We start from the raw sequence: 57,202 nt of genomic DNA, 5'->3' as shown, positions 1-57,202 counted from the left end.
TAACGCGCACAAAAAAACGCCGCTCAATGAGCGGCGTTTTCTTTGAATTTGGAGCGGGAAACGAGACTCGAACTCGCGACCCCGACCTTGGCAAGGTCGTGCTCTACCAACTGAGCTATTCCCGCAAATGGCGTCCCCTAGGGGACTCGAACCCCTGTTACCGCCGTGAAAGGGCGGTGTCCTAGGCCACTAGACGAAGGGGACACGCTGCCCGGAACACATGGTGTGTGTTTCGGTGCCCAGATCCGCATCCGAAGATTTGGTTCTGGTTTCACTCAGCCCTGCCCGAAAGCAAAGCCGTTTAAAACTGGAGCGGGAAACGAGACTCGAACTCGCGACCCCGACCTTGGCAAGGTCGTGCTCTACCAACTGAGCTATTCCCGCATTGGCGTCCCCTAGGGGACTCGAACCCCTGTTACCGCCGTGAAAGGGCGGTGTCCTAGGCCACTAGACGAAGGGGACACACGTACAACATTCACTCCCTACCGCGTTTCGCTGTGTGCTTTACGCTGTAAGTGGCGCGCATTCTATGGATGGATTGAGGGGTCGTCAACCCCCAGATATAAATTTATTTAAATCAATGACTTCGACCTGCTTTCGGCTGCCATCCGGGCTTTTCCGTCGCCTGACCTTTGGCGCCTATATTCTGGCATCCAGCAAGGCGCTATAGTCCATGCCGAAATGATGGCAATGTGCACCTATCGCACTATTTACTTATATATGCGGCATTGCGGCCGATATAAGCAGAACTATAAGCCGACTCACTCGTCGAGCGGTTCTAGTCGCCCAAATGCCGAGCCACTACACTCGACTCGCACGCGAACCCTAATAAGAGGTCTTACCGGTGACACCACTTATGATCACCCTGCTAGTCGTAGCCGGGATCGCACTATTGATCGCCATTGGCTACATGAACCATGTGGTGGAAAACAACAAGCTGGAAAAGGCCCGCACCAAGGTTGAACTCAATGACCGCCTGCGTCGCTGTGGCGAAATCACCGAGACCTTCCCGGGTCAATTTATGACACCGGCGCTCAAGCTGCTGTTGACCCGTCTGGAACTGAACGTCTGTCAGCGCCTGCTGAACCTGGAAAAATCCAGTGCGATATTGAAAGCACGGATTACCGAGCTGAGTGCCTTGGTCGCCCAGGGTGAATCAATCCCCGTCAACAACCCACCGGCCCCGATCCAGACCGAAGCCAAAGCCAAAGACGTGCGTTTCCTGCTTGAAGCCATGCATGGCCAGATCACCCGCGCTGCACAGGACGGTTTCCTGCCGCCCAACGAAGCCAAGCGCTGGATCCGCGAAGTGCGCCACATTCTGGTGCTGCTGCACATCGAATTCTTCAACAACCTGGGCCAGCATTCCCTGCAACAAAACCAGCCCGGCCAGGCCCGCCTGGCCTTCGAACGCGGCGTGCAATACCTGCGCAAACAACAGGAGCCGCAGGTGTACGCCGAACAGTTGGAATACCTGGAAAAACTCCTGGCCCGCGCCAACGCCCAGGTCATGGACAAGATCGCTCCGGTTGAAGGCGAGATGAACCAACTGACCGAAGGCCTCAAAGACGTAGAGGCTGATGCCGACTGGAAGAAAAAAGCGATTTACGACTGATTATGCAAATGCTGAAAAGCCACCGGGTCAGGTAATGCCAGTCATTTAAGACACGGACCTTGTAGGAGCGGGCTTGCCCGCGAAGGTGGCGGTACAGTCAACATTGATGTCGCCTGACATACCGCTTTCGCGGGCAAGCCCGCTCCTACAGGGTGATCTGACCCGAAACCTGCGCTTACTCGGTTAGGTTCAAGACGGTATCTACAGCCTGAAATGCCCCACCATCCCCTTCAACTCAACCCCCAACTGCGCCAACTCAATGCTCGACGCCGCATTGCCTCGCATTGCCAGTGACGACTGATCCGCACTGGCACGAATACTGGTGACACTGCGATTGATCTCCTCGGCCACTGAACTCTGCTCTTGCGCAGCCGCCGCAATCTGCTGGTTCATCTGCTGAATCAACGACACCGCTGCCGCAATGCTCCCCAAGGCGCTCTCGGTCTGCAGCGCATCGCTAACCGCCAGCTTCACCAACTCGCCACTGTTCTGAATCTGCTGCACCGACGACTGCGCTGCAGAGCGCAAGGCACTGACCAGCCGTTCGATTTCCTCGGTCGATTGCTGGGTTCGTTTGGCCAGCGCCCGAACTTCATCGGCCACCACCGCAAAGCCCCTGCCCTGCTCGCCGGCCCGGGCCGCCTCGATGGCCGCATTGAGCGCCAACAGGTTGGTCTGCTCGGCGACGCTTTTGATCACGCTGAGCACCGTGCCAATGTTCTGGATTTGCGCACTGAGGCTCTCGATGCTGGAGCTGGCCGAGGTGGCCGAGTCCGCCAATTGTTCAATCCTCGTCATGCTCTGGCGCACCACCTGCTGACCGCTTTCGACCTTGCCGTCGGCCGTCTGCGCCGCCTGGGCGGCCTCCTCCGCGTTACGTGCGACGTCGTGCACCGTGGCGGTCATCTGGTTCATCGCGGTGGCGACCTGCTCGGTTTCTTCCTTCTGGCTGCTGACTTCAAGGTTGGTCTGCTCGGTCACCGCCGACAGCGATTGAGCAGAGCTTGCCAGTTGTTCGATACCGGCCTGCAAACCACTGACGATACTGCTGAGCCCCGCGCCCATTTGCTGCATGGCCTGCATCAACTGGCCGATCTCGTCGCGGCGGGTCACTTCAATCGTTGCACTCAAATCGCCCGCGGCGATCTGCTGAGCGACACGGATCACGCGGCGCAGCGGTGCGACGATCAAACGGGTGATCACCCACGCTGCAATCAACCCCACCAGCAAGGCCAGCGCCGAGGAGCCGATAATCAACAGCGAATTCTTTTTCAGCTCTGCCTGCATCGACTGATCTTCGGCAACATAGGCTTGGTCCACCCGCTCCACCACTTGAGCGGCACGCTGGTGAAGCTGCTCGTAGACGGTATTTTCCTGCGCCAACAAGTCGGTGTACTCGGCGAGTTTTTCACTGAAACCGGCAATATGACCGGACACTTCATTGAGGACGGTCTGGTAACCCTCATCCTTGATCGTGGCTTTCAGCTGCCCGGCCTGAGTCAGCGCCTGATCGGCCTGCTCGATCTTGCCCTGCCCGGCGCTGTCATCGCCCTTGCGGCTCAGGTCCAGGCGTACGCGCGCTTCGTTCAGAGCTTGCAACATCAGTCGCGATACCTGACCGACCTGATTGGCTTGCTCGATGAATTGCGCGCCGTCCTTGCCCTCCGATTCCTTCAAGGTATAGGCGCCGTCGTCGGCGAGCCCGGCCTGGAGCACGTCCAGGTTATTGGCCACGCTGGACACCGACCAACTGGCCATTTCCAGTGCCAGGTCCTTTGACTGACTTAGCGAGACAAACTCGTCAAAAGCCTTGCGATAGGCGCCCAGGGATTGCTCGACGTCATTCATGATCGGCACATTGGCCGCCGACTGTGCCTTGAGCTCGGTCGCCAGAGCGATCAGAGCGTCCACTCCGGCGTGCAAGGCGTCCGCGGTTTTTGGATTACCGTGCAAGGCGTATTCCTGCTCGAGCAGGCGAACCTTGAGCAAGCCACTGTTGAGCGACGACATCTGCTTGAGCCCGTCGAAGCGTTGACTGATGGTATGCAGGGACCATACGCCGATGGCCGCCACCAAGGCGGTCAACAGCAGCACCAGTACAAACCCGACACCCAGTTTTTTCGCCATACCGAGGTTGGCAAAACGTCCTTGCACGGCCGAAATCATTGCACTTAGTCCCCTGCCATTGTCTGTTGATGCAGATTCGCAACGGGCTTGTGCCAACACAAGTCTCCGGCGTCGGAATAATGGCAAAAAGCTACATACACGTCGCTTTCAGAACGCTTTAGGTCGATTCAGAGCGGTCGCCTGAAAAAACGCTCGGGCGCGAGGATCACAGGCATAGGCGACGTTAATGCGCTGCCAATCATGGGCCTGGCCAGTGGGACTGAATGCCGTTGCGCAAGACAGCAGGACACCGAAGCGCCGCGCCTGAGCCCGCACCTGAGCGGAATCGGACCGGCGTGATCGCGCCCAGATGAACAGGCCGCCCGCCGGTTTGCCGAAAACCTCCCACTCCGCGTCTTCGAGCACTTGCAAGGCCGCCTCCCGGTCTGTGCTTAAACGCTGACGCTGACGTTGCACCAATTTACGATAAGCGCCACTGGCCAACAGACAAGCCAACACCGACTCGCTAAACCGTGAAGCGCCCATGCTGGTGATCATCTTGACCCTGGCGAGTCGCGAAATAATGTCGGCATCGGCCACGACAAAGCCAACCCGCAATGAACTGCTGAGCGTTTTGGAGTAGCTGCCGACGTAAATCACGTTGTCATCGATACCCAATGCCGCAAGGCGCGTGCCGGGGCCGCTGTGCAAATCGGCATAGACGTCGTCTTCGATTACCAGCACGCCATGGTTTTTGGCCAGTTGCAGGACCTGCTGAGCTACCCCCAAGGTCAAACTGCTGCCGGTGGGGTTGTGATAAAAGCTGTTGATGAACAAGCCACAGGGTTTGTACTTGCGCAACAGTGCCTCGAGTGCTTCGGTATCTGGCCCGCGTGGGGTTCGTGGCACCTCGATCATGCTGACCCCGTGTAGCCTGAGCAAATCGAACAACATCGAATAGCCCGGACTCTCCACCACCACGCAATCGCCCGGTTTGAACAAGGTACGCACAATCAAATCGAGCCCCTGACTGGCCCCCGCCGTGGTCAGGATTCGGCTTTCATCCACCGCAATATTCAGCTGTTTCAATCGTTTGAGGATCTGCTGGCGCAAGGCAGGCAAGCCCAGCGGCGTGCTGTAGTTGAACATCGCGGCCATGTCGGTGCGGCTGACCTGGCGTATGGCGTAGCTCAGGTCGTCAGTCTCGCGCCAGCTTTCGGGTAATCCGCCGCACCCCAGCTTCAGTTCGCCGACGAGGCCGCTCTGCTGCTCAACCCCTTCGGACCAAGGAAGATCCCATTGCCCCTGAGTGGCCAGCGCCGTTGCCGCGACAAAGAAACCCGCCCCGTTACGCGTCGCCAGCACCCCTTGAGCCACCAGCCGTTCACAGGCCTCGACAACACTGGATTGGCTGAGCAGATTGATCCGCGCGATTTGCCGCACGGAAGGCAAACGCGTCCCAGGTAACACCTCGCCGCGATGGAGCCAGTCGGCCAATGCGTCGACGATTTGCTGCACGACAGGCACCAATGCCTGTCGATCGATTCTCAACTCCATGAGCAAGCAAACTCCTGTCTGTTTTGCGGGAAACAGTTAATCACAGGAGCGCTCGAGGGGATGTGCGACAAAGCCGCCAAAACCCCCGGTTCTAACCATTTGAAACACATTGATCGGCGTCTTCAGGGAACCGGCGCCGAGCGCTAAAAAACTGTAGGAGCGAGCTTGCTCGCGAAAGCGGAGTGTCAGGCGACATCAATGTTGGCTGTGTCGCCGCCTTCGCGAGCAAGCTCGCTCCTACAGGGATTGCGTCCTAAAACGCAGTGACGCCACCATCTACCGCTAGCGAATGACCGGTGGTGAACGCCGCGCCGTCGCTGCACAGGTAGAGCACCGCGCTGGCAATTTCTTCGACTTTGCCGATACGCCCGACCGGGTGCATGGCATTGGCGAACTCGCCTTTCTTCGGGTCTGCTTCGTAGGCTCGACGGAACATGTCGGTGTCGATCACTGCCGGGCATACCGCATTCACGCGAATCTTTTTCTTGGCGTATTCGATTGCCGCCGATTTGGTCAGGCCGATCACCGCGTGCTTTGAGGCAGCGTAAATGCTCATTTTCGGCGCAGCCCCCAGGCCGGCGACCGAAGCGGTGTTGACGATCGCGCCGCCACCCTGGGCCAGCAGCAACGGCAACTGATACTTCATGCACAACCAGACGCCTTTGACGTTGACGCCCATGATCGCGTCGAACTCATCGACCGTGCCTTCCGCCAGTTTTCCTTTCTCGATTTCGATGCCGGCGTTGTTGAAGGCATAGTCGAGACGGCCGTAAGTATTCACGACCTCGTCCATCAGATTTTTTACATCGCTTTCCAGGGTGACGTTGCAGCGCACGAAGGTCGCTTCACCGCCCGCGGTGCGAATCAGCGCCACAGTGCCCTCGCCACCGGCCGCGTCCAGATCGGCGACCACCACGTTCAAACCTTCAGCGGCGAACGCCAAAGCGGTCGCGCGGCCAATACCATTGGCCGCGCCTGTCACAACGGCGACCTGGCCGGAAAACGTCATGCTCATTGTTATGTCCTCGGAGGCAAGAATGCGGGGGATCGCGTGTGCCCAGTCTAGTCATAGGGGTGTATGGCACGGCAGCACTATCAGAGGGCCGGTTGGGCGCCCATGAGTTGCAGTGATAGAGCTGGCGCCCTGACTATCACCGCACTGGATCGATGTGCATTCGCAGCATCAGCCAACCTTGCAGCATCGCCAATGAAGGTCTATCAACAAGACTTCATTCATCTTGAGTGCCTGTCATGACTACCCAGACCAATCGCCAGTTCCTGCTCGCCAAACGCCCCGTGGGGGCGGCCACCCGTGAAACGTTCACGTATCAGGAAGTACCGGTCGGCGAGCCGGCGACAGGTCAGATCCTGGTCAAAAACGAATACCTGTCCCTGGACCCGGCCATGCGCGGCTGGATGAACGAGGGCAAGTCCTACATCCCTCCGGTCGGCATTGGCGAAGTCATGCGTGCGTTGGGCGTAGGCAAAGTCATCGCGTCGAACAATCCGGGTTTCGCCGTGGGGGACTACGTCAATGGCGCCCTCGGTGTGCAGGATTATTTCCTCGGCGAGCCGCGAGGTTTCTACAAGGTCGATCCGAAACTGGCACCACTGCCGCGTTATTTATCCGCGCTGGGCATGACCGGGATGACCGCCTACTTCGCCCTGCTCGATGTCGGCGCGCCGAAGGCCGGCGACACCGTAGTGCTGTCGGGCGCGGCCGGTGCGGTGGGCAGCATTGCCGGGCAAATCGCCAAAATCAAAGGTTGCCGGGTAGTCGGCATTGCCGGCGGCGCGGACAAGTGCAAGTTCTTGATCGATGAGCTGGGTTTTGACGGTGCCATCGATTACAAAAACGAAGACGTGCAGGCCGGCCTCAAGCGTGAGTGTGCGAAAGGTGTCGACGTGTATTTCGATAACGTCGGCGGCGATATTCTCGATGCGGTGCTGAGCCGTTTGAACATGAAAGCGCGGGTGGTGATTTGCGGCGCCATCAGCCAATACAACAACAAGGAAGCGGTGAAAGGCCCGGCCAACTACCTGTCGCTGCTGGTCAACCGTGCACGGATGGAAGGCTTCGTGGTGATGGATTACGCCGCGCAGTTCGCTGCTGCCGGGCAGGAAATGGCCGGCTGGATGGCCAAGGGGCAACTCAAGAGCAAGGAAGACATTGTCGAAGGACTGGAAACATTCCCGGAGACGCTGATGAAATTGTTCAGCGGCGAGAATTTCGGGAAGTTGGTGTTGAAGGTTTAAAAGCTTCGCGGGCAAGCCTCGCTCCTACAGGTCATATGTCGGTCATGACACATAACTTGTAGGAGCGAGGCTTGCCCCAATGCCAGTCAGTTAAGCCGCGAAACCCTGTAGGAGCGAGCTTGCTCGCGAAGGCGGCAGTACAGTCAACATTAATATCGCCTGACCTATCGCTTTCGCGAGCAAGCTCGCTCCTACAGGAATTTCGCTTAACTGACAGGCATTGAGGCTTGCCCGCGAAAGGTTTTAGCAGGCGCCGCTTAAGCGAGTTCTGCCACCACCGCTGCCAACGCCTTGGCCGGATCCGCCGCCTGGCTGATCGGACGGCCGATTACCAGATAGTCGGAACCGGCGTCCAGCGCCTGACGCGGGGTCAGGATGCGGCGTTGATCGTCCTGGGCGCTGCCCGCCGGACGAATCCCCGGGGTCACCAGTTGCAGCGACGGGTGAGCGGCTTTCAGGGCCTGGGCTTCCAGGGCCGAGCAGACCAGACCGTCCATCCCGGCTTTTTCCGCCAGCGCGGCCAGGCGCAGCACCTGCTCTTGTGGCTCGATGTCCAGGCCGATACCCGCCAGATCCTCACGCTCCATGCTGGTCAGCACGGTCACGCCGATCAACAGCGGTTTCGGGCCGCTGCGCTGATCGAGCACTTCACGGCAGGCGGCCATCATGCGCAGACCGCCGGAGCAGTGCACGTTGACCATCCACACACCCATTTCCGCGGCAGCCTTGACGGCCATGGCGGTGGTGTTCGGAATGTCGTGGAACTTGAGGTCCAGGAACACTTCGAAACCCTTGTCGCGCAGGGTTCCGACGATTTCCGAAGCGCAACTGGTGAACAGTTCTTTACCGACTTTGACCCGGCACAGCTTCGGGTCCAGTTGATCGGCCAGCTTCAGTGCGGCGTCACGGGAGGGGAAATCCAGGGCGACGATGATAGGCGTCTGGCAAGCGGACATGAGTGGGCTCTCAGGCAAGTCGAAATCGGCGCGCATTGTAGCGGAACCGGCGCCGCTGCGGGACCCGATGATCGGTAATTCGTCGTCGCGGCTCAGACAAGACTAGCTGCTGCGGCAATTGTGTCGAGTTCGGTACACACACGACACGCCCACAACACCCTTCAACGCTACCCTCGGCAGCCGCAACAGGTCCTACAGCACTTCCCGCCTCACGGCCGGACGCCTATGCTGAAGCCACAACCTCGCAGCCTAACGAAACCCTGCTGGTCAACGCCTGCGAATCCCTGGCGTCAGCGAGCGTGATGCTCAGTGAATTCGCCGGGTTGATGGACATTCCCCATCGCAACATGATGTTGGGGATTCAATCGGTGGTAATGCTCGGTGAGTTGGCGGTGAATCGGGTGCTGGATAATCTCGATCCGCCGTCCTGACCATTGATCTGAAACCACAGGGCTTGATCGTTCCCACGCTCTGCGTGGGAATGCAGCCCGGGACGCTCCGCGTCCCCTCCAAAGCCGAACGCAGAGCGTCCGTTGAGGCATTCCCACGCAGAGCGTGGGAACGATCAAAACCCCGCCATCCCCTTTCACCGGGATGGCGGGTTTTGTCGTTTCAGATCACACCGTATCCACCTTCAACGAATGATCATTGAGCATCCCGTTGATGATTGTCGCCGTGTCCGCCCCACCGGCAATCACGCCACCCGCCCCCGGGGTGACACCGTAGTGACTGGCCAGATTCACCCCCGCCAAGTCGATGGTCTGGTTCGGCGTGGCGCCGGCCATGGCGCTGACGTCGATGCTGGTGAGCACCGACGCACCGCTGCCGGTGACGGTGAAGTGCAGGTAGTCATCCAGCGACGCCGCTGTGCCGTTTTCCCCTTGCAACAGTTGCGACAGGTCGAGCTTGTCGGTGCCTGGGGTGAAATCGGTGATGATGTCGTGGCCGCTATTGCCCTTGAGCCACTGGAAGGTGTCGGCGCCGCTGCCGCCGGTGAGGGTGTTGTTGCCCAGGCCGCCGATGAGGAAGTCATCGCCGCCCCCGCCGTTGAGCACATCGCTACCCAAACCACCGTTGATGATGTTGCTGTTGTTGTCGCCCGTGAGGCTGTCGTTGAAGTTTGAGCCGGTGAGGTTGTCGATGCCGGTCAGGGTGTCGGTGCCTGCGCCAAGGGTGTTTTGCGCGGTGAGCAGGCTCAGGTCGACGGTGACGCCGGCGGTGGCATGAGCGTAGCTCGCGGTGTCGTTGCCGCTACCGCCATCGAGCAGGTCGTTGCCGGCGCCGCTGAACAACAAGTCATTGCCGGCGCCTCCATGCATCTCGTTGTTGCCTGACCCGGCGGTAAGCAGGTCATTGCCGTCACCGGCATTGAGGACATTGTTGCCGGCGCCCGCCAGCAGTATGTCGTCGCCCGAAGTGCCGGTCAGCGTATGGCCGTCCTGATAGCTGATGCTCACATTGGCCGAGTCGCTGCCGCCGTGGTTGTCGTTGGCGATGTAGGTGCCGTGGAAGTCCGAAGTACTGTCCTGAGCGCCGGCGTAGTTGACGGTCATGGTCAGCTGGTAGTTTTCCGCCCCCTTCCCGCTGTTGCCCGGACCACCGTCGTCGATGTTGGTGATGTGGATCTGGTACGTGCCGTCCGCCGTGGCGGTGAGGGTCTGGCCGTCGGCGATGGCAGTGAAAGCACCGCCGTTGACCGAGTACTCCAGGGTGATGCGGCCGGCCGCCAGGTTGTGGTCCAGATTGAGGGTTTCCCCCTGTTTGAGGTTGACGGTGATGAGATCCTCGTCATTGGTGTTGTTGTTACTGACCGAGCCCAGCGCCCCGCTGACCACCAGCACCGCCGTCATGGCCGCGGTGTTGGCGACGAATGCGCTACGGGCGATGGTGACTGCCTGGACGTTGTTACCAGTGAAGCTGAAGCTCGAGTGGGTGCCGATGAAGTCTGCGCCCTTGGCCCCCCATCCGGTGTTGAAGGTGGTCGGCGATGCCGTGAGCGCATCGCCATTGATGTCGGTGTCATTGGCCAGCAGCAATTCGCCCGGCAGCACAATGCTGCCCGACAGCACGTTGGTGATGACATGGTCATCGACCGCCACCGGTGGCGTGTTCGGAATTACGTTGATCACCAGCGTGGAGCTGGCCAGATCGCCGTCGTTGTCACTGGCGGTGAAGTCGATGTGTTCGCTGATCACCGCGGCCGTGGTTGTCTGCGAGGTGTAGGTGTACTCGCCGGTGTCGAGGTTCACCAGCAGCGTGCCGCTGTTGTCGGTGGCGATGCTCAAGGTGTTGTTGGCGGTGTTGAACGTGCCGTGGTTGGCGCCGCCGCTGAAGTTCAGCGAACCCTGATTGCTGTTGGCTTTTGGATCATAGGTATAGGTGGTGCCATCGACGGTGATGGTTTTGATGAAGCCGCCATCGGCGCCGAACGTAGCGCCCTCGCCTTCGCCCAGCAGCGAGCCGGTGACCGGCGCGCCTTGCACGGTGCCCGAGAGTACCGAGTCGAGTTGATTGAGGTCGGTCACCGCCACGGCATGGGTGTCGGTGTGCGTGCTGCCGTCATAAGCCACTGGATCGAGGCTGTCGTTACTGACACCGCTGCCCAGGCCGATGGCGTAGTTCTTGATGCCATTGGCGTCGAGGAAGGCTTTGAGGGCGATTTCGTCCGCGGTGCCGATGTCGCCTTCGTTGGGTTTGCCATCGGAGAAGAAGTAGCCGACGTTCTGCGCCCCGATGAGTTTGCCCGTGGTGTCGAACGCACTTTGCATGGTTGCCACGGCGGCGTCGTAATTGGTCCCGCCGCCCGCCGTCAACGTCGCGATGATCAACTTGGCCGTCGCCACATCGACCCAGATCGACGTCTGGTCTGTGGCGCTGCTGCTGAAGGTGACGATCTGCACCTTCACGTCGCCGAGATCGTCGTACTTGTCGAGCAGTGCGCTGATCGCCTGCTTGGCCAGTTCCAGTCGCGACAGCCCCGACACGCCGGAGGGATCGTCCATGCTCCCGGACACGTCGATCACCAGCAGCAGGTTGGAGTCGATCTGCACCGCGGGCACCGAACGGCCCGAGGCGACGGCGTCAGGCGGCACGTCATCGACGATGTTGACTACAAGGGTGCCAGTGGTGCTGTTGCCCACGGCATCGGTGGCGGTGTAGGTGAAGCTTTCGTTCAGGGTGTTCGCACCGTCATTGGCGTCGGGCGAAGTTTTCGGTGCCGAGGTCAGGGTGTAGGTGTAGGTACCATCGGGGTTGAGCAGGATTTGCCCGTAGGTTCCGGTGGCACTGCCGACCAGGGTGTAAGTGATCGCGCCGCTGGCGCCGGTGACCGCACCGACCAGCGTACCGGAGGCGGTTTCACCGGTGTTGCCTGGCTCGCTGCCAGTGACGCTGCCCGCCGCCAGGTCCTGGCCATCCCGGGTCAAATCCAGGGCTTTTTCGTAGACGGTCACGTCGGTATCGGTGACCACTACAAGGCAGTTATTGGTTACGTCGATGGTGAGGGTCGTGGTGCTTTCATCGCCATCGGCATCACGCACGGTATAGGTGAATACATCCGTGGCACCCGGTTCGCCAACCGAGTTCGGGTTGCTGTGGTACACGGCGTTGCCGTTGGCATCCAGAGTCAGGTAGCCGTAGGTGCCATTGATTTGACTGTTCAAACCGCCGATGGCCGAGGTCGAAATGTCGCTGCCGGCGCGCACACCAACCACTGCACCACTCGCGGCTGCGCCGTCAGCACCGAGCACATCGTTGTGCAGCACATTCCCGCTGACCGTACCGCCCTCCACCACCGAAACTGAATCGCAGTGAGCCGTCGGCACGTCATCGACGATGCTGATCACGATGGTACTGGTGACGCTGTTGCCCAGCGAATCGGTGGCTTGATAAGTGAAACTTTCGCTCAGGGTATTCGGCCCATCGTTGGCATGGGGCGTGGTCGCTGGTGCGGACGTCAGCGTGTAGGTATAGCTGCCATCCGGGTTGAGCAGGATTTCCCCATAGCTCCCAGTGGTGCTACCGACCAACGTGTAAGTGATCGCGCCAGTGGCGCCGGTGATGGAGCCAGCCAAGGTGCCGCTGGCCGTTTCGCCGGTATTGTCAGGCTCACTGCCGGTCACCGTACCCGCCGCCAGATCCTGGCCGTCCTGGGTTAGATCCAGGGCTTTTTCGTGAACCGTCACGTCGGTATCGGGGGCCACTACGAGGGAGCAGTCGGCCACGTTGATGGTGATCGTGGTGGTGCTTTCATCGCCGTCGGCATCGCGCACGGTGTAGGTGAACACATCCGTGGCGCCCGGCGCACTGACCGAGTTCGGATTGCTGTGGTACACGGCGTTGCCATTGGCATCCAGGGTCAGGTAGCCATAGGTGCCGATGATCTGCGTGTTCAGGCCACCGATGGCCGACGTCGAGGTGTCGCTGCCGGCACGCACGCCGACCACCGCTCCACTGAGTGCCGGGCCATCGGCGCCACCAATGTCGTTGTCTAGCACGTTGCCCGAGGCCGTTTCGCCCTCGCCCACCGTGGCGACATCAGGGTTGGCGGCGGGCAAGTCATCGACGATGTTGACGTTGATCTGAGCCAATGCCGTGCTGCCATCGACGTCGGTGGCGATGACGTTGAGGTTCTCGGTGATGCTGTTGGTGCCGTTGGCGTTCGGGTGGCTTTCGTTATCCACCAGGGTATAGCTGTAGCTGACCACGCCGGTCGCCATGTCGAAGCCGGTGATGGTCAGCGTACTGCCGAGCGGCGTGACGATCGATTGCGGAAAACCTGCGGCCACACCGCCAGTGACCACCGCGATGCCGCCCACGGTCAGGGTTTGCAAACCGTCGAGGGCGGTGACGGTGAAGGTGCCGCTCTGGGTCAAGGCCGGTGTGTTGGGGTTGGTACCGTCGCTGAGGTTTTTCTCATAAACGTTGAGTTCGCCACCGTTGACGTTCAGGCCATCGAGGGTCACCGGGTCATCGTTGTCATGGATATTCAGCACCAGCGTCGCGGTGCTGGTATCGCCATCGGAATCGGTGAGGGTGTAGACAAAATTTTCGGTGCCGTTGCCACCGCCGTTCAGGGCTTTGAAATCCGCATCGCTGGTGTTCAGGGTGTAGGTGTATGTGCCGTTGGCATTGAGCACCAGGGTGCCGTAAGTCCCATTGAATGTACCGCCGATGATCGGCCCGCTATCGGGTCCTATGGCAATGCGGTCGGCGCCCTGGATATCGTTGGGCAGCACGCTGCCGGTCAAGGTCAACAGGGTTTCCGAGGCGATGTTGGCATTACTGTCGTCCACGGCTTGTGGCACGTCATCGATGATGTTCACATCGAGCATGCCGTGGGCGATGGTGCCGTTGTCGTCCACCATCATTACTGCAAATTGCCCGGCCAGGCTGTTGCCGCTGGCCTCCAGGTGCGCGTCGTTAGCGTTGAGGGTGTAGCTATAAGTGACCACGCCGGTCGTACGATCAAACCCGGTGATGGTCAGCGTATTGCCGAGCGGCGTGACGAACGATTGCGGGAAGCCGGCGGCCAGACCGCCAAGCACCACCTTGATTGCACCTATGCTGAGGTTTTGCACACCGTCTGGCGCAGTGATGGTGAAAGTGCCGCTGCGGGTCAGCGCCGGTGCATCGGGGTCACTGCCGTCGGCGAGGTTTTTCTCGTACAGAGTCAACTCGCCACCTTCGGCATTCAGCCCACCGAAGGTCACCGGATCATCGTTATTGTGAATCTCCAGCACCAGGTTCGCGGTGCTGGTATCGCCGTCGGCATCCGTCAGGGTGTAGGTGAAGGTTTCCGTGGCGCTGCCGCCACCGTTCAGAGCGTTGAAATCGGCGTCGCTGGTGTTCAGGGTGTAGGTGTATGTGCCGTTGGGGTTGAGTACCAGCGTGCCGTACGTCCCGTTGAACGTACCGCCGATGATCGGCCCGCTGTCGGGGCCGGTGGCAATGCGGTCGGCGCCCTGGAGGTCGTTGGGCAGCACGCTGCCCGTCAGGGTCAGCAGGGTTTCCGAGGCGGTATTGGCGTTGATGTCGTCGATGGCTTTGGGCACATCGTCAGTGATGTTGACGTCCAGCGAACCGGTGGCGGTATCACCGTTACTGTCACTCGCGACCACGGTGAACTGTTCACTGAGGTTGTTGGCGCCGTCACCCGCCGAGTGGGTCTCGTTGCCGACCAGGGTGTAGCTGTAACTCACCACGCCAGTGGCCGGGTTGTAGCCGGTGATCGTCAGGGTGTTGCCCAGTTGCGTGGTGATCGATTGCGCAAAACCGGCGGGCACACCGCCACTGATCACGTTGATCCCGCCGATGTTCAGGCTGGTCAGGCCGTCAGCCGCAATCACGGTGAAGGTGCCGTGTTGAATCAGCGCTGCGGGGTTGCTGGCAGAACCGTCCGCCAGATTGGCTTCATTGAGGGTCAGTTCGCCTCCTGCCGCCGACAGGCCAATGAGGGTGACGGGGTTATTCGCTGTATCGCCGTTGTCGCCGTTGTCCGGGTCCCGGCGCTCCAGAGGGAATTCGGGAATACCGTTGAAGCCCGCCGTGGGGAAACCAATCGTGGGTTCGACCCGGCCGCCCACTTCCTCCAGCAGCACAAAACTATGACCACCGCCCAGTGCGCCACCCGTTGCGTCTGGCCCGGCGGCGGAGGCCTCACCGGTCTGGGTCGGGTCGGCGCCGGCGGCAATGGCTTTTTGCAGTTGCTCCACATCGGTCAGTTGCGCCTGGCTCGGCGTCATCGCCTCAGAGGTCTCCACGTGCGGGACCTGATGCGCCAGCAACTGAGCCGTCATCTGCAGGCTGCTGTCTCGCCCCAGGGTCAATTCCTGGCCATTTTTCAACTGCACCGCCACCGCGCCTTCGGCCCCGGTGACCAGCTGCTCGCCGGCAAACAGCCGATCGCCCTCGACCAGGGTGCGTCGGGTGCCATCACCCGCCACTGCGTACACCTGACCGATGACCTTACTGACGATACCGATGAGCGTTGCCATGTGCATTTCCTCCGCTGCCAACTGCTGTCGGCATCCTGTTTGCGCGAAGAACGTGCCCATGGTTCAAGCAGGTTGGCCTGGCGGATCGTTTGCCGAGAAAGCGTTTACCTGACGTAAACCACTGCCTTCCGACACTTTCGCCAGGCGTATCGCTCGCGAGGGGAATTTCTGGATCGGGATAAAACCCTCTGCAATCAATGGCATCGGGGTCCACTTCCAAAATGACCGGCCTGCGAACAATGCGTAACGGTTCTGAATCACCCAAGTGACAAAAAACCGTCACTGGAAAACCGTCTCGCTTCCTCCCCTCCAGCACTTCTTCGTCGTGTGTCGAAAAGTGAGTGGAACTTTTACAAAGCCTGTTAATGGCCCCGAGAGCTCATAAAACCAAGGCTTTCGCATTGAACAATGTGCTGGATTTTTCAGAGCGCATAAGTTTTTTTTGGCATAGCTCTTATGAAAAATTTTTCTTAGCTTGGCTTCAGGATGTTCTTAGCTCTGTTGTAACAAGCATGAAACGGATTCACTTAAAAATAACGTCAAATATTTGGCAGATAGCTAAACACCATCAGGAATCAGGGAGAGGCATCCATGCGCGTTTTAACCCCCCTCTGCAGCGCGATTTTGCTGGCCATGGCCTGCACTTCTCAAGCTCAGGCGATGTCATTGACCGAGGCGATCCAGAGCACCATTGCGACCCACCCGGAATTGGCGTCGCGGGTCGACGCCCGACTCTCGGCCGACGAGCAGATTAAAGTCGCCAAAGGGGGCTTCTATCCATCGGTGGATTTGAACGCCGGCTACGGGCGCGGCTACAGCGATAACACCACCACGCGGGCGCAGGGCGATCACCACACTGAAATCCTCAACTACACCCAATCGGAACTGCGCCTGCGGCAGATGCTGTTCGACGGTTTCAACACCTCCAACGAAGTCGCGCGTACCAAAGGCGTGGCCAACTCGCGAGCCTATTACGCTCAGGGCACCGCCCAGGACCTGGCCCTGCGCACCGTCGAGGTGTACCTCGAAGTGCTCAAGCGCCGCGAACTGGTGACGCTGGCCAAGAACAACCTGCAAGCGCACATGCGGGTCAACGATCAGATCGGCCTGCGCACCCAGCGTGGGGTCGGCAGCAACGCTGACTCCGACCAGTCCACCGCACGCCGGGCGCTGGCGCAAAACAACCTCGACACCGCCGAAGTCGATCTGGCCGACGCCGAGACGAATTTCTACAGCGTCGTGGGGCGTATGCCCGATGAACTCGAAGCGCCGCCATCGACCCGTGGCGAATTGCCCGCCACCCTGCCGGAAGCCCAGCAGAGCATGGTGGAAAACAACCCGTACCTGAAATCCGCCCAGGCCGATGTGCAATCGGCCGAGAGCCAGTATGAAGTCGCCAAGTCGCCGTTCTACCCGCGCTTTGACGCTGAAGCAGCGGTGGGCGCGAATAACAATATTCAGGGTGACGAAGGCCACGACAACCAATGGCGAGTGGGTGTGGTGATGAACTACAACCTGTTCCGCGGCGGCAGCGACAAGGCCCGGCTGGCCTCCGATGCGCATCAGATCAACCAGGCGCTGGACATCCGCAACAACGCCTTGCGCCAGCTCAACGAGAACATTCACCTGGCCTGGAACGCCATGCTCAACGCCAAGAAACAAACCCCGACCGCCCGTGAATATGCCGAAACCACCACCCGCGTGCGGGCCGCGTATCAGGATCAGTTCGGCCTCGGTCAACGGACCCTGCTCGACTTGCTCGACAGTGAAAACGAACTCTACAACGCCAATCGCCGCTACACCGAAGTGCGGTACATCGAGGAGTTCTCGATGTACCGCGTGCTGGCGAACATGGGCCAGTTGCTGAGCAAACAACGGGTGGTGCTGCCCGCCGATGCGATCGCCTCCACCGAAGTGAAAAACGAAGCTCGTTTGCCTGAACTGAAATAAATCAAGTCCATTGCCAAAGCTCAACGGGAGCGCTCGCTGTGACCAGCATGGAAACCGGCAACACGGGTGTCGATCCGCGTCTGAGCTTCGACGACCCGCTTCTGGACGGTCTGTTGATCCTCTGCAAACTTCATGGCGCGACGGTCAGTCGCGCCAGCCTGAGTGCCGGGCTGCCAATGGCACACCAACGTTTGAGCCTGGACTTGCTACCGCGTGCAGCGGCCCGGGCCAGTTTGCAGGCGCGTGTGCTGCGCCGTGAACTGGGAGAAATTTCCGCGCTCAACCTGCCTGTGATGCTGATCCTCAACCATGGCCGCTGCGCGGTCTTGCGTCGCTTCGGCGATGACGGTCAGGCGCTGATTCTGCCGAGCGAAGCCGACGGCGGAGAACAATGGGTCAGTACGGACGAGCTCGCCGCCAACTACAGCGGCCAGGCTTTGTTCGCCCGGCCGCGACATGAACTCGAAGACTTGCGCGCGCCGCTGGTGCCGCGAGTCGAGGCATGGTTTCGCGACACGCTGAAGTTGTCGAAGTGGCTGTACAGCGACGCGATTCTGGCGAGTTTTCTGATCAACCTGCTAGGGTTGATGGTGCCGCTGTTCGTCATGCAGACCTACGACCGGGTAGTGCCGAACCAGGCCACTTCAACGTTGTGGGTGCTGTCGATCGGCTTGCTGATCGGCACCGGGTTCGAACTGGTGCTGCGGGTGGTTCGCGCGCACTTGTTGGACACCGCCGGGAAGAAAACCGACGTGATTCTTTCGGCGACCTTGTTCGAACGCATCACCGGCATGGCGATGAAAGCGCGGCCAGCGACCATCGGCGGTTTCGCCCAGAGCATTCATGATTTTCAGGGCCTGCGGGAATTTCTCACCGCCGTCACGCTGACCAGCCTGATCGACCTGCCTTTCGCGGTACTGATGCTGGTGGTGATCGGCCTGCTCGGTGGCTGGCTGGTGGTGATTCCGCTTTTGGCCTTCCCCCTCACGATCATCTTTGCCATGGTGATTCAGGCACGTTTGCGCGACACCGTGCAAAAGAGTCTGAGCCTCGGCGCCGAACGCCAGGCCCTGCTGATCGAAACCCTCGGCGGCCTGGAAACCCTCAAGGCCTGCAGCGCCGAAAGCGAACGCCAGCACAAATGGGAAAGCACCCACGGCGCCCTCACCCGCCTCGACAGCCACGCGCGCAACCTCTCGGCGCTGGCCACCAACGGCACGCTGTTCATCCAGCAATTCTCCGGCATGGCGACCATCGTCGCCGGGGTCTACAGCATCATCGCCGGCAACCTCAGTGTCGGCGCGCTGGTGGCGACCTACATGCTCGGCAGCCGCGTGCTCGCGCCGCTGGGGCAGATCGCCGGGCTGATCACCCGTTATCAGCAAGCGCAACTGACCATGAAAAGTACCGATGCGCTAATGTCGTTGCCGCAAGAACGTGACGCCAAACAGCGCCCGTTGGAGCGCACGCAATTGCAAGGCGCACTGGACGTCAGCGGTGTGACGTTCCACTACAACGGCCAGAATGCTCCGGCCCTGGCCAACGTCAGCTTCAGCCTGAAACCGGGCGAGCGGATCGGCATCATCGGCCGCAGCGGTTCGGGCAAAAGCACCTTGGCGCGCCTGGTGATGGGTTTTTATGCCCCCGAGGAAGGTCAGTTGCTGCTCGATGGCCTGGACCTGCGACAACTGGATGTCGCCGACCTGCGCCAACAGATCGGTTACGTTGCCCACGACTTGCCATTGCTGGCCGGCAGCCTGCGCGACAACCTGACCCTCGGCGCGCATTACATCAGCGATGCGCGGATGCTCGAAGTCGCCGAACTGACCGGCGTCACCGAACTGGCTCGTCAACATCCCCAGGGCTTCGACCGGCCGGTGGGCGAACGCGGTCAGTTGCTGTCGGGCGGTCAACGGCAAGCGGTGTTGCTGGCGCGGGCCTTGTTGCTCGACCCGCCGATCATGCTGCTCGACGAACCCACCAGCGCCATGGACAACAGCAGCGAAGACGTCCTGCGGCAAAAACTCCACGGCTGGATTCAAGGCAAAACCCTGCTGCTGGTCACTCACCGCACCTCGATGCTCAGCCTGGTGGACCGGTTGGTGGTGCTGGACAACGGGCGGATCGTCGCCGACGGCCCGAAAGAAGCGGTCATCGATGCATTGCGCAAGGGCCGTGTCGGCTCTGCGACGGCTTAGGAGTTGCCCATGGCTGGTTCATCGTCCGCGTCATCAAAGGACAGAGGCTACTTCGGCAGTTTCAGCAAAAGTGCCGAAAGCGAATTCATGCCGGAAACCGCCGGCGCCTCGTTGCAGGATTCGCCGCGCTGGTCGCGGATCACCGTGTGGCTGGCAGCGGCGCTGCTGATCACCGCGCTGCTCTGGGCCAAATTCGCCGTATTGCAGGAAGTCACCACGGGCGAAGGCAAGGCGATTCCATCGAGCAAGGTGCAGGTGATCCAGAACCTGGAGGGCGGCATCGTCACGGAGATCTTCGTCCGCGAAGGGCAAATGGTGAATAAGGGCGACACCTTGCTGCGCCTGGATGACACGCGATTCCTGTCGAACAAGGGGGAAAGCGAAGCGGACCGCTATGCACTGACCGCGCAGGTTGAACGTTTATCGGCCGAAGCGGAAGGCCGGCCGTTCAAGCTGTCTGCGGAAGTCATCGCCAAGGCGCCGCAAGTGGCCGAGGACGAACGCTCGCTGTACGAACAACGCCAGCGCCGACTGGCCAGTGAACAGCGCACGCTGACCGAACAACTTCGGCAGAAAACCCAGGAGCTGGCGGAATTCCGTTCCAAACAGGGGCAGTTCAGTTCCAGCCTGGCACTGCTGCAACAAGAGATGAACATGTCTGCGCCGCTGGTGGGCACCGGGGCGGTTTCGCCGGTGGAAATCCTGCGGCTCAAACGCAGCGCGGTGGAAATCCGCGGCTCGCTGAACGCCACGACCCTGGCGATTCCCCGGGCGGAATCGGCGATCAATGAGATCAAAAGCAAGATTGATGAGTCCGAACAATCCTTCCGCTCGGACGCGGCAAAAGAACTGAATGAGAAACGCACCGACCTGTCGAAAATAACCGCGACGAGCATCGCCATCGATGACCGCGTGACGCGCACCACCGTGGTGTCGCCGGTTCACGGCATCATCAAAGTGCTGAAGGTCAACACCATCGGCGGCGTGGTCCAGCCTGGCAACGACATGGTGGAAATCGTGCCGCTGGAAGACAACCTGCTGATCGAAGCCAAGGTCCGCCCTCAAGACGTGGCGTTCCTGCACCCGGGCCAGAAAGCCATGGTCAAGTTCAGCGCTTATGACTACACGATTTACGGAGGGCTGAGTGCCAAGCTGGAGCTGATCGGGGCGGACACCATCACCGATGACAAGGGCAACAGTTTTTATCTGATTCAGGTAAGGACCGATAAAAATCACTTGGGCGGGGATGTGAAACCGCTGCTGATCATTCCGGGGATGGTGGCGACGGTGGACATTATTACCGGGGAGAAAACGGTGCTGGATTATTTGCTTAAACCGGTGTTGAAAGCCCGGACCGAGGCGATGCGGGAGCGGTAGTCATTCTCCGAAGGAGTGATCGTTCCCACGCTCCGCGTGGGAATGCCGCCCGGGACGCTCCGCGTCCCTTCCCGGATGCGACGCAGAGCGTCACTGGATGCATTCCCACGCGGAGCGTGGGAACGATCATCGCCCGTGATTCTTCTGATAGGTCTCCTCCCCCATCGCCGCTATCTGCCCCTCGATCAACGCCTCGAATGGCTTCAACAACGGCTCAAAACTGACGGGTGACTCAAGCGTCTGCAACGCCTGCACAATCGCCTCCACCGTCGACAACGCTCCCGGCCCCGGAGCCTTGCGCAAGCGATAACGCGACACCGCGCCTTCGGCCAATGTCACTCTGGGCAACGCCGCCAGCAACGGATTGAGGTGCAACATTTTACGCGCCTTGCGCCAGGTGCCGTCCGGAACCACCAGCAGCAGCGGCTCATCATTCGCGGTGTAGGCCTGCATCGGCTGCGCCTCCTCGCCGGGAAACAGCAACCGTGCCTGATAGCCCGGCTGATTCAGCAGCGTCGGCAAATCCTCGAACACCTCGCCCACAATCAACTCGGCATTCTTCAACCCCAACACCGCCAACCGCGCGGTGTTCAGCGCGTGGTTCACTTCGCCTGGATGCTGAAGCAGCAACACCCGAGTGCGGCTGTCGAGGCTCGGAATCAGCGGGCACAGACAATGGGTTTGCGGTCGCAGACAGCGTGGGCATTGGATTCTGGACATTTTCTTAAGCCTGATTGAGCTGCGCTTTGAGCAGGTCGCGGAAAGTCTGGATCAGCGGTTCGCGGCTGCGGCCACGGCGCACGATCATTGAGAACGGTGCCTGATAACCGAACGTCGCTGGCAGCAGCACGCGCAAATCACCTTTGTCGGCCCAAGCCTGGGCGTAGTGCTCTGGCAGGTAACCGATGTAGGCGCCGGACAGCACCAGAATCAGCTGGGCCTCCATACTTTCCACCGTCGCCGCGCTGTGTTTGAAACCGTGGCGGGCCAGTTCGGCCTGGCTCCAATAGCCGCGACCGACCATGCGCTGTTGGGTGATGACTTGCTCGGGAATACGCCGCTCGCTAAACAGCGGGTGGCGACTGCTGCAATACAGCCAGTGTTGTTCACGGTACAGCGGCATATAAACCAGACCGCTCATGCGCGTGGAAAAGGCACCGATGGCCAGGTCGAGGCGGTTGTCCTGCACGCCGAGTTGCAGTTCGTAGGGGCTCATGACCGACAGATGCAAGTGCACCGCCGGGTGTTCCTGACTGTAGGCGCCGATGGCTTCGGCGAACGGCAAAGCCTTGTCGCTGACGGTGGAGTCGATCACCCCCAGGTTCAAAGTGCCGCGCAACTCGCCTTTGAGGGCGGCGGCGTATTGTTCGAAACCTTCGAGTTCGGCCAATAGACGCAGAGTTTCCTGATGGAACAACTCGCCCTTGCTGGTCAGGCTGAAACCACCGCGCCCGCGATGGCAAAGCACCAGGCCCAGGGCAGTTTCGAGCTGGCTCATGTAAGTGCTGATGGCCGAGGTCGAGAGGTTGAGCTCTTGCTGGGCGTTGGCGAACCCTTGATGGCGGACCACGCTGACGAAAATGCGCAATAGTTTCAGGTCGGGTAAAGCGTTGGCCATGGGGGCTCCAAGCACCTAGATCGTTCCCACGCTCTGCGTGGGAATGCAGCCCGTGACGCTCTGCGTCACATACAGGAAACAGCTGGACGCGGAGCGTCCGTGGATGCATTCCCACGCAGAGCGTGGGAACGATCACGCGTAAGAGTCTATCGCTGCCCTCGCCATTAGTTTAGAAAAATCTGAACTAAGTATTTGCCCGTAGCGATTCTTCCCGACCACTGCATTTCGCAGAATCGGCCCACAGCGGTGCCCGTCTCTCCCCGAGCGTGCAACCGACATAAATAAAACAACGACGATGAGGCCTTACCCGTGGACAAGATTCTTCACCAACCACTGGGCGGCAACGAAATGCCGCGCTTCGGCGGCATCGCCACCATGCTGCGACTCCCCCATTTGCCATCCGCTGCCGGCCTGGACGCTGCCTTTATCGGCATCCCGCTGGACATCGGCACGTCCCTGCGCCCCGGCACCCGTTTCGGGCCACGTGAAATCCGCGCTGAATCGGTGATGATTCGCCCGTACAACATGGCCACCGGCGCCGCGCCGTTTGATTCGTTGTCGGTTGCCGACATCGGTGACGTGGCGATCAACACGTTCAACCTGCTGGACGCCGTGCGGATCATCGAAGAGGCCTACGACAATATCCTCGAACACGATGTGATCCCCCTGACCCTCGGCGGCGATCACACCATCACCCTGCCGATCCTGCGCGCCATCCATAAAAAGCACGGCAAGGTCGGCCTGGTGCACATCGACGCCCACGCCGATGTCAACGATCACATGTTCGGCGAGAAGATCGCCCACGGCACCACCTTCCGTCGCGCGGTAGAAGAAGGCCTTCTGGATTGCGACCGCGTGGTGCAAATTGGCCTGCGCGCTCAGGGTTACACCGCTGATGACTTCAACTGGAGCCGCAATCAAGGCTTCCGTGTGGTTCAGGCCGAAGAATGCTGGCACAAATCCCTGGCACCACTGATGGCCGAAGTTCGCGAGAAAGTCGGCGGCGGTCCGGTGTACCTGAGTTTCGATATCGACGGTATCGATCCGGCGTGGGCACCCGGCACTGGCACCCCGGAAATCGGCGGTTTGACAACCATTCAGGCGATCGAAATCGTGCGCGGCTGCCAAGGCCTCGATCTAGTCGGTTGCGATCTGGTAGAAGTCTCGCCAGCGTACGACACCACCGGTAACACCTCGCTGTTGGGCGCCAACCTGCTGTACGAAATGCTCTGCGTACTGCCGGGCGTGGTCCATCGCTGAGGATCGGTCAGCGCGCCGAGGACGGCTTCGAGGTGCTGTCGTGCTCCTCGAGCAACGCCTTTATCGGCGCGACAAACGGCCTGACTCAACACATTACCTGTGGTCAACGTATTTACCTGTAGGAGCGAGCGGTGCGGCGTTCCGACTTGCCCGCGAACAACGATAACGCGGTCTGTCTGGCGGACCGCGGTGCTCCCTTCGCGGGCAAGCCTCGCTCCTACAGGGATTGATTTTCAGCCTCACCATAAAAAAAACAATCGGAGACACGCCATCATGGCTTTGGATTTATTCGTCGTTCTCATTTACGCCGCCGCGATGCTGGTGCTCGGCTACTACGGCATGCGCAAGGCCAAGACCCACGAAGACTATTTGGTCGCCGGTCGCAACCTCGGTCCGGGTCTCTACATGGGCACCATGGCCGCTACCGTTCTGGGTGGCGCGTCCACTGTCGGCACCGTGCGCCTGGGCTACGTCCACGGCATTTCCGGTTTCTGGCTCTGCGCCGCACTGGGCTGCGGGATCGTGGCGCTGAACCTGTTCCTCGCCAAACCGCTGCTGAAGCTGAAGGTATTCACCGTTACCCAAGTGCTGGAAAAGCGCTATAACCCAATGGCTCGCACCGCGAGCGCGACCATCATGCTGGCCTATGCACTGATGATCGGCGTGACCTCGATCCTGGCGATCGGCACCGTGCTGCAAGTACTGTTCGGCCTGCCGTTCTGGCTCTCGGTGCTGCTCGGCGGTGGCGTAGTAGTGATTTACTCGACCATCGGAGGCATGTGGTCCCTGACCCTGACCGACATCGTCCAGTTCGGTATCCAGACCATCGGCCTGATGTTCCTGTTGCTGCCGATCTGCCTGTACCGGGTCGGTGGCTGGGATCAACTGGTTGCCCAATTGCCGGCCGCCAGCTTCAACTTCACCAGCATCGGCTGGGACACGATCATTACCTACTTCCTGATCTACTTCTTTGGCATCCTGATCGGTCAAGACATCTGGCAACGGGTGTTCACCGCACGAAGCGAGAAAGTCGCCAAGTACGCCGGTACGTCTGCCGGGATCTACTGCATTGTCTATGGTCTGGTTTGTGCGTTGATCGGCATGGCCGCTCATGTGCTGATTCCGGATCTGGACAACGTCAACAATGCCTTTGCCGCCATCGTCAAAGTATCCCTGCCGGACGGTATCCGTGGCCTGGTGATCGCAGCTGCACTGGCGGCCATGATGTCCACCGCCAGCGCCGGCCTGCTCGCCGCATCCACCACCTTGACCGAAGACCTGTTGCCGAAGCTGCGTGGCGGCAAACAATCAAACGTGAGCGTCAATCGCCTGTTTACCCTGCTGACTGGCATCGCAGTATTGGGCATCGCACTGGTGGTCAATGATGTGATCAGCGCACTGACCCTGGCTTATAACTTGTTGGTGGGCGGCATGCTGATCCCGCTGATGGGGGCCATCTACTGGAAACGCGCCACGACGGCCGGTGCGATCACCAGCATGGCGCTGGGCTTCATCACCGCGCTGCTGTTCATGTTCAAGGACGGTATGGACGCCAACACCCCGATCTACTACAGCCTCGGCGTAGGCCTGGTGAGTTTCGTGGTGGTCAGCTTGCTGTCCCGTCGCCCGGCAGTGGTGGCGAGCGCTGTCTAAGCTGATGTTGTAGCAACAGTTTCTTCGACGGGCGTGGCGTCGGTTGCCACACCCGTTTTTTTTCGTCTGAAGGAAACTGCTATTTACGCACGATGATTGACGAGTGGCAGCGCCGACACGCCTGAAGCCTGCTGTACTCAGCACCAGGGACAACAACAATAACGCCCTCGAAGAGCAACCATGACAAGAGCCGACGTTCATACAGCCGTACATCGCTTCATCCGCCGCCTGCGGGAAAATCAGGATGACTTCGATGACAACACTCGCCTGGTGCAGTTGGGATTGGATAAAGAGGATATTGAAGAGCTGATCTTCCATCTGGAAGATCAGCTGGGATTGACGGCATTTACCGTCGAAGAAGACCGGATGCTCAAGACCGCGACGACCGTCGACGACTTGAGCCGGTTTTTGATTGAGATTGCGCGGTGATGAGACAGATCGTCAAATACACCCGATGCGACGAATGAACCTCTGTGGCGAGGGCAAGGGAGCTTGCTCCCGCTCGATTGCGCAGCAATCGCAAGCTGGGTCCGCGTTCAACCTGCCCTCCCTGATGGCGATGAATGGGGCCGCTGCGCGCCCCGGCGGGAGCAAGCTCCCTCGCCACAGGTGATGTGCCAGGTTTACCGGCGGCGCTGCTGTTGGCGGCGACGTTGTTCGTCGTCAGTGCGAACAGGCACGGGTTGCAGAGGCGGTTCGATCAAACCGAGTGCGACACCCAGGTCATGCAGCCAGTTTTGGATTTTCTCTTTCATGATGCCCCCCTTCAGGGTAGTGCCGAGCGGCCGAAGTTCTGTAGCCCCTTCGCACTGATAATAGTCCGAAGTCCTACGCAATGCTCGCCCAAGATCGCAATGATCTGTTACTGAATTGATCCAGATCCCTGTCCGTTGGTTTGTTTTGCCGTGGGTTGGCTCAGCGGACCATTGCTCGCGGCGCTGAGCAGTCACTTCAACGGTGATTGCAACTCGCACTGTGATCGTCGGTAACGATTTGCTGCATCCGGTCAGGGTTGTCCAAGTGCTTTGCGCAAACGACGGCGGACCCACTGTTCTGCGCTCACAAAAGTGATCCCGAGCAAAACCAGCACGGCGCCGATCACGAAGTTGAGGCTCAGTTCTTCGCCCAACAGCACCACGCCGAACGTGACGCCAAACAGTGGCGTCATGAACGAAAATACCGCCAGGTTCGCCGCCAGATAACGACGCAGCAGCCAAAACCAGGTCAGGTAACTGAAGAACGACACCACCAATCCCTGGAACAGCACGCTAGCCACGGCAACAGGGGTCAGGCTGACATGGCTGACCTGACCGCTGAGGATCGCGATCAACAGCAGGCCGACGAAGCCGACGATCAATTGATAAAACAGCGTCAGGGTCACCGGCGCCTCCGATAGACGCGAGGCACGCACCACCACCGTGGTCGCGCCCCATGACGCGCCGGCCAACACGCCCAAGGCATCGCCCATCAACATGCGGCGGTCGAGGTTGTCCCACGACACACCACCGGCAAACGCAATGGCAATGCCGACGAAGGCGAGAACAATCCCCAGCCACTGCACCGGTCTTAAACGCTCACTCGGCAGCAGCCAATGCACGCCCAACGCGGTGAAGATCGGCGCGGTATAGAGGAACACTGACATGTGCGCCGCCGTGGTCAGTTGCAGGCCTTCGGAAATGAAGTAGAACTCCAGGCCAAACAACGCACCCGCCAGCAAGCCGCCGCGCCAGGTAGTACCGACCTGATCCCAGCCGCCCTTCCAGCAGATCAACAATCCTACGAGTAACGCGGAAATACCCGACCGCCCCGCCGCCTGCATGACCGGTGCGATGTCGGGCGCGGCCCATTTGATCATCACCTGCTGCACGCCCCAGATCAGGCACAGCCCGACCATCACTTGCAGGGCAAACCCATCGGCGCTACGCCGGGTGGCGCTCACCCGAACACCTCGACAACACAATCCATGGCGGTGACTCGACAGTAAAAATAAAGCCCCGGCCTCCTCTTGCTGAATAGAGGGGGCCGGGGCGAAAAATGATGCTGCCGATTATTAACCAGATGGACAGAAAAAGGCGTCTGCAAAAGACCTTTAAATCGCCGCTTGCGTCAGATGGCCGATCAAAAGAGTCACTGCAGGGGCCGGCGTCAGGTCAGCTGAGTTCGATACGATCAGCGTGAATGACGATCTGGCCGTTCTTGTACAACGCGCCGATGGCCTTTTTGAAGTTGCCCTTGCTGACGCCGAACATACTGCTGATCAGCGTCGGGTCGCTCTTGTCGCTGACGGGCAGCGTGCCGTTGTTGTCGCGCAATTTGGCGAGAATCTTCGAGTTCAGACTGGTGGCCGCTTCTTCGCCCACCGGTTGCAGGCTCAGGCTGATCTTGCCGTCGGCGCGGACTTCTTTGATAAAGCCCTTCTCTTCTTTACCGGCGCGCATGAACTTGAAGATTTCGTTCTTGTGGATCAGGCCCCAGTGCTTGTTATTGATGATTGCCTTGAAGCCCATATCGGTCGCTTCGGCCACCAGCAAATCAACTTCCTGGCCAGGAGTGTAGTTGGCCGGAGTCTTGTCCAGGTAGCGGTCCAGACGTGCTGTCGCGGTAATGCGTCGAGTATGTTTGTCGAGATAAACGTGCACCACGACATACTCACCGGCCGTCATCTGGCGCTTTTCTTCGGAGTACGGCAGCAGCAGATCCTTCGGCAACCCCCAATCCAGGAACACGCCGATGCTGTTGACTTCAACGACTTTCAAACTGGCGAATTCACCGACCTGAACTTTCGGTTTTTCGGTCGTGGCGATAAGTTTGTCATCGCTGTCCAGATAAATAAAAACGTTGAGCCAGTCTTCATCTTCGCTGGGAATATCTTTGGGGATATAACGATTAGGCAGAAGGATTTCGCCATCCGCGCCACCGTCCAGATATAAACCGAAGTTAGTGTGTTTAACCACTTGCAAACTGTTGTAGCGCCCGACTAATGCCATGTCCAATACCCTCATTGCGTGGGCGGCATTCTACCCGGTTTTGCGGACGGTGTTCGGCGGCCAGCCCGGTGGCGCAGGAAAATCCGCGCAAGGCCTTAATTTTCCTGGGGTTGGCCATGGTTATTTGGCCGCTCGTCAGGCCGTTCGGGTGTTCCATCACCTGGCCAACTCGTTCAAAAAGCGCTTTTTTTCCACCAGGGTTTTTAGTTAAAACAGCAGCTTAGGGGAACATTCCGAATAATAACTTGCGATAAATTACGTTTCTACAACGTGTATTTCGGAAGGATATTTGCCAAGCAATTGTCAAGCATTTCCTGTACCATGCCTGGCCAAGTTAATTTCTACAGGTTAATGGCCGCCATGCGTGTAAAAGCATCCAACAGCAAAGCAAAGCCAGCTCCCGCCGTTGAAACCAGCGAATCGATCAATGACCAGATCGCTGCATTCCTCAAGTCCGGTGGCGAGATCCAGCAAATTGCCAAAGGCGTCAGCGGCCAGACGTTCGGCCCGTCCAAGCAGATCACGCTAGGCAAGAAGTAATTTCCCCTGCGTTAACTGGTCCATAAGCGCTTTGAGCTTCGAAGCGCTTGGACTGGAACCCTCCCGCAATACCCCATCAAACAAATCAATATTTCAAAAATCGACGAACGGCCCTTGATGCCGAACATTCGCCGGTATGCTTGCACGTGTCTGGATCAAGCGTTTCAGCAGGTTTTCAGGACCTGCACCTCGCTGCTCATGGAGTGACGCATGTTCAAGCCCTCTCTTTTTCTGCTCGGCAGTCTGCTGTGGTGTTCGGACGTCCATGCGCAAGTCTTCCAGCGCGAACTGGGCGACTTCGATCTCAAGCTCGCCACCACCCCGAGTCGCAGCATGGCCCAAGGACTGGTCAAGCCCTCGACGACCGGCTCGTTCCACGGTGGCCTCGACCTGAGCCACGACAGTGGCTTCTATGTGGGTCAATGGTCCCCCAGCATGGGGCTGAGCCCTTCGAGTAACCTTGAAGTGGACTCCTACATGGGCTTTAAACAGCCTTTCGATCAATCCCTCGGTTACGAAGTGGGCATGATCCATTACAGCTACCCGAACGTGGAGATTCCCGACAGCCAGGAGCTTTTCGGCGGCCTGACCCTGCTGGGCAGCCGCTTCGGCGCGGCCTTCAGCAACGACCCGGACAAACAGAACAGCACCCTGTTCGCCGACCTCAGTGGCAATCAGCCCTTCGGCATCGGTATCAGCCTGAAATACACCACCCACCAACTCAACACTCCGGTGTCCGTTGATGATGGGTATGTAGGCAGCTTTACCGACTGGTCAGTGAAATTGTCCCGGCCGTTCATGGGCATCGATCTGGACTTGATCTACAGTGACTCAAGCCTGAGCGGCAGCAACTGCTCCGCCTATTCCGGTCACAATAGCGAGTGCAACGGCCTGGTGACGCTCAAGGCTGCACACAGCTTCAATTAATCGGCTGAACTGCCGGGCTTATCCTGCGATCACATAAAAGAACCCTTTAAAGAAACCAGGTCTTCGCAAGGACTCGCCATGTCGCACTGGTGGAAACAGATCAGTGTCATCATCACACTCAGCCTCACTGTCGCCGCATGCAGCCGCGTGGGCCTGGCTTATCGCAACCTGGACGCGATCATTCCCTGGACACTCAGCGACTACCTGGAGATGAACCACGAGCAAAAAGACTGGTTCAACGAGCGCCTCAAAGAACACCTGAGCTGGCACTGCACCACGCAATTGCCCGGTTACCTCGATTGGCTGGATCGTTTACAGGCCATGGTCGAGGCCAACCAGATCACCGACGCCGCACTGCAAACCCGCACCCAGGAAGCCAAACAGGCCATCGCCGAAACCGCCCGGGAAATCACCCCGTCGGCCATCGAGCTGTTGCAGGGGCTTGATGACAAGCAAGTCGCGGAAATGAACGAAGCCTTCGCCAAGGACCAGCGCAAACGCCAGGTGGCCTACCTCAAGCCGTCTCTGGAGCAACAGATCACAGAGCGAAGCAAGCGCATGGAGAAACGCTTGAATGTCTGGCTCGGACCGCTCAACCCAACCCAACAGCAACGGGTAATGGCCTGGTCGAATGCCTTGGGTGATCAGAACAAACAATGGATTGCCAATCGCGCACACTGGCAACAGCAATTCAGCGCGGCAGTCGCGCAACGGCAGAGTCCAGAATTCCCACAGCGAATCGAGACACTTCTGGTGAATCGCGAGAGTTTGTGGACGTCGGCTTACCGCGAGGCCTACGCCAACACCGAAGCCCAGGCTCGGGCGTTGCTGGTGGACATAATGGCCGAGAGCACGCCGGTTCAGCGTGAACAGTTGCTGAAGAAGATTGAAGGTGTGCGCAAGGATTTCACTGATTTGCAATGCCTGAAAGCGGCGCGACAGGATTAAACGGATCACCACAATCCAATGTGGGAGCGGGCTTGCTCGCGAATTCGATTTAACATTCAAAATCTAAGTCGACTGTCACACCGCATTCGCGAGCAAGCCCGCTCCCACAGGGGTATGCGTGATCTTCAGGCAATCTGCGCCTTCGACGCCACCTCATCAAACGTCAGTTCCTCCAGCGCATCTTCCTGTTCATCCAGCACCTGCCGCGGATGCTCATTACCCGGAATGCTGCTGTCGATCAGGCTCAACAATCTCGAGCCCCGGGGCGTCAAAATGTAATTCTCGCCATTGCCACCCTGGTTCTCCGGCCGAGGCTCGATATAACCCCGCAGCAGCAGTAACTTTTCGTACTCACCAGCCACCGTTTTCAGGTGATCCAGGTTCTCAAACGGCTCGCCCGCGTTGGCTTTCGCCGCCGCATACTGCTCGGCATAAGGCCGTGGGGTGAAACTGTGGCCGGCGCCGTTCTGCACTTCATGCAGCAAGCGTTCAATCAAATCCCAGTTATAAGTCATCCTGATCAACCTCCAGTGCCCGCGAGTGAGATGGCCTTCATAGGTTGTGACCGACAGGGACGGCGGCCGTTCAGCCGAGGTATTCCGCCCTACCGACCGGCGGTATGTCGAATAGGGCACAGGCCAAACGACTAGGCTATGTAAGACGGTTTACCCCTCTGCGCGGATCGACTTTCGCCAAAGCATGCAGGAGAAATCACCATGAACATTCAGAATCATCCGGTCGTGTCCCGGGAAGAATGGCTCGCCGCTCGCAAACAACACCTGGCCCATGAAAAAGCCTTCACCAAGGAACGCGACAAACTCAGCGCCGAACGCCGCGCCCTGCCCTGGGTGAAAATCGACAAGCCCTACCGCTTCCAGGGCCCCAATGGCGAGCTGAGCCTGGCCGATCTGTTCGGCGGCCGCAGCCAATTGATCGTCTACCACTTCATGTTCGCCGCAGGCTGGGACGAAGGCTGCCCCGGTTGCTCATTCCTGTCCGACCACATCGACGGCGCCAACCAACACCTGGCCCACCATGACGTAGCGGTAGTAGCGGTTTCCCACGCCCCGTTCGCCGAATTCCAGCCCTTCAAACGGCGCATGGGCTGGAAATTCGACTGGGTGTCGTCCGAAGGCTGCGATTTCAATTATGACTTTGGCGTCTCAGCCCGAGCCGAAGACGTCGCTGCGGGAAAAGCTACCTACAACTACGAAAAAAACGACGGTGCCGAAGAAGAACTCCCAGGGCTCAGCGTGTTTTATCGCAATGAAGCGGGGGAGATTTTCCACACCTATTCCACTTATGCTCGCGGCCTGGATCTGCTGGTCGGCGCCTATAACTATCTGGACCTCACGCCTAAGGGCCGTAATGAAGAGGAAATCATGGATTGGGTGAGGCATCACGATCGGTATGAGGACAAGGCACCGGGCAGTTGCTGCCATGGGGGATAGGCCGCAGCCATCGCGGGTATTGGCTCGGGTTGAACACAACATCCATGAACACCACAAATCCCTGTGGGAGCGAGCCTGCTCGTGATGACTGACTGACATTCAACATTGATGTCGACTGATACACCGCTTTCGCGAGCAAGCTCGCTCCTACAGAGGTTGCGTGGTGTTTACCTGCGCCCTACACCAACCTCGGAATCAGGCGACCTGTGGGTCGCCCGTTTCTGTCACTGAACTTTTTCCGCTCTTCAACCCTCAACCGGATAACTCGCCTTCACCGGAACCGAGGCCCGTCTCTATGAAAAGCCTGCTAAAAGTCATCCTCGCTGCCACGCTCGCCTGCACCCTCCCCGTATGGGCCTGCCCTCCCGATGAAGCCACCGCCAAGCGCGAACAACTGGCCAGGGAGGTCGCCAAGATCACTGAGCAGAACCCGGCCAAGGCCAAGGAGATCAATGACGAGTTGCAGAAGATGGACCTGGAGACGGCCAGCAAGGATTTGCCGGACAAATGCCAGTTGATCGATCAGCGTCTCAAGGAATTGGAATCGGCGGAGAAGAAAGCCGAGAGCTGAACGGCAAGATCAAAAGATCGCAGCCTTCGGCAGATCCTACGAAGCCTGCGAACTTTTGACGTAAAAAAACCCGGACACTGTCCGGGTTTTTTATTGGATCGCTACCACGCTTTACTCAGCAGCCGGCGCTTCCGGCTTGCGGCGCTTGAGCGGGGCCATGCCGTCCTTGCTGACCAGCGACAGGGCGTCGGTCTTCGGGCGGTTGGCGATCTTGCGTTTGGTCGGGGCCTTGGCGCCGGTTTTCTTTTTGTCGCCCTTGGCGTCGACCTTTTTCTTCTTCACGCCAACGGCTTTGCCCGAGGCCTTGACCTTTTTCGGTCCGCCGTAGGTGCCTTTGACTTCCTTGATGGTGCGGCGCTCGAAGCTCTGCTTGAGGTAGCGCTCGATGCTCGACATCAGGTTCCAGTCGCCATGGCAGATCAGCGAGATGGCCAGGCCATCGTTGCCGGCGCGGCCGGTGCGACCGATGCGGTGAACGTATTCGTCGCCGCTGCGTGGCATGTCGAAGTTGATCACCAGGTCCAGGCCATCCACGTCCAGGCCGCGAGCAGCAACGTCGGTAGCGACGAGGATTTTCACCCCGCCCTGTTTCAGGCGGTCGATGGCCAGTTTGCGGTCTTTCTGGTCTTTCTCGCCGTGCAGGACGAATGCCTTGTATTCCTGCGCCACCAGGCGGCCGTAGATACGGTCGGCCATGGCCCGGGTGTTGGTGAAGACGATGGCCTTCTGATAGGTCTCGTTGGCCAACAGCCAGTTGACGATCTGTTCTTTGTGCTGGTTGTGGTCAGCGGTGATGATCTGCTGACGAGTCGTCGAGTTCAGCTGGCTGACCGCGTTGAGCTGCAGGTGCTCAGGGTTGTTCAGCACCTTGGCGACCATTTCACGCAAGCCCGAACCACCGGTGGTGGCGGAGAACAGCATGGTCTGCTGACGGTTGCTGCACTCGTCGACCAGACGCTGCACGTCCTCGGCGAAGCCCATGTCGAGCATGCGGTCGGCTTCGTCGAGCACCAGCACTTCGACTTCTTTGAGGTCGAGGTTGCCGGCGTTCAGTTGCTCGATCATCCGGCCCGGCGTACCGATCAGGATATCCGGCACCTTGCGCAGCATGGCAGCCTGGACCTTGAAGTCTTCACCGCCGGTGATCAGACCGGACTTGATGAAGGTGAACTGAGCGAAGCGCTCGACTTCCTTGATGGTCTGCTGGGCCAGTTCGCGGGTCGGCAGCAGGATCAGGGTCTTGATGCTGACGCGGATTTTGGCCGGGCCGATCAAGCGGTTGAGGATCGGCAAAACGAAGGCAGCGGTTTTGCCGCTACCGGTTTGCGCTGTCACCCGCAGGTCACGCCCCTGGAGCGCCAGCGGGATAGCCGCTGCTTGCACAGGCGTTGGCTCGACAAATTTAAGCTCGGCCACGGCTTTGAGCAGGCGTTCGTGCAGGGCGAATTGGGAAAACACGGGTGCTACCTCGAAGAAATACAAAAAAACAGCTGCATAGGGTAACGGTTTCGAGCGCGAAGGCCGAGTTTCTTTATACAAACGGCTGCAAACAGTGGTTTTTTTGTTGCCTGCTTTGTCTCAAAACGTCATCCGGAACGTCTTAAATGCTCTAATCGTCACGTCGCGTCCTATAGAAGAACCGTTTTTACCCATGGATATCAAACAGCTCTGGCTCAACGCCCAAGACCTCTGGGGTGCCCTCGATCAGCATCCGCTCCTGCATTCCACGCTCGCACTGATGTTGCTGCTGATGGTGGCGCTGGTGCTCGGACGAGTGGCGCGGTTCCTCATTCTTCACGCGACCAAAATCCTCGGTCGCCAGCCGTCGCTGCACTGGATCACCGATTTTCGCCACAACAAAGTGTTTCATCGCCTGGCGCAGATGACGCCCTCGCTGATGATCCAGTTCGGCCTGCACCTGGTGCCGGATTTGAGCAAGACCAGCCTGAACTTCCTCGGCAACGTGGCGCTGGCGTTCACCATTCTGTTCCTGGTGCTGGCCGTCAGCGCATTGCTCAATGCCCTGCTGGACATCTATGCCCGCACCGAACACGCCCGCACCCGCTCGATCAAGGGCTACGTGCAACTGGCGAAAATGGTGTTGTTCGTGTTTGGCGCGATCATCATCGTCGCCACGTTGATCGACCGTTCGCCGCTGTTGCTGCTGTCGGGTCTGGGCGCCATGTCGGCGGTGATTCTGTTGGTCTACAAGGACACCTTGTTGTCATTCGTCGCCAGCGTGCAACTGACCAGCAACGACATGCTGCGGGTCGGCGACTGGATCGAGATGCCGCAAGTCGGTGCCGACGGTGATGTGGTGGACATCACCTTGCACACGGTCAAGGTGCAGAACTTCGACAAGACCATTGTGTCGATCCCGACCTGGCGCCTGATGTCCGAGTCGTTCAAGAACTGGCGCGGCATGCAGCAGTCTGGCGGACGACGGATCAAGCGCAGCCTGTTTATCGATGCCAGCGGTGTGCGTTTCATCCGCGATGACGAAGAGCAAAAGCTGTCCCAGGTGCATCTGCTGACTGACTACATGAGCCGCAAGAAAGCCGAGCTCAAGGCGTGGAACGAAGCCCAGGGCAACGTCGCGGCGATGTCGGCCAACCGTCGACGGATGACCAACATCGGCACCTTCCGCGCCTATGCGCTGGCGTATCTGAAGAGTCATCCGGAGATTCAGCCGAACATGACCTGCATGGTTCGCCAGATGCAGACCAACGCTCAGGGCATTCCGCTGGAAATCTACTGCTTCACCCGCACCACCGTGTGGGCCGATTACGAGCGGATTCAGGGGGATATTTTCGATTACCTGCTGGCGGTACTGCCGGAGTTTGGCTTGAGCCTGTATCAGCAGCCCAGTGGTGGTGATTTGCGCTCGGGGTTGCTCCCGGCGGTGTTGGGCGCGAGCCACATTCCCCAGCCCGAAAAACACCTGATGTAACACCTCAGCACTGATCGTTCCCACGCTCTGCGTGGGAATGCATCCGGTGACGCTCTGCGTCACATGCGTAGGGACGCAGAGCGTCCCGGGCGGCATTCCCACGCAGAGCGTGGGAACGATCATGCGATGGCAGGCCTACGCATACCCAACCGACTAATCCACACCGCCATCAGAATCACCATCCCGCCAAACAACAACCGCCCCAGCTCTTCATGCTGATTCCAGATCAACAAGTTGATCAGCAACCCCACCGGCACATGCAAATTATTCATCACCGCCAGCGTCCCGCCGTTCACCAGGCACGCGCCCTTGTTCCACCAGTACAAACCCAGCGCGGTCGAGACCAAACCGAGGAACAGCAACACGCCCCATTGCAGCGGCGCTTCGGGGAGAAAGTTCTGTTTGCCGAACAGCAGAAACGCCGGCAATGCCACCGCCAACGCGCCCAGGTAGAAGTACCCAAAGCGCCGGTAATGCGGCAAATCACTCGGATGGCGGGCCACCAAACGTCTATAGAGCACTTGCCCGGCGGCGTAGGTGAAGTTGGCCAGTTGCAGCAACAGGAAACCCATGAAGAAATCCGGGTTGATCCGGTCAAAGCGAATCACTGCCGCCCCGAGTACCGCCACCAGAGCAGCGATCAATGCCCACGGATTGAAGCGCCGGTTCAGCGCATCTTCGATCAGGGTCACGTGCAGCGGCGTGAGGATAGTGAACAGCAGCACTTCCGGCACCGTCAGCACCCGGAAGCTCAAATACAAACAGACGTAAGTCACGCCGAACTGCAACGCGCCGATCAGCAACATCCCGCGCATGAACGCCGGCTCGACCTGACGCCAGCGCGTCAGCGGAATGAACACCAGCCCCGCCAGCAGCACCCGCACCAGCACCGCGAAGTAACTATCGACATGCCCGGCCAGGTATTCGCCGATCAAACTGAAGGAAAACGCCTGGATCAGCGTGACAAAAAGTAGATAGCCCATGCTCGCCTCGTTTCGAATGGCGGCGACGATAGCGGGTTTTGCCCTTGATCGCGAATCGCCAGGCATACACAAATCCACTGTGGGAGCGGGCTTGCTCGCGAATGCGGTGGGTCAGTCAACATCAATATCGACTGACACGCCCTCTTCGCGAGCAAGCCCGCTCCCACAGGGTTGTATGCTCATTCACCAAATCGCAGGCAAAAAAAAGCCCGATCTCGCTAATGCGTTCAATCGGGCTAGAGCACTCAGGAGCAACAAGTGCAAAGGGAGGTTCGATGCGCGTACAGGCTTGAAGGGTTGCGCCAGGTCACTAGACGCTCCAGCGATTATCTGGCGATTAACGGCTCAGGCAACCTGGGAAAGTTTGGCGTTGGCCTGGTTCAGGCCTTTCTCCTGGAAGCCGCCGCCCAGGTTCATGCCTTCGGCGTGGATGAACGTCACGTCGTGGATGCCGATGAAAGCCATGACCTGACGCAGGTAGGGTTCCTGATGATCAGAGGTGGCTCCGGCATGGATCCCACCGCGCGCTGTCAGCACGTACGCGCGCTTGCCGTTGAGCAAACCCTGGGGACCGGTTTCGGTGTACTTGAAGGTCACGCCAGCACGCAGAACGTGGTCGAGCCAGGCTTTAAGGGTGCTCGGAATGGCGAAGTTGTACATCGGTGCGGCCATCACCAGCACGTCGGCGGCCAGCAGTTCGTCGGTCAACTGGTTGGAGCGTTCCAGCGAGGCCTGCTCGATGTCGTTGCGTTGTTCGGCAGGTTTCATCCAGCCGCCCAGCAAGTTGATGTCCAGGTGTGGCACCGGGTTGGCGGCTACGTCACGGACAGTGATCTGGTCGTTCGGGTGCGCGGCTTGCCACTGGCTGATGAACGTCTGGGTCAACTGACGGGAAACCGAGTCTTGCTGACGGGCGCTGCTTTCGATGATCAGAACGCGGGACATGGGATGTAGCCTCCATCTGAGAATGCTGTAGGTCGATGGAGTGAAGGTTAAACAGAGTCATATCGATGAAAAAGCGCAAATAACTGCTATAAAGCATCGATAAATTCGTTTATAAGCGGAGCATATCCCCAACTGGGCTGCTCCGCTCGATGTCATTTCGGGGTGCAGGTCAGGTTGATACGCATCTTGATGATGGTCCGGGTGAACTTTGCGGTGGCGTTTTTGTGTTTACCGGCGGGCACTTCGATTGTGCGGTTACGCGGCGCTTCCGGGCCATTGTTGAAAACCACCTTGCAGATCGCATCGGTGCTGCCGTAGTTGTTTACCTGAATGGAGGCGATATCGGCATCTGTATCAAAGGCGTTGTAGTCGATGCTCAAGCCGTTCAATTGCTTTTTAACGTCTATCGGATAAGCAAATGCAGTCAGCGGCAACATCGCCAACACCGCACAACCCGCGATCACACAACACAGTTTATTCATTCGGCAGTCTCCAATAAGGACTGCCAGCTTAGGACAAGAGGAGCTCGACATGAAAGCGCCCCGCGTGACCCTTGATCAATGGCGAACATTGCAGGCCGTGGTCGATCACGGCGGTTTCGCCCAGGCCGCCGAAGCGCTGCACCGCTCGCAATCGTCAGTGAGCTACACCGTAGCGCGCATGCAGGACCAGCTCGGTGTGCCGCTGTTACGTATCGACGGCCGCAAAGCGGTGCTCACCGAAGCCGGCGGCGTGCTGCTACGCCGTTCCCGGCAACTGGTGAAACAGGCCAGCCAACTGGAAGACCTGGCCCATCACATGGAGCAAGGCTGGGAAGCGGAAGTGCGGCTGGTGGTGGATGCCGCCTACCCCAGCGCCCGCCTCGTTCGCGCCCTGACCGCGTTCATGCCGCAAAGCCGTGGCTGCCGGGTGCGTCTGCGCGAAGAAGTGTTGTCGGGTGTCGAGGAAGTATTGCTTGAAGGCGTGGCCGATCTGGCCATCACCGGTTTCAGCATTCCCGGGTATCTGGGCGCGGAATTGAGCGATGTCGAATTCATCGCGGTTGCCCACCCCGAACATTCCTTGCACCGCCTGAACCGCGAGCTGAACTTCCAGGACCTGGAAAGCCAGATGCAAGTGGTGATCCGCGACTCCGGCCGTCAACAGCCGCGAGACGTCGGCTGGCTCGGCGCCGAACAGCGCTGGACCGTCGGCAGCCTGGCCACCGCCGCGACCTTCGTCAGCAGTGGCCTGGGCTTCGCCTGGTTGCCCCGACACATGATCGAGCGCGAACTCAAGGAAGGGACGCTCAAAGTGCTACCGTTGGACCAGGGCGGCAGCCGCAACCCGAGTTTCTATCTGTATTCGAACAAGGACAAACCCTTGGGCCCGGCCACGCAGATTCTCATCGAATTGCTGCGCACCTTCGATACCGCGCCGCTGGATGCGCCCTTCGCTGCCCCCGAACAAGCCTGACACGGAGTGTACCCATGGCCTATTTCGAACATGAAGGTTGCAACCTGCACTATGAGGAATATGGCCACGGCACCCCGTTGCTGCTGGTTCACGGATTGGGTTCCAGCACCCTGGACTGGGAAATGCAGATCCCGGCGCTCTCGGCCCACTATCGGGTGATCGTCCCGGATGTGCGCGGCCACGGGCGCTCCGACAAGCCCCGTGAGCGCTACAGCATCGCCGGGTTCAGCGCCGACCTGATCGCGTTGATCGAGCACTTGAACCTCGGCCCTACACATCTTGTCGGACTTTCGATGGGCGGCATGATCGCCTTTCAACTGGCAGTGGATCAGCCGCAACTGCTCAAGAGCCTGTGCATCGTCAACAGCGCGCCCGAGGTCAAACGGCGCAGCCGCAACGATGACTGGCAGTGGTTCAAACGCTGGAGCCTGATGCGCGTGCTGAGCATGGGCACCATCGGCAAGGCCCTCGGCGCCAAGCTGTTCCCCAGGCCCGAACAAGCTTCGTTACGACAAAAAATAGCGGCGCGCTGGGCAATGAATGACAAACATGCTTATCTCGCCAGCTTCGATGCCATTGTTGGCTGGGGGGTTCAGGAACGACTTTCCAGGGTGTCCTGTCCAACCCTCATCGTCAGCGCCGACCGTGACTACACCCCGGTCGCGCTGAAAGAAACCTATGTAAAACTGCTGCCCGATGCGCGGCTGGTAGTGATCGCCGACTCGCGCCACGCCACCCCACTGGATCAACCCGAACGTTTCAACCAAACGCTGCTCGAATTTCTCAACGCAGTCGACACCACCACTCAGGATCACTGACCCATGCTGAAAAAAATCGCCCTCGCCGCCGGCTCCGTTCTGTTTGCTGCCAACCTGATGGCCGCCACGCCCGCCAAGGCGCCGCACGTGCTGCTGGAAACCACCAATGGCCAGATCGAAATCGAACTGGACCCGGTCAAGGCGCCGATCAGTACCAAGAACTTTCTTGAGTACGTTGACAGCGGCTTCTACAACAACACGATTTTTCACCGTGTGATTCCTGGGTTCATGGTCCAGGGCGGTGGTTTCACTCAACAAATGCAGCAAAAAGAAACCAAGGCGCCGATCAAGAACGAATCCAAAAACGGTTTGCATAACGTGCGCGGGACGTTGTCCATGGCCCGTACGTCTGTCCCGGATTCGGCCACCAGCCAGTTCTTCGTCAACGTCAAAGACAATGACTTCCTCGATCAGGGCGACGGTTACGCGGTGTTCGGCAAAGTAGTCAAGGGCATGGACGTGGTGGACATCATCGTCAACTCGCCAACCACCACCCGTGGTGGCATGAAAGACGTACCGGCCGACCCGGTATTCATCAAGTCGGCCAAGCGCATCGACTGAGAGTAATCTGAACAGGGAGTTTTGAGCGGCCGCCGGTTCTTCCGGCGCCGCTCATATCGTTTAAAGGAGAGCCCGTGCGCGGGCGGAGAACTGATGCTTTATCGCCGTTTTGAAAAACTGATCGATATTTTCCGCGATGCACCGACGGCGGCTCCGCCGGATCGGGTCCTCCCCTTCTACACCTACTACCTGAAGCAGGTTTGGCCGAGTTTCGCCGCCCTCCTGATCATCGGCCTGATCGGTGCGCTGATCGAGGTGGCGCTGTTCAGCTACCTGAGCCGCATCATCGACCTGGCGCAAGGCACGCCCAACGTCAATTTTTTCAAGGAACACGGCATTGAACTGGCCTGGATGGCGGTGGTTGCATTGGTTCTGCGCCCGATATTCGTCGGCTTGCATGACTTGCTGGTACACCAGACCTTGAGTCCCAGCCTGACCAGCCTGATCCGCTGGCAGAACCACAGTTATGTGCTCAAACAGAGCCTCAATTTCTTCCAGAACGACTTCGCCGGGCGCATCGCCCAACGCATCATGCAGACCGGCAACTCGTTGCGCGATTCGGCCGTGCAAGCGGTGGATGCGCTATGGCATGTGCTGATCTACGCGATCAGTTCGCTGGTGCTGTTCGCCGAAGCCGACTGGCGCCTGATGATCCCGCTGCTGACCTGGATCGCCGCTTTCATCGGCGCCCTCTATTACTTCGTGCCACGGGTCAAGGAACGCTCGGTGGTATCGTCCGATGCGCGCTCCAAACTCATGGGGCGGATCGTCGATGGTTATACCAACATCACCACCCTGAAGCTGTTCGCCCATACCAACTTCGAGCAGCAATACGCCCGCGAAGCGATCAAGGAACAAACCGAAAAAGCCCAACTGGCCGGCCGTGTGGTTACCAGCATGGACGTAGTCATCACCAGCATGAACGGCCTGCTGATCGTCAGCACCACGGGCCTTGCACTATGGCTGTGGACGCAATCGCTGATCACGGTGGGCGCCATCGCCCTCGCCACTGGGCTGGTGATCCGCATCGTCAACATGTCTGGCTGGATCATGTGGGTGGTCACTGGCATTTTCGAAAACATCGGCATGGTTCAGGACGGTTTGCAGACCATTTCCCAGCCCGTCAGCATCACCGACCGCGAGCAGGCCAAGCCTTTGAATGTGGCGCGTGGCGAGGTGCGTTTCGAGCACGTCGATTTCCACTACGGCAAGAAAAGCGGGATCATCGGCGACCTCAACCTGACGATCAAACCCGGCGAGAAAATCGGCCTGATCGGCCCGTCCGGTGCCGGCAAATCAACGCTGGTCAATCTGCTGCTGCGCCTCTATGACGTGCAGGGTGGGCGGATTCTCATCGATGGCCAGAACATCGCCGAAGTCGGCCAGGAAAGCCTGCGTGAACGCATCGGCATGATCACCCAAGACACCTCATTGCTACATCGCTCGATCCGCGACAATTTGCTGTACGGCAAACCCGACGCCACCGATGCTGAACTTTGGGAAGCAGTGCACAAGGCCCGCGCCGACGAATTCATCCCCTTGCTGTCGGACTCTGAAGGCCGCACCGGTTTCGATGCTCACGTCGGTGAACGCGGGGTGAAACTCTCCGGTGGTCAGCGTCAGCGGATTGCGATTGCCCGGGTGCTGCTCAAGAACGCGCCGATCCTGATCATGGACGAAGCCACTTCGGCACTGGACTCGGAAGTTGAAGCAGCAATCCAGGAAAGCCTCGAAACCCTGATGGAGGGCAAAACCGTGATCGCCATCGCCCACCGCCTCTCGACCATCGCGCGGATGGACCGCCTGGTGGTGCTGGAAAATGGCAAGATCGCCGAAACCGGCAGCCACGCCGAACTGCTGGCCCGTGGCGGCTTGTATGCGCGGTTGTGGCAGCACCAGACCGGAGGGTTTGTCGGAATCGATTGAGGCAACACGAACCCTGTGGGAGCGGGCTTGCTCGCGAATGCGGAGTGTCAGGCAACTTTAATATCGACTGACACGCCCTCTTCGCGAGCAAGCCCGCTCCCACACTGGATCTCCACTGTCCGCGGGTTACAGCGTCAACACCATCTCATGCCACGCCATCCCGCCATGGTCCGATGCCGAAGGCTTTATGTAGGCAAAACCAAATCCGGCATAGAGCGCAATGTGCTGCTCTTTGCACATCAGATGGATGCTCGCCTTGTTCAGGGCACGCATGCGCTGGATGAACTCACCCAGCAAGCGTTTCGCCAGGCCCTGCCCTTGATAGTCCGGATGCACCACCACCGACATGATCACCACATGCGGGCCGGCCGGGTCATGGCCGATCAGCTCCTTGAACGCCTCGTCCGACATTTCGACCTCAAACGCCGCACCGGAGTTGATGAAACCCGCTACAACGCCATCCACTTCGGCGACGATGAAACCCTTGGGCCAAGTGGCGATGCGGGTGGCGATTTTCTCGCGGGTGGCGGCTTCGTCGCCTTCGTAGGCAACGGTTTCGATGGCATAGCAGCGGTCCAGGTCAGCGGGGCTGACGTGGCGGATGACGGTGTTCATGGCAGCTCGGAATTGGCGTGGGCAAGGTTGGGGATCATAAATCAGCATCAACACGACATCGAGAGGCGGATCACCGATCCGCCGCTCGACTCGCTCATTACGCTTTGAGCGGCAGCCAGATTTCCATCGTGCCGGTGTTGAGCTTCGGGTTGAAATCATCGCTGTAACGTTCGAACTCTGGGGCGTCCGCCGCCTCATGACCGGATTGCGGCAGCCAGGTTTCCCATATGTATTGAAAGGTTTGAGGCAGCGTATCCAGCGAGCCTTTGTGCTCGAACACTGCGTAATACTGAGGCTGAATCTCGACCCAGCGGTATTTCTCGGGGAGGTCGTCGAGCTTGCTGATCTCGACGCCGGCGATGTATTCGAAGCCACCCTTGCCGTCGGGGTTGCAGCAGACGCCGTAGGTCACTTCGCTCTTTTGCCCGGGCACCTTCCCGATGTGAGGGACAAATTGCTCCCACAACTTGGGAATCTGTTTTTTCGCTGTCTCTTGGGTAAATCGCCCGCCAAGCCCCGCTATGAGCATGAAGTGCCCGTTTTCGAAGCGTTGTTTAGCCCTTTCGGCGCCTGTTTGCTCATCCATGACTCAACTCCTTGGAACGATAAAGGTGGGTTCGGCTGGGAGTATAGAAGCCAAACCCGATTCGCCCAGTTACAGTGCGTGCAACTGTTCGATGGCGCCTGAACCGATGAACTCGTTATAGCCCGAGAGGATCACGTAGACCGCGAAATAGCAGAAGATCGCTGCAGATGCCATGTAGGAATAACGCAGCAATTTGTCACCGAGCAGTTTGCCTCCGTGGCTCGCAGCGAAGCACAAACCGACACACCAGAGCACGCCGGCGCACAAGAAACCGCCGAGAAACAACGCCGAGCTGATCGCACCACCGCCGCCGGAACGGGCAATCAGCGTGCCGCCCACCGCGGCAAACCAGAGAATTGCACTGGGCGATGACATGGCGAGAAAAATCCCACGAAAAAACTCCTTGCGGTGGGAGTTGTGACCGACTTCAGCGGTCTGCGCCAACAGCGCTTCATGGTGAATCGCCGAATAAATCATCTTCGCCGCGAAATACACCAGCAACATCGACCCGCCGATCCACAACACCCAACGCACGGTTTCGTACTGCAGCAATACGGTCATGCCGGCCAATGCCAGCACCGCGTAAATCAGGTCGCCCACACACGTCCCCAGCCCCAGGGCAAAGCCTTGAAAATAGCCGCGCTGCATCGCCAGCGTGATCATCGCGATATTGGCCACGCCGATGTCCAGGCATAGCGAAAGGCTCAACAAGAAGCCACTGGTAAATTCCATCGATCCATCCTTCGGAAAAATTTGTTTACATACACGCTGGACAGTCTGCCACAGCTGCCCTTACATTCCGCCACAGGCCACCGCAGTGGCCAGCGTCGCTCGGACGGTTCCGGGCGCTTACGTTATCCGAGGCAACAATGGCCGAACAAGGTTCGCCGCGCCGCTTTGCGCGCATAGATCGACTCCCCCCTTACGTTTTCAACATCACTGCCGAGCTGAAGATGGCCGCCCGTCGTCGCGGCGAAGACATCATCGACTTGAGCATGGGCAACCCCGACGGCGCCACGCCGCCGCACATTGTCGAAAAACTGGTCACTGTCGCCCAGCGCGAAGACACCCACGGCTACTCCACGTCCAAAGGGATTCCGCGCCTGCGCCGGGCGATCTCCAATTGGTACAAGGATCGCTACGAAGTCGACATCGACCCGGAAAGCGAAGCCATCGTCACCATCGGTTCCAAGGAAGGCTTGGCGCATTTGATGCTGGCCACCCTCGATCAGGGTGACACCGTGCTGGTGCCGAACCCGAGTTACCCGATTCACATCTACGGTGCGGTGATTGCCGGCGCCCAGGTGCGCTCGGTGCCGCTGATTCCTGGCGTGGACTTCTTCGCCGAACTGGAACGGGCGATTCGCGGCTCGATCCCGAAACCGAAAATGATGATCCTCGGTTTCCCGTCCAACCCCACCGCCCAGTGTGTGGAGCTGGATTTCTTCGAGCGGGTGATCGCCCTCGCCAAGCAGTACGACGTTTTGGTGGTGCACGACCTGGCTTACGCCGACATCGTCTACGACGGCTGGAAAGCCCCGTCGATCATGCAAGTGCCCGGCGCCAAGGACATCGCGGTGGAGTTTTTCACCTTGTCCAAGAGCTACAACATGGCGGGCTGGCGCATCGGTTTCATGGTCGGCAACCCGGAGCTGGTCAACGCCCTGGCGCGGATCAAGAGCTATCACGACTACGGCACGTTCACCCCGCTGCAAGTCGCGGCCATCGCGGCGCTGGAAGGCGATCAGCAGTGCGTCAAAGACATTGCCGATCAGTATCGGCAGCGGCGCAACGTGCTGGTCAAAGGCCTGCATGAACTGGGCTGGATGGTCGAAAACCCGAAAGCATCGATGTACGTTTGGGCGAAAATTCCCGAGGCTTACGCGCACCTGGGTTCGCTGGAATTCGCCAAGAAGCTGCTGGCCGAGGCCAAGGTCTGTGTCTCGCCGGGTGTGGGATTTGGCGAGTATGGAGATGATCACGTGCGCTTCGCGCTGATCGAAAACCAGGACCGGATTCGTCAGGCCGTGCGCGGGATTCGCGGGATGTTCCGGGCGGATGGGTTGGTTACCAAAACCAACGCCTGACACGATCGTTCCCACGCTCTGCGTGGGAATGCCTCAACGGACGCTCCGCGTTCGGCCTTGGAAGGGACGCGGAGCGTCCCGGGCTGCATTCCCACGCAGAGCGTAGGAACGATCGTCACCCACAAAAAAACCGCATCGCTGCGGTTTTTTTGTGTCTGCTCGAACGCTGTTAAACGAACAACGACAACAGCAGGATAAAGCCCAGGCCCACCACCGACAGGATGGTTTCCATCGCGGTCCAGGTCTTGAAGGTTTCCGCCACGGTCATGTTGAAGTACTGCTTCACCAGCCAGAAACCAGCGTCGTTGACGTGAGACAGGATCAACGAACCGGCACCGGTGGCCAGTACCAGCAGCTCACGGTTCACACCCGGAATCATCCCTACCACCGGGACCACAATGCCAGCGCCAGTAATGGTCGCTACGGTCGCTGAACCGGTCGCGATACGGATCACCGCCGCCACCAGCCAGGCCAGCAAAATCGGCGAGATCTGTGCAGCCACCGCCATGTTGCCGATCACGTTACCTACACCGCTGGTCACCAGCATCTGCTTGAAGCCGCCACCGGCACCGATGATCAGGATGATCGCAGCGGTCGGCGCAAGGCTCGCGTCCAGCCATTTGAGCATCTGTTGCGAACCGATGCCCTGCTTGTAACCGAAGGTGTACAGCGACAGCAGCAACGCCAGCAGCAGCGCCGAGATCGGGTGACCGATCAAGTCCATGAAGGTGCGGAAGAAGTTGCCGTCCGGCAGCGCCACATCGGCAAAGGTCTTGAGCAGCATCAGGAACACGGGTGACAGCACAGTGATCAGGGTGATGCCGAAGCTAGGCAGATCGCCTGCATCCTCATCGCGCACCAGTTGATCCACCAGTTCCTGATTCGGATGACCAGGAATGTGCTTGGCAATGAACGTACCGAAGATCGGGCCAGCAATAATGGCCGTCGGCAGGGCAACGATCAGGCCGTAAAGGATGGTTTTACCGATGTCGGCACCGAACACGCCGATGGCCAGCAATGGACCCGGGTGCGGCGGAACCAGACCGTGCACGGCGGACAGACCGGCCAGCAGCGGGATACCGATCTTGATGATCGACACGCCGGTACGGCGGGCGACGATGAACACCAGCGGGATCAGCAGCACGAAGCCGATTTCGAAGAACAGCGGGATGCCGACCAGGAAGGCCGCGAACATCATGGCCCACTGCACCTTGTCCTTGCCGAAGGCTCGAATCAGGGTCTGGGCGATCTGGTCCGCCCCGCCCGACTCGGCCATCATTTTGCCGAGCATGGTGCCCAGCGCCAGAATGATCCCGACGAAACCGAGCACCCCACCGAAGCCGTCCTGGAACGCCTTGATGATGGTGCTGATCGGCATGCCGGAGGTCAGCCCGAGGAAGGCTGCGGCGATGATCAGGGCGATGAAGGGGTGAAACTTGAACTTGGTGATCAGGACGATAAGTCCGATCACCGTGACCACTGCGTCTAGCAGCAGAAAGGTCTCGTGGGACATGCCAAACATAAGGGGTGTCTCCTGTTTGTTGTTGTTATAAAAGCGATTATTCAAAAGCCGTCAGGACAGCGCTGTCTTTTGGAGCAAAATTCAACCGGCGAGTTTCAAGCCATGATCGAGCCACCAACGATGGGCCAGAGCGGCCAATTCACCGACACTGTGACTTGAAGCATCCAGCGCCAGGGTCAGAGGCTCACCAACGGGCGATTCAAGGGTGGCGAACTGGCTGTCGATCAAGGTCGACGGCATGAAGTGGCCCGGCCGATGAGACACACGATCGGCAGCGACTTCGGGGGTCAGCTCAAGGAAAACGAAGCCCAGGCCTGGCAAGGCACTGCGCAAGCGTTCGCGGTAACTGTGTTTGAGGGCCGAGCACGTCAGCACCGGGCGCTCGCCCTTGGCATCGATGCGGCGCAGTTCATCGCACAGGCTGTCGAGCCAGCCGGCACGGTCTTCATCGTTCAGGGGGATACCCGCGCTCATCTTTTCGATATTGGCGGCAGGGTGGAAAGTGTCGCCTTCAATGGCGGTCGCGCCGCTGAGCTGGCACAGGGCCTGGCTGACGCACGTCTTGCCGCAACCGGCAACGCCCATGATGACCAGGGCGGTGATGGGATGATTCATGTAACACCTCAGCGCGCAGACAGCGCTACCTTTGCTACGTAAGACTCAAGTGCAAAAGCAGAAGTTGCCGACGCCTTCTTGTCATTTTTGTGGGTTGCAGCGTGTTCGTTCTCGAGGCCAAAAAGCGAGGATCAGGCAAAACCCGCTCATGCATTTGCAGCCGCCTCGAGACAGCGCTACCTTAGTGCCTTGAATTTTGTTTGGCAAGCCGTCCGATGAATACCCCTAAAAACGATAAAAATACGCGCACCACTGGCCGCCCTACCCTCAACGAAGTCGCGCGCCTGGCCGGTGTCAGCCCGATTACCGCGTCCCGCGCCCTGCGCGGCGTGAGCACGGTGGCCACCGAACTGGTGGAAAAAGTCCAGAAGGCCGCCCTCGACCTGAACTACGTGGTCAACCCCGCAGCCCGTGCCCTGGCCTCGGCCCAGAGCCATTCCGTGGTGGTTTTGGTGCCGTCGCTGTCCAACCTGCTGTTCATCGATACGCTGGAAGCCATTCATCAGGTTTTGCGACCAAAGGGCTTCGAAGTGCTGATCGGTAACTTCCATTATTCGCGTGATGAAGAAGAAAACCTGCTGCGCAATTACATGGCTTATCAGCCTCGGGGCTTGTTGCTGACCGGTTTCGACCGCACCGAAAGTTCTCGGCGAATGATCGAGGCCAGCAACATTCCCAGCGTCTACATGATGGAACTGGACAGTGCAGCCGGCCTCAATTGCGTCGGTTTTTCTCAAGTCGCCGCCGGCGAAACCGCGGCTGAGCATTTGCTCTCCCGCGGTCGCAAACGCCTGGCCTACATCGGCGCGCAGCTGGATCAACGCACGCTGTTACGTGGCGAAGGTTTCCGTCGCGCGCTGCAAAAGGCCGGTTTGTATGATCCAGCCCTGGAAGTGCTGACCCCGCGCGCCTCCTCCGTGGGGTTGGGTGGTGAACTGTTCCTGCAACTGCTCGCCAACCATCCCGACGTCGATGCGATTTTCTTCGGCAACGACGACCTGGCCCAGGGCGCATTGCTCGAAGCCCTGCGCTGTGGCATCAAGATCCCCGAACAGGTGGCGATCCTCGGCTTCAACGACCTGCCGGCCTCGGCCCACATGGTCCCGCGCCTGAGCAGCATCAGCACCCCACGCGAGGCCATTGGCCGTCGCTCCGCGGAATTGATGCTGACGTTGATGGCTGGCAATTCAGTGGCCAAACCGGTGCAGGATATGGGGTTTGAGTTGAAGGTGCGCGAGAGCACCTGAGGCGCGATCATTCCCAAGCTCCGTATGCTAGATTCCCGTCACCTGGAACAGCAAACGGAGAAGCTCAATGGGACATGCGCTAAAAATTTTGGGTCGAGCATCGTCAATCAACGTCAGAAAAGTCCTTTGGGCCTGCGACGAACTGGGCGTTTCCTACGAACGCGAAGACTGGGGCAGCGGTTTTGCATCGACCCAGAGCCCGGAATTTCTCCAGCTCAACCCCAACGCACAAGTGCCGGTCCTCATCGATGAAGCCGGCGTGCTGTGGGAGTCCAATACCATTTGCCGCTATCTGGCCGGTAAATATCAAAACACTGACCTGTTGCCCATCGAGCCGGCAGCCCGCGCTCGCGTAGAGCAGTGGATGGACTGGCAAGCCACCGAACTCAATCCGTCCTGGGGCTATGCATTTTTTGCGTTGGTCAGGCAATTGCCGGACTTTCAGGATTCGCAACGGATTGCTGATGGCGTTCGCGGCTGGAATGCAAAAATGGGCATCCTCGAACAGCAACTCACGGCGACCGGCGCCTATGTCGCGGGGTCACACTTCACCCTGGCCGATATCCTCATCGGGCTGTCGGTCAACCGCTGGCGAATGACCCCGATGGAGCGCCCGGACTATCCCGCCGTCGACGCCTATTGCCAACGACTGGCGCTGCGGCCGGGGTTCATGGAGCACGCCTGCAACGGCGTGCCTTGATTTAGTAAGCGCAACCCATGTAGGAGCGAGGCCTGCCCGCGAAAGCGATGTGTCAGTCACATTGATGTCGGATGTGCCGCCGTCTTCGCTGGCAAGCCTCGCTCCTACATGGTTTGCGCTTGCCTGACTGGCATTGCAACCATACCCAACAGCGCCCGCACCGCCGCCGAAGGTTCTTTGTCGGGCGCAACCACCAACGCAAACTCGCGATCGATGCGCGGTGTTACAGGCACTACCCGCAAGCCTTGTCGATGGGTCGGCAGGGTCATTTCCGGTACCAGGGTCACACCGATGTTTTCCCGCACCAGGGTGAACGCACTGCTCCACTCCCGCACCTCGGCCCGCACATCCAACAGTTGCAGCCCGGCGTCGATGGCCAGGCTGCGGGCATTGGTCGAACAACCGCCCGTGGCCAGCACAAAGGGTTGCTCCGCCAGTTCCGCCAGTGAGACGCCCTCCTCATTCGAGCGGCGCGCCAAGGGATGGCCACCGGGCAAAACCGCCACCCAGGCATCATGCCCCAAACGACCGGCACTACGCTCGGGGGTCGGGTTCAGTACCACACCGACATCCACCAGTCCGGTGCCGAGCAGGGTTTCCACTTCATCGTCGCTGACCTCTAGGGCCACCACTTGAATGCCGGGATACAGTCGATTGAACTGGCGCAGTAACGGCGGCAGAAAGGTCGCCAGCACCAACGGGAAACTCGCCAGGCGAATCGTCCCGCGCTGGATATCCTTGGCGGCATCGACGGTATTGCGAATGTTCTCGAGAGCACCGAGCATGGTGCGCGCCTGTTCGATCACAGGCATGCCGATGGCAGTCGGCAGGGTCTGACGGTTTTCCCGGCTGAACAGCTGAACGCCCAGGGTTTCTTCGATCAATGCCAGCGCCTGACTGGCACCGGACTGGGTCATTCCAACCCGCTCGGCGGCCCGGGTAATGTTGCCGGTATCGGCCACCGCCACCACCATTCGCCAGTGCATCAAATTCATCATGGCAGTAGCTTTCCTAATGGCAGTTTTCTGAAAGATTAATTTTACCGAGCGTGCTGCGCACTATGACACTGGCGCAAACCCGCAACCAGAGCCCTGCCCATGAAGTTGTATTACGCCCCGCAAGCCTGCTCATTGGCGCCGCACATTGTGCTGCGCGAACTGGATTTGCCATTCGAGTTGGTCCACGTCGACAACAGCACCAAGCAAACCGTCACCGGCGAGGACTTCCTCGCCATCAACCCCAAAGGCTATGTCGCGGCATTGCAGCTGGAAAACGGCGATGTGCTGACCGAAGGCCCGGCGATCCTGCAGTACCTGGCGGATCTACGCCCCGAAGCGAACCTGGCACCGGCAAACGGGACGTTCGAGCGGGTGCGTTTGCAGGAATGGCTGAACTTCGTTTCGACCGAGATTCATGGCGGGCTGGGTTGGCTGTTCAGTTCGCAGTTACCGGACGAGGTGAAAGCGCTCATCAAAGAGAAGCTGTTCAAGCGCTTTATCGTGTTGAGTCAGACGCTGGAGCGGCAGGATTATTTGACGGCTGGCGGATTTGGTATCGCCGACGCGTATCTGTTTACGGTGTTGCGCTGGACTCAGGTGTTTGGCATCGATTTGAATCAGTGGCCGGCGTTAATGCGGTTTCAGGGACGGATCGATCAGCGGCCAAGCGTGAAAGCGGCGTTGGCTGCGGAGGGGTAAAAAAAAGGAGCCCGAAAACTCAGGCTCCTTTGACGCGGGATCAGTGGCCGAACACACCCACCTTCTTGGCTTTCTTGTCCGCACGCTTCTCAATCGCGGTTTTCGCCGGCTTTTTTTTCGCCGCTTTCTTTGAATCCATACCTTTGGACATGATACGTACTCCACTCAGACCGGATGTGAGATCAGGTATACACCTATCCCCGCGCGCGTGTTCTTTTATAATCACCCGCTTTGCATACCGACTGTCCGAGCCCATGCCCAACACCCAATACACCTTGCTCGACGAGCCGTTATGGCCGTTGATGAACAAGTTTTACCGCGCCCACCAGTCGTCGATGAAAGCTGTGCGCGATGCTCAATTGTGGGTAGCGCGTCGCGAGGAGATTGTCGCCGCACTGTGCCTGCGTCCGGTATCGGGCGGGCATTGGCTGACGGGGCTGTTTGTCGATCCGGCGTGTCGTGAACAAGGTGTCGCTGCAGCGTTGATCGCTGAAGCGGTGAAGCATTTGGAAGCGCCAGTGTGGTTGTTCTGCCATCCGGACTTGCGCGGCTTTTATGAGCGCCGCGGTTTTACGTTCGACCCGCCCCTGCCTTACGCCCTGGCTGAGCGGTTGAGCCGTTATGCGCGCAGCAAACCGATGATTGCCATGGGGCTGGTACCGAAGCACTAGAGACTTGTGAAGATTAAATGTGGGAGCGGGCTTGCTCGCGAAGAGGCCGTCACACCCGACATCTCTATCGACTGATACTCCGCTTTCGCGAGCAAGCCCGCTCCCACAGTGTTTTGTGTTGGATTCGAAGGACGATCTCAGTCATCCGCCGCAGGATCGAGGTCCGGAAACATCACCTCGGTAAACCCGAATTTGCTGAAGTCACTGATGCGCGACGGGTATAACCGGCCGATCAGGTGATCGCATTCATGCTGCACCACCCGCGCGTGGAACCCCGAGGCAATGCGCACAATCGGTTCGCCCTTGGGATCGAAGCCTTCATAGCGAATCTGCTGATAGCGATCCACCGCCCCACGCAGGCCCGGCACCGACAGGCAACCTTCGAAACCCTCTTCGAGGGTCGGGCTCAATGGCGTGATCAGCGGATTGATCAGAATCGTCTGCGGCACCGCTTCGGCGTCCGGATAGCGTTCGCTGTGTTCGAAACCAAAGATCACCAGTTGCAGGTCGACACCGATCTGCGGCGCGGCCAGACCGACCCCACCGACGCTTTCCATGGTCTGGAACATGTCGTCGATCAGTTGCCACAACTCAGGGCTGTCGAACATTTCTGCCGGCACCGGCGGGGCAATGCGCAGCAGGCGCTCATCGCCCATTTTCAGAATTTCACGGATCATTTTATGGCTTCGTCAGTCGACTTGATTGAATGGTCCCGTCCCAGTCCCGAAACGTGATGTTTTTCTTCATGGCCAGGACCATGCTCACCGGGGACCTTCTCGCCAGGGTCTTTGCCCTCGCGTGACATGTGCTCGATCACCGCGTTCATTTCCGCGCCGAGCAACATCACTGCGGCGGATATATAGAAGTACAGCAGCAATACGATGATCGCGCCGATACTGCCATACATGGCGTCATAATTGGCGAAGGTTTTGACGTAATAAGCGAAGCCCAGCGAGGCGAGGATCCACACCACCACGGACAACACCGCACCCGGGGTGATGAAGCGAAACTCTTGTTTGACATCGGGCATGACGTAGTAAATCAGCGCCACCGCCATCATCAGCAGAATCACGATCACCGGCCAGCGGACGATGGTCCAGACGGTCACGATAAAATCTTCAAGACCGACTTGCGCGGCGATCCAGCCCATCACCTGCGGTCCGAGCACCATCAGCGCGGCAGCGATCAGCAACATACCGGCGATGCCGACGGTATAAATGATCGACAGCGGAAAACGCTTCCACGCCGGGCGGCCTTCGACCACATCGTAGGCGGCGTTCATCGCGCTCATCATCAGCCGTACGCCTGCAGAGGCAGTCCACAGGGCGATCACGATACCGACCGACAGCAAACCACCCTTGGATTGCTGGAGCTGGTCGATCACCGGGTTCACCTGTTCCAGCGCCTGGGGTGGCAATACCAGTTCCGATTGCAGGCGCAGCCAGGAGAAGAAGTCCGGCAAGTGCAGGAAGCCGATCAGGGCGATCAGAAACAGGATGAAAGGAAAAAGCGAGAACAGCATTTGATAGGCCAGCGCCGAGGCATAGGTCGACATCTCGTCGGCGACGAACTCGGTGACCGTGCGCATCATCACGCGATGCAGGGGCAAGCCTTTCATGGTCGGAAAAAACATTAGCGTCTCCTTTCGCCGCAAAAAGGTTGAAGTCATGGCGACTCAGGGGCCGTTTTTCTACAACAAATTAGCCTACTTGGCGACTTTGAAACAATTTCCTTGCTCAAGTTCAAGCTGACACAGAAACGGCCATCCACGGATGGCCGTTTCTGTTACTCGTCAACGCCGGATTACGCCTTGTCGATGCCTTTTTTGAGCGCATCCTTGGCCTTGCCAATCTTCTGCTGGTTTTCGCCTTTCCTTTCTTGAGCCACGCCTTCGGACCGCAGCCTCTCGTTGTCAGTGGCCTTGCCAACGCCTTGTTTGACGTTGCCGGCCGCTTCATTTGCCATACCTTTTACTTTGTCGCCGGTGCTGCTCATGGCATTTCTCCTATGAACATTTCAACGGGGAAAGTGGTTACACAAGGATTGACCGGGGGCCTTTGCGCGGAGTTTCATTTATTTATTAACCGGACATTTCGCAGATCAGGCTTTATGTTTACAGGCTTTGCCCCGAGAATGCGCAACGTATTCAGGCCATGGCGCTGAAGATCCAATCCCGTAGGAATGTTATGAAACTCGATAAAAAGCAGGCCATTGCCCGCAGAAACCAGGAACTCGGCGGTGCTGTGCTTGGCGTCAACAACTGCCATTTCACCGAATTGAACCGCAACCGCAATATTTTCTGGTTCGATATTCCGGTCGCGCGCCTGGCCGTTGGTCAGTACGAATGGATTCACTTGCTGATGCACACCCCGGATACCGACGAACTGCTGCACCTGAAAGTGCCGACGGTGTTCCTGCGCGAGAAACTCGAAGGCCTGGTAGTGCGCAACCAGGGCAAACGCAAGGCAGCCCTGAGCCTGGAACTGAGCGCCGACAAGGACTCCTACCTGCAGGACATGCGTCCGGCCGGCACCAATGTTGATTTCGCGCAGTTCCGGCAGTAACCCTCCGTTGATCGTTCCCACGCTCTGCGTGGGAATGCCGCCACGGACGCTCCGCGTCCGATGCTGGGACGCAGAGCGTCCCGGGCTGCGTTACCACGCAGAGCGTGGGAACGATCAGTCAGGCAACAAAAAGCCCCGCATCTGCGGGGCTTTTGTTTGACTAGGCGCTGACTTTCTTCACGCCCAGTTTCTTCAGCTCTTCGTCACGCAGTTCGCGGCGCAGGATCTTGCCGACGTTGGTGGTCGGCAGGGCGTCGCGGAACTCCACGGCTTTGGGCACTTTGTAGCCGGTAACGTTGGCGCGCATGTGCTCCATCACCTGTTCCTTGGTCAGGGTCACACCTGGCTTGGCGACGATGAAGATCTTGATCGCCTCGCCGGACTTCTCGTCCGGTACACCGATGGCCGCGCATTGCAACACGCCCGGCAGGGTCGCCAGCACGTCTTCCAGTTCGTTGGGGTACACGTTGAAACCGGAGACCAGAATCATGTCTTTCTTGCGATCGACAATGCGCATGTAACCGTCTGGCTGGATCAGCGCGATGTCACCGGTCTTCAACCAGCCTTCGCTGTCGAGCATTTCATCGGTGGCGTCCTGACGCTGCCAGTAGCCCTTCATGACTTGCGGACCTTTCACACACAGCTCACCGATGGCGCCCAACGGCTGTTCAACACCGGCATCGTCGATGACTTTGCACAGGGTCGACGGCACCGGAATACCGATGGTACCGATCTGGATGTTCTGGCTCGGGTTCACCGTGGCCACCGGGCTGGTTTCGGTCATGCCGTAACCTTCGCAGATCGGGCAACCGGTAACCGCTTTCCAGCGCTCGGCCGTGGCCAGTTGCAAGGCCATACCGCCGGACAGGGTGATTTTCAGGCTGGAGAAATCCAGCTTGCGGAACGCTTCGTTATTGCACAACGCGACGAACAGCGTGTTCAGGCCGACGAAACCGCTGAACTTCCATTTCGACAGTTCCTTGACCATCGCCGTCAGGTCGCGCGGGTTGCTGATCAGAATGTTGTGGTTGCCGATCAGCATCATCGCCATGCAATGAAAGGTGAAGGCATAGATGTGGTACAGCGGCAGCGGCGTGATCAGGATCTCGCAACCTTCGTTGAGGTTGGAGCCCATCAGCGCCTTGCACTGCAGCATGTTCGCCACCAGATTGCGGTGGGTCAACATCGCGCCCTTGGCCACGCCGGTAGTGCCACCGGTGTATTGCAACACGGCAACGTCGCTGCTGGCCGGGTTGGCTTCAGTCACTGGCTGGCCATGGCCCTTGCTCAGCACATCATTGAATTTGATGGCCTTGGGCAAGTGATACGCCGGGACCATCTTCTTCACGTACTTGATGACGCTGTTGACCAGCAGGCGCTTGAGCGGCGGCAGCAGGTCGGCCACTTCAGTGACGATCACGTGCTTGACGCCGGTTTTCGGCACGACGGTCTCGGCCAGATGCGCCATGTTGGCCAGGCACACCAGGGCTTTGGCTCCAGAGTCGTTGAATTGGTGTTCCATCTCCCGCGCGGTGTACAACGGGTTGGTATTGACCACGATCAACCCGGCGCGGATCGCACCGAAGACGGCGACCGGGTACTGCAACACGTTGGGCAGTTGCACGGCGATTCGATCGCCGGGTTGCAAATCGGTATGCTGTTGCAGGTAAGCGGCAAAGGCACCGGACAATTCGTACAGCTCACCGTAGGTGATTGTCTTGCCCAGGTTGCTGAATGCCGGTTTGTCAGCGAAGCGTTGGCAGGATTGCTTCAACACTGCCTGAATATTCGGATACTCGTCTGGATTGATCTCGGCAGCAATTCCAGCTGGGTACTTATCCTTCCAAAAGTCTTCGATCATGGAAGCCCACTCCTCAGCAACGCGAATTCAAATACCGCATTTGATGCGATTATTATTGGTGTTTGATTATTGGTGAGTCTGGCTTTTACAAGGCCGAGAAGTCACAAAAGCGCGCCGAGAGTAGCAGCTTTGCCAAGGGGCTACCAGAGCCTAAATCGGCCTCTATGGTCACGTTTAAGACTCTTGAATATTTAATAGTCACTTTTAGAGCAAAAATTCTACGCGACCTTGAAAGCCCCGTATGTTGGGCCTCTTCCCTTAAAAGCATCGCGAGAAGGCCCCAACACCAGTCAGTAAGACACGGAATCCTGTAGGAGATTCCCCGCCGCCAAGGCGCCGCGCTGTCGCGCAACAAACAAGTGAATGCGCCAGGCATCAAGCACGATGAGAGGCTGATACCGCAACGGCATGTAGCGTCAGAGCAGACTTGTTAG

50 protein-coding genes, 4 tRNA genes and 2 pseudogenes are annotated in these 57,202 nt (G+C 59.0%); 26 read left to right on the top strand and 30 right to left on the bottom strand.

Annotation, left to right across the window (positions count from 1 at the left end):
* Positions 1-49: 49 nt before the first annotated feature.
* From MEB48_RS25230 to MEB48_RS25215, 4 genes are all read right to left on the bottom strand, one after another.
* A tRNA-Gly gene (locus MEB48_RS25230) sits at positions 50-125 on the bottom strand.
* Between the two features lie 3 nt (positions 126-128).
* Positions 129-204: transfer RNA gene (locus tag MEB48_RS25225), tRNA-Glu, on the bottom strand.
* A gap of 104 nt (positions 205-308) precedes the next feature.
* Positions 309-384 (bottom strand) — tRNA-Gly (locus MEB48_RS25220).
* Positions 385-386: 2 nt separating this feature from the next.
* Positions 387-462, bottom strand: a tRNA-Glu gene (locus tag MEB48_RS25215).
* Positions 463-856: 394 nt separating this feature from the next.
* On the opposite strand from MEB48_RS25215, the gene MEB48_RS25210 reads away from it, so the two are divergent.
* Positions 857-1,615 carry a hypothetical protein gene (locus tag MEB48_RS25210; protein ID WP_237886527.1) on the top strand — a complete coding sequence of 253 codons (759 nt, stop codon included), beginning with the start codon at positions 857-859 and terminating at the stop codon, positions 1,613-1,615.
* A 201-nt stretch (positions 1,616-1,816) separates the two neighbouring features.
* On the opposite strand, the gene MEB48_RS29485 is transcribed toward MEB48_RS25210, so the two are convergent.
* The 4 genes and pseudogenes from MEB48_RS29485 to MEB48_RS25195 all read right to left on the bottom strand — a co-directional run bounded on the left by MEB48_RS29485 (position 1,817) and on the right by MEB48_RS25195 (position 6,293).
* Entirely contained in the window at positions 1,817-2,680 is an 864-nt protein-coding gene (locus tag MEB48_RS29485) for a methyl-accepting chemotaxis protein (protein ID WP_442969122.1), read from the bottom strand.
* A pseudogene (locus MEB48_RS29480) lies at positions 2,678-3,742 on the bottom strand (HAMP domain-containing protein); the annotation flags it as partial. The gene MEB48_RS29485 and the pseudogene MEB48_RS29480, both read right to left, overlap by 3 nt.
* Before the next feature lie 147 nt (positions 3,743-3,889).
* A complete protein-coding gene (locus tag MEB48_RS25200; protein ID WP_237886525.1) occupies positions 3,890-5,278 on the bottom strand; it encodes an aminotransferase-like domain-containing protein in 1,389 nt (462 codons plus the stop codon).
* A 253-nt stretch (positions 5,279-5,531) separates the two neighbouring features.
* On the bottom strand, positions 5,532-6,293 hold the full coding sequence (locus MEB48_RS25195; protein WP_237886524.1) for an SDR family oxidoreductase: 762 nt from the start codon (positions 6,291-6,293) through the stop codon (positions 5,532-5,534).
* 236 nt (positions 6,294-6,529) lie between these two features.
* On the opposite strand from MEB48_RS25195, the gene MEB48_RS25190 reads away from it, so the two are divergent.
* A complete protein-coding gene (locus MEB48_RS25190; protein ID WP_237886523.1) occupies positions 6,530-7,534 on the top strand; it encodes an NADP-dependent oxidoreductase in 1,005 nt (334 codons plus the stop codon).
* 257 nt (positions 7,535-7,791) lie between these two features.
* Here MEB48_RS25190 and pyrF read toward each other — a convergent pair whose 3' ends face one another.
* Positions 7,792-8,490, bottom strand: a complete 699-nt coding sequence (gene pyrF / locus MEB48_RS25185) for an orotidine-5'-phosphate decarboxylase (protein ID WP_177409381.1) — start codon at positions 8,488-8,490, stop codon at positions 7,792-7,794.
* A 251-nt stretch (positions 8,491-8,741) separates the two neighbouring features.
* On the opposite strand from pyrF, the pseudogene MEB48_RS25180 reads away from it, so the two are divergent.
* Positions 8,742-8,921: pseudogene (locus MEB48_RS25180) on the top strand (DUF6124 family protein); the annotation flags it as partial.
* A gap of 186 nt (positions 8,922-9,107) precedes the next feature.
* Here the strand turns inward: MEB48_RS25180 and MEB48_RS25175 are convergent.
* Positions 9,108-15,485, bottom strand: a complete 6,378-nt coding sequence (locus MEB48_RS25175) for a retention module-containing protein (protein WP_237886522.1) — start codon at positions 15,483-15,485, stop codon at positions 9,108-9,110.
* A gap of 591 nt (positions 15,486-16,076) precedes the next feature.
* Here MEB48_RS25175 and MEB48_RS25170 point away from each other — a divergent pair.
* The 3 genes from MEB48_RS25170 to MEB48_RS25160 are packed head-to-tail and all read left to right on the top strand — an operon-like array spanning position 16,077 to position 21,010.
* A complete protein-coding gene (locus MEB48_RS25170; protein WP_237886521.1) occupies positions 16,077-17,435 on the top strand; it encodes a TolC family outer membrane protein in 1,359 nt (452 codons plus the stop codon).
* 38 nt (positions 17,436-17,473) lie between these two features.
* Positions 17,474-19,633: a type I secretion system permease/ATPase gene (locus MEB48_RS25165; protein WP_237886520.1), complete on the top strand. Its 2,160-nt coding sequence runs from the start codon at positions 17,474-17,476 to the stop codon at positions 19,631-19,633.
* Between the two features lie 9 nt (positions 19,634-19,642).
* Positions 19,643-21,010: an HlyD family type I secretion periplasmic adaptor subunit gene (locus MEB48_RS25160; protein ID WP_237886519.1), complete on the top strand. Its 1,368-nt coding sequence runs from the start codon at positions 19,643-19,645 to the stop codon at positions 21,008-21,010.
* 126 nt (positions 21,011-21,136) lie between these two features.
* Here MEB48_RS25160 and MEB48_RS25155 read toward each other — a convergent pair whose 3' ends face one another.
* Positions 21,137-21,730, bottom strand: coding sequence for a tRNA-uridine aminocarboxypropyltransferase (locus tag MEB48_RS25155; protein ID WP_237886518.1), 594 nt, complete (start codon positions 21,728-21,730; stop codon positions 21,137-21,139).
* Between the two features lie 4 nt (positions 21,731-21,734).
* Positions 21,735-22,628, bottom strand: a complete 894-nt coding sequence (locus tag MEB48_RS25150; RefSeq protein WP_237886517.1) for a LysR family transcriptional regulator — start codon at positions 22,626-22,628, stop codon at positions 21,735-21,737.
* 309 nt (positions 22,629-22,937) lie between these two features.
* Here MEB48_RS25150 and speB point away from each other — a divergent pair, with 309 nt between their 5' ends.
* From speB to MEB48_RS25135, 3 genes are all read left to right on the top strand, one after another.
* Entirely contained in the window at positions 22,938-23,888 is a 951-nt protein-coding gene (speB, locus tag MEB48_RS25145; protein ID WP_030131905.1) for an agmatinase, read from the top strand.
* A gap of 273 nt (positions 23,889-24,161) precedes the next feature.
* On the top strand, positions 24,162-25,541 hold the full coding sequence (locus MEB48_RS25140; RefSeq protein ID WP_237886516.1) for a sodium:solute symporter: 1,380 nt from the start codon (positions 24,162-24,164) through the stop codon (positions 25,539-25,541).
* Between the two features lie 180 nt (positions 25,542-25,721).
* The gene (locus tag MEB48_RS25135; RefSeq protein ID WP_237886515.1) at positions 25,722-25,970 is read left to right on the top strand and encodes an acyl carrier protein; all 249 of its coding nucleotides are present in this window, start codon (positions 25,722-25,724) and stop codon (positions 25,968-25,970) included.
* A 194-nt stretch (positions 25,971-26,164) separates the two neighbouring features.
* On the opposite strand, the gene MEB48_RS29175 is transcribed toward MEB48_RS25135, so the two are convergent.
* From MEB48_RS29175 to MEB48_RS25125, 3 genes are all read right to left on the bottom strand, one after another.
* Positions 26,165-26,296: a PA1414 family protein gene (locus MEB48_RS29175; protein ID WP_256585077.1), complete on the bottom strand. Its 132-nt coding sequence runs from the start codon at positions 26,294-26,296 to the stop codon at positions 26,165-26,167.
* Positions 26,297-26,547: 251 nt separating this feature from the next.
* Complete coding sequence (locus MEB48_RS25130; RefSeq protein ID WP_237886514.1) at positions 26,548-27,480, bottom strand: DMT family transporter; 933 nt, start codon at positions 27,478-27,480, stop codon at positions 26,548-26,550.
* 211 nt (positions 27,481-27,691) lie between these two features.
* On the bottom strand, positions 27,692-28,528 hold the full coding sequence (locus MEB48_RS25125) for a CvfB family protein (RefSeq protein WP_030131899.1): 837 nt from the start codon (positions 28,526-28,528) through the stop codon (positions 27,692-27,694).
* Here MEB48_RS25125 and MEB48_RS25120 point away from each other — a divergent pair.
* From MEB48_RS25120 to MEB48_RS25105, 4 genes are all read left to right on the top strand, one after another.
* Positions 28,527-28,739, top strand: a complete 213-nt coding sequence (locus tag MEB48_RS25120) for a hypothetical protein (protein WP_237886513.1) — start codon at positions 28,527-28,529, stop codon at positions 28,737-28,739. The two genes, MEB48_RS25125 and MEB48_RS25120, sit on opposite strands and share 2 nt — an antisense overlap.
* A 140-nt stretch (positions 28,740-28,879) precedes the next feature.
* A complete protein-coding gene (locus MEB48_RS25115; protein ID WP_030131898.1) occupies positions 28,880-29,068 on the top strand; it encodes a hypothetical protein in 189 nt (62 codons plus the stop codon).
* 210 nt (positions 29,069-29,278) lie between these two features.
* On the top strand, positions 29,279-29,995 hold the full coding sequence (locus MEB48_RS25110) for a TorF family putative porin (protein WP_237886512.1): 717 nt from the start codon (positions 29,279-29,281) through the stop codon (positions 29,993-29,995).
* Between the two features lie 78 nt (positions 29,996-30,073).
* Entirely contained in the window at positions 30,074-30,943 is an 870-nt protein-coding gene (locus MEB48_RS25105) for a DUF6279 family lipoprotein (protein ID WP_237886511.1), read from the top strand.
* A gap of 125 nt (positions 30,944-31,068) precedes the next feature.
* On the opposite strand, the gene MEB48_RS25100 is transcribed toward MEB48_RS25105, so the two are convergent.
* Complete coding sequence (locus tag MEB48_RS25100; protein ID WP_237886510.1) at positions 31,069-31,458, bottom strand: transcriptional regulator; 390 nt, start codon at positions 31,456-31,458, stop codon at positions 31,069-31,071.
* Positions 31,459-31,659: 201 nt separating this feature from the next.
* Between MEB48_RS25100 and MEB48_RS25095 the strand changes: the two genes are divergently transcribed.
* The gene (locus MEB48_RS25095) at positions 31,660-32,394 is read left to right on the top strand and encodes a DUF899 domain-containing protein (protein ID WP_237886509.1); all 735 of its coding nucleotides are present in this window, start codon (positions 31,660-31,662) and stop codon (positions 32,392-32,394) included.
* A 295-nt stretch (positions 32,395-32,689) separates the two neighbouring features.
* Entirely contained in the window at positions 32,690-32,965 is a 276-nt protein-coding gene (locus MEB48_RS25090; protein WP_237886508.1) for a hypothetical protein, read from the top strand.
* Between the two features lie 111 nt (positions 32,966-33,076).
* Here the strand turns inward: MEB48_RS25090 and MEB48_RS25085 are convergent, their stop codons facing one another.
* Positions 33,077-34,423 (bottom strand): DEAD/DEAH box helicase, encoded by a 1,347-nt coding sequence (locus MEB48_RS25085; protein WP_237886507.1) that lies wholly within the window; start codon positions 34,421-34,423, stop codon positions 33,077-33,079.
* 193 nt (positions 34,424-34,616) lie between these two features.
* Here MEB48_RS25085 and MEB48_RS25080 point away from each other — a divergent pair, with 193 nt between their 5' ends.
* Positions 34,617-35,915, top strand: coding sequence for a mechanosensitive ion channel family protein (locus MEB48_RS25080; RefSeq protein ID WP_237886506.1), 1,299 nt, complete (start codon positions 34,617-34,619; stop codon positions 35,913-35,915).
* A 119-nt stretch (positions 35,916-36,034) separates the two neighbouring features.
* Here the strand turns inward: MEB48_RS25080 and MEB48_RS25075 are convergent, their stop codons facing one another.
* From MEB48_RS25075 to MEB48_RS25065, 3 genes are all read right to left on the bottom strand, one after another.
* Positions 36,035-36,898, bottom strand: a complete 864-nt coding sequence (locus tag MEB48_RS25075; RefSeq protein ID WP_237886505.1) for a carboxylate/amino acid/amine transporter — start codon at positions 36,896-36,898, stop codon at positions 36,035-36,037.
* 345 nt (positions 36,899-37,243) lie between these two features.
* A complete protein-coding gene (locus MEB48_RS25070; RefSeq protein ID WP_030131891.1) occupies positions 37,244-37,843 on the bottom strand; it encodes an FMN-dependent NADH-azoreductase in 600 nt (199 codons plus the stop codon).
* Positions 37,844-37,995: 152 nt separating this feature from the next.
* Positions 37,996-38,325, bottom strand: coding sequence for a 3-phosphoglycerate kinase (locus tag MEB48_RS25065; RefSeq protein ID WP_237886504.1), 330 nt, complete (start codon positions 38,323-38,325; stop codon positions 37,996-37,998).
* Positions 38,326-38,374: 49 nt separating this feature from the next.
* Between MEB48_RS25065 and MEB48_RS25060 the strand changes: the two genes are divergently transcribed.
* From MEB48_RS25060 to MEB48_RS25045, 4 genes are all read left to right on the top strand, one after another.
* Entirely contained in the window at positions 38,375-39,298 is a 924-nt protein-coding gene (locus tag MEB48_RS25060) for a LysR family transcriptional regulator (protein ID WP_008069097.1), read from the top strand.
* Between the two features lie 14 nt (positions 39,299-39,312).
* Complete coding sequence (locus tag MEB48_RS25055; RefSeq protein WP_237886503.1) at positions 39,313-40,116, top strand: alpha/beta fold hydrolase; 804 nt, start codon at positions 39,313-39,315, stop codon at positions 40,114-40,116.
* Between the two features lie 3 nt (positions 40,117-40,119).
* The gene (locus MEB48_RS25050; protein ID WP_237886502.1) at positions 40,120-40,677 is read left to right on the top strand and encodes a peptidylprolyl isomerase; all 558 of its coding nucleotides are present in this window, start codon (positions 40,120-40,122) and stop codon (positions 40,675-40,677) included.
* Positions 40,678-40,770: 93 nt separating this feature from the next.
* Positions 40,771-42,603, top strand: coding sequence for an ABC transporter ATP-binding protein (locus MEB48_RS25045; RefSeq protein WP_237886501.1), 1,833 nt, complete (start codon positions 40,771-40,773; stop codon positions 42,601-42,603).
* A 126-nt stretch (positions 42,604-42,729) separates the two neighbouring features.
* Here the strand turns inward: MEB48_RS25045 and MEB48_RS25040 are convergent, their stop codons facing one another.
* The 3 genes from MEB48_RS25040 to MEB48_RS25030 all read right to left on the bottom strand — a co-directional run bounded on the left by MEB48_RS25040 (position 42,730) and on the right by MEB48_RS25030 (position 44,536).
* A complete protein-coding gene (locus MEB48_RS25040; RefSeq protein ID WP_237886500.1) occupies positions 42,730-43,218 on the bottom strand; it encodes a GNAT family N-acetyltransferase in 489 nt (162 codons plus the stop codon).
* 97 nt (positions 43,219-43,315) lie between these two features.
* The gene (locus MEB48_RS25035) at positions 43,316-43,804 is read right to left on the bottom strand and encodes a GyrI-like domain-containing protein (RefSeq protein ID WP_237886499.1); all 489 of its coding nucleotides are present in this window, start codon (positions 43,802-43,804) and stop codon (positions 43,316-43,318) included.
* Positions 43,805-43,873: 69 nt separating this feature from the next.
* Entirely contained in the window at positions 43,874-44,536 is a 663-nt protein-coding gene (locus MEB48_RS25030) for a LysE family translocator (protein ID WP_237886498.1), read from the bottom strand.
* A 137-nt stretch (positions 44,537-44,673) separates the two neighbouring features.
* Between MEB48_RS25030 and alaC the strand changes: the two genes are divergently transcribed.
* Positions 44,674-45,891, top strand: coding sequence for an alanine transaminase (gene alaC / locus MEB48_RS25025; protein WP_237886497.1), 1,218 nt, complete (start codon positions 44,674-44,676; stop codon positions 45,889-45,891).
* A gap of 169 nt (positions 45,892-46,060) precedes the next feature.
* On the opposite strand, the gene MEB48_RS25020 is transcribed toward alaC, so the two are convergent.
* Complete coding sequence (locus tag MEB48_RS25020; RefSeq protein WP_237886496.1) at positions 46,061-47,413, bottom strand: GntP family permease; 1,353 nt, start codon at positions 47,411-47,413, stop codon at positions 46,061-46,063.
* An 81-nt stretch (positions 47,414-47,494) separates the two neighbouring features.
* Entirely contained in the window at positions 47,495-48,028 is a 534-nt protein-coding gene (locus MEB48_RS25015) for a gluconokinase (RefSeq protein ID WP_237886495.1), read from the bottom strand.
* Between the two features lie 215 nt (positions 48,029-48,243).
* Between MEB48_RS25015 and MEB48_RS25010 the strand changes: the two genes are divergently transcribed.
* Positions 48,244-49,275, top strand: a complete 1,032-nt coding sequence (locus MEB48_RS25010; protein ID WP_237886494.1) for a LacI family DNA-binding transcriptional regulator — start codon at positions 48,244-48,246, stop codon at positions 49,273-49,275.
* Positions 49,276-49,342: 67 nt separating this feature from the next.
* Positions 49,343-49,975: a glutathione S-transferase family protein gene (locus MEB48_RS25005; RefSeq protein WP_237886493.1), complete on the top strand. Its 633-nt coding sequence runs from the start codon at positions 49,343-49,345 to the stop codon at positions 49,973-49,975.
* A gap of 104 nt (positions 49,976-50,079) precedes the next feature.
* Here the strand turns inward: MEB48_RS25005 and MEB48_RS25000 are convergent, their stop codons facing one another.
* A complete protein-coding gene (locus tag MEB48_RS25000) occupies positions 50,080-50,973 on the bottom strand; it encodes a LysR family transcriptional regulator (RefSeq protein WP_237886492.1) in 894 nt (297 codons plus the stop codon).
* Between the two features lie 99 nt (positions 50,974-51,072).
* On the opposite strand from MEB48_RS25000, the gene gstA reads away from it, so the two are divergent.
* Together gstA and MEB48_RS24990 are read left to right on the top strand one after the other, a co-directional pair.
* The gene (gstA, locus tag MEB48_RS24995; protein ID WP_237886491.1) at positions 51,073-51,672 is read left to right on the top strand and encodes a glutathione transferase GstA; all 600 of its coding nucleotides are present in this window, start codon (positions 51,073-51,075) and stop codon (positions 51,670-51,672) included.
* A 254-nt stretch (positions 51,673-51,926) separates the two neighbouring features.
* Positions 51,927-52,343, top strand: a complete 417-nt coding sequence (locus MEB48_RS24990) for a GNAT family N-acetyltransferase (protein WP_237886490.1) — start codon at positions 51,927-51,929, stop codon at positions 52,341-52,343.
* Positions 52,344-52,480: 137 nt separating this feature from the next.
* On the opposite strand, the gene def is transcribed toward MEB48_RS24990, so the two are convergent.
* The 3 genes from def to MEB48_RS24975 form a co-directional block, all read right to left on the bottom strand.
* The gene (def, locus tag MEB48_RS24985) at positions 52,481-53,020 is read right to left on the bottom strand and encodes a peptide deformylase (protein ID WP_008009487.1); all 540 of its coding nucleotides are present in this window, start codon (positions 53,018-53,020) and stop codon (positions 52,481-52,483) included.
* A complete protein-coding gene (locus tag MEB48_RS24980) occupies positions 53,017-53,976 on the bottom strand; it encodes a YihY/virulence factor BrkB family protein (RefSeq protein WP_237886489.1) in 960 nt (319 codons plus the stop codon). The genes def and MEB48_RS24980 overlap by 4 nt, the downstream gene beginning before the upstream one ends.
* A 170-nt stretch (positions 53,977-54,146) precedes the next feature.
* Positions 54,147-54,338, bottom strand: coding sequence for a CsbD family protein (locus MEB48_RS24975; RefSeq protein ID WP_237886488.1), 192 nt, complete (start codon positions 54,336-54,338; stop codon positions 54,147-54,149).
* A gap of 191 nt (positions 54,339-54,529) precedes the next feature.
* Here MEB48_RS24975 and MEB48_RS24970 point away from each other — a divergent pair, with 191 nt between their 5' ends.
* Complete coding sequence (locus MEB48_RS24970; RefSeq protein WP_192343899.1) at positions 54,530-54,907, top strand: hypothetical protein; 378 nt, start codon at positions 54,530-54,532, stop codon at positions 54,905-54,907.
* A 160-nt stretch (positions 54,908-55,067) separates the two neighbouring features.
* On the opposite strand, the gene fadD1 is transcribed toward MEB48_RS24970, so the two are convergent.
* Complete coding sequence (gene fadD1 / locus MEB48_RS24965) at positions 55,068-56,768, bottom strand: long-chain-fatty-acid--CoA ligase FadD1 (protein WP_237886487.1); 1,701 nt, start codon at positions 56,766-56,768, stop codon at positions 55,068-55,070.
* Between the last annotated feature and the right edge of the window lie 434 nt (positions 56,769-57,202).

This window comes from Pseudomonas sp. PGPR40 (assembly GCF_022014505.1).
Lineage (GTDB): Bacteria > Pseudomonadota > Gammaproteobacteria > Pseudomonadales > Pseudomonadaceae > Aquipseudomonas.
The sequence above is the reverse complement of the archived record's forward strand: the minus strand, read 5'-3'. Positions and strand labels throughout refer to the sequence as shown.

Coding starts and splice junctions, on each gene's coding strand:
- MEB48_RS25105 (WP_237886511.1), top strand. CDS start 30,074: ATGTCGCACTGGTGGAAACAGATCAGTGTCATCATCACACTCAGCCTC.
- MEB48_RS25160 (WP_237886519.1), top strand. CDS start 19,643: ATGGCTGGTTCATCGTCCGCGTCATCAAAGGACAGAGGCTACTTCGGC.
- def (WP_008009487.1), bottom strand. CDS start 53,020: ATGATCCGTGAAATTCTGAAAATGGGCGATGAGCGCCTGCTGCGCATT.
- MEB48_RS25190 (WP_237886523.1), top strand. CDS start 6,530: ATGACTACCCAGACCAATCGCCAGTTCCTGCTCGCCAAACGCCCCGTG.
- MEB48_RS24975 (WP_237886488.1), bottom strand. CDS start 54,338: ATGAGCAGCACCGGCGACAAAGTAAAAGGTATGGCAAATGAAGCGGCC.
- MEB48_RS25080 (WP_237886506.1), top strand. CDS start 34,617: ATGGATATCAAACAGCTCTGGCTCAACGCCCAAGACCTCTGGGGTGCC.
- MEB48_RS25035 (WP_237886499.1), bottom strand. CDS start 43,804: ATGGATGAGCAAACAGGCGCCGAAAGGGCTAAACAACGCTTCGAAAAC.
- MEB48_RS25045 (WP_237886501.1), top strand. CDS start 40,771: ATGCTTTATCGCCGTTTTGAAAAACTGATCGATATTTTCCGCGATGCA.
- MEB48_RS29175 (WP_256585077.1), bottom strand. CDS start 26,296: ATGAAAGAGAAAATCCAAAACTGGCTGCATGACCTGGGTGTCGCACTC.
- MEB48_RS25065 (WP_237886504.1), bottom strand. CDS start 38,325: ATGAATAAACTGTGTTGTGTGATCGCGGGTTGTGCGGTGTTGGCGATG.
- MEB48_RS25100 (WP_237886510.1), bottom strand. CDS start 31,458: ATGACTTATAACTGGGATTTGATTGAACGCTTGCTGCATGAAGTGCAG.
- MEB48_RS25120 (WP_237886513.1), top strand. CDS start 28,527: ATGTCCAATACCCTCATTGCGTGGGCGGCATTCTACCCGGTTTTGCGG.
- MEB48_RS25135 (WP_237886515.1), top strand. CDS start 25,722: ATGACAAGAGCCGACGTTCATACAGCCGTACATCGCTTCATCCGCCGC.
- MEB48_RS25070 (WP_030131891.1), bottom strand. CDS start 37,843: ATGTCCCGCGTTCTGATCATCGAAAGCAGCGCCCGTCAGCAAGACTCG.
- MEB48_RS25200 (WP_237886525.1), bottom strand. CDS start 5,278: ATGGAGTTGAGAATCGATCGACAGGCATTGGTGCCTGTCGTGCAGCAA.
- MEB48_RS25155 (WP_237886518.1), bottom strand. CDS start 21,730: ATGTCCAGAATCCAATGCCCACGCTGTCTGCGACCGCAAACCCATTGT.
- MEB48_RS25150 (WP_237886517.1), bottom strand. CDS start 22,628: ATGGCCAACGCTTTACCCGACCTGAAACTATTGCGCATTTTCGTCAGC.
- MEB48_RS25010 (WP_237886494.1), top strand. CDS start 48,244: ATGAATACCCCTAAAAACGATAAAAATACGCGCACCACTGGCCGCCCT.
- MEB48_RS25055 (WP_237886503.1), top strand. CDS start 39,313: ATGGCCTATTTCGAACATGAAGGTTGCAACCTGCACTATGAGGAATAT.
- MEB48_RS25050 (WP_237886502.1), top strand. CDS start 40,120: ATGCTGAAAAAAATCGCCCTCGCCGCCGGCTCCGTTCTGTTTGCTGCC.
- MEB48_RS25040 (WP_237886500.1), bottom strand. CDS start 43,218: ATGAACACCGTCATCCGCCACGTCAGCCCCGCTGACCTGGACCGCTGC.
- MEB48_RS25000 (WP_237886492.1), bottom strand. CDS start 50,973: ATGATGAATTTGATGCACTGGCGAATGGTGGTGGCGGTGGCCGATACC.
- MEB48_RS25095 (WP_237886509.1), top strand. CDS start 31,660: ATGAACATTCAGAATCATCCGGTCGTGTCCCGGGAAGAATGGCTCGCC.
- MEB48_RS25195 (WP_237886524.1), bottom strand. CDS start 6,293: ATGAGCATGACGTTTTCCGGCCAGGTCGCCGTTGTGACAGGCGCGGCC.
- MEB48_RS29485 (WP_442969122.1), bottom strand. CDS start 2,680: ATGGGCGCGGGGCTCAGCAGTATCGTCAGTGGTTTGCAGGCCGGTATC.
- pyrF (WP_177409381.1), bottom strand. CDS start 8,490: ATGTCCGCTTGCCAGACGCCTATCATCGTCGCCCTGGATTTCCCCTCC.
- MEB48_RS25210 (WP_237886527.1), top strand. CDS start 857: ATGATCACCCTGCTAGTCGTAGCCGGGATCGCACTATTGATCGCCATT.
- MEB48_RS25005 (WP_237886493.1), top strand. CDS start 49,343: ATGGGACATGCGCTAAAAATTTTGGGTCGAGCATCGTCAATCAACGTC.
- fadD1 (WP_237886487.1), bottom strand. CDS start 56,768: ATGATCGAAGACTTTTGGAAGGATAAGTACCCAGCTGGAATTGCTGCC.
- MEB48_RS25060 (WP_008069097.1), top strand. CDS start 38,375: ATGAAAGCGCCCCGCGTGACCCTTGATCAATGGCGAACATTGCAGGCC.
- MEB48_RS25175 (WP_237886522.1), bottom strand. CDS start 15,485: ATGGCAACGCTCATCGGTATCGTCAGTAAGGTCATCGGTCAGGTGTAC.
- MEB48_RS25015 (WP_237886495.1), bottom strand. CDS start 48,028: ATGAATCATCCCATCACCGCCCTGGTCATCATGGGCGTTGCCGGTTGC.
- gstA (WP_237886491.1), top strand. CDS start 51,073: ATGAAGTTGTATTACGCCCCGCAAGCCTGCTCATTGGCGCCGCACATT.
- MEB48_RS25110 (WP_237886512.1), top strand. CDS start 29,279: ATGTTCAAGCCCTCTCTTTTTCTGCTCGGCAGTCTGCTGTGGTGTTCG.
- MEB48_RS25090 (WP_237886508.1), top strand. CDS start 32,690: ATGAAAAGCCTGCTAAAAGTCATCCTCGCTGCCACGCTCGCCTGCACC.
- MEB48_RS25125 (WP_030131899.1), bottom strand. CDS start 28,528: ATGGCATTAGTCGGGCGCTACAACAGTTTGCAAGTGGTTAAACACACT.
- MEB48_RS25020 (WP_237886496.1), bottom strand. CDS start 47,413: ATGTTTGGCATGTCCCACGAGACCTTTCTGCTGCTAGACGCAGTGGTC.
- MEB48_RS25115 (WP_030131898.1), top strand. CDS start 28,880: ATGGCCGCCATGCGTGTAAAAGCATCCAACAGCAAAGCAAAGCCAGCT.
- MEB48_RS24990 (WP_237886490.1), top strand. CDS start 51,927: ATGCCCAACACCCAATACACCTTGCTCGACGAGCCGTTATGGCCGTTG.
- MEB48_RS25140 (WP_237886516.1), top strand. CDS start 24,162: ATGGCTTTGGATTTATTCGTCGTTCTCATTTACGCCGCCGCGATGCTG.
- MEB48_RS25170 (WP_237886521.1), top strand. CDS start 16,077: ATGCGCGTTTTAACCCCCCTCTGCAGCGCGATTTTGCTGGCCATGGCC.
- MEB48_RS25075 (WP_237886505.1), bottom strand. CDS start 36,898: ATGGGCTATCTACTTTTTGTCACGCTGATCCAGGCGTTTTCCTTCAGT.
- MEB48_RS24970 (WP_192343899.1), top strand. CDS start 54,530: ATGAAACTCGATAAAAAGCAGGCCATTGCCCGCAGAAACCAGGAACTC.
- MEB48_RS25030 (WP_237886498.1), bottom strand. CDS start 44,536: ATGGAATTTACCAGTGGCTTCTTGTTGAGCCTTTCGCTATGCCTGGAC.
- MEB48_RS24980 (WP_237886489.1), bottom strand. CDS start 53,976: ATGTTTTTTCCGACCATGAAAGGCTTGCCCCTGCATCGCGTGATGATG.
- alaC (WP_237886497.1), top strand. CDS start 44,674: ATGGCCGAACAAGGTTCGCCGCGCCGCTTTGCGCGCATAGATCGACTC.